Source organism: Erwinia sp. E_sp_B01_1, from assembly GCF_036865545.1.
Lineage (GTDB): Bacteria > Pseudomonadota > Gammaproteobacteria > Enterobacterales > Enterobacteriaceae > Erwinia.
The window spans coordinates 1,835,411-1,893,081 of the sequence record NZ_CP142208.1 but is presented as its reverse complement, the minus strand read 5'-3'; the positions used below and the strand labels follow the sequence as shown (position 1 = coordinate 1,893,081).

The following is a 57,671-nucleotide window of genomic DNA, read 5'->3' as shown; positions in this document are numbered from 1 at the left end:
TCGCTGATTATGAAGCAGGGATGGCGGCAGCTGTCGATTGGACTGCTTATCAGCCTGCCGGTAATTGGTGCAGTGACGCCGATGATCCTGCGCATTTTCGGCGGTCAGGGTCTGGGGATGCTGGTTCTGTTTGCCGTCATCGCGCTACTTATCGCGCTGATCGTTACCGTAGCCACCCTCGTCCCGGCAAGACGGGCAGTAAAGATTCAGCCGATGGAAGCGTTAAGACACCAGTAATGATTCAGCGAAAGGGAAGGCTGTATGAAAAAAAACTATAAGGTTCTGGTTGCCGACGATGATATCAACATCATCAGAACGTTGAAGCTGATGCTCAAGCTTCATAATTTTGATGTCATCGCCGCAACGCAGCCTGACGAAGCCCTTAGCCAGCTGCGGGAAGAGAAGCCGGATATCGCTCTGGTCGACCTTAACTACCAGCGTGATACCACTTCCGGCCGCGAAGGGCTTGAGCTGATTGCCGTGCTAAAACATCAGGAACCCGAGCTGCCGATTGTGGTAATGACCGGCTGGGGCTCGATCGATATCGCGGTAGAAGCGATGAAGAATGGCGCCGCCGATTTCATTCAAAAACCCTGGGACAACGAGCGGCTGCTACAGGTTCTTAATATCCAGCTACAGCTGGTTGAAGGATTGAAGAAACAGCAGGCGCTGCTACAGCAAAATACGTTGCTGCAGCAGCAGCTTCATCCCTGCCTGCAGGATGAGCTGGTAACGCAGTCGCCCGCGATGAAACAGGTTATGTTGATTTTACAACAGGTGATCCCCAGCGACGCAAGCATCCTGCTGACCGGTGAAAACGGGACGGGAAAAAGTATGCTGGCCAGCTACATTCACCAGCATTCAACCCGTAAAGACGCCAGTTTTGTTTCCGTGAATATGGGTTGTATTCCTGACAGCCTGTTTGAAAGCGAGATGTTTGGCCACGTTAAGGGCGCGTTTACCGATGCCAAAACCCAACGTATTGGCCGTTTTGAGCTGGCAGACGGGGGCACGCTTTTCCTTGATGAAGTGGGCAACGTGCCATTAAATCAACAGGCTAAATTGTTACGCATGCTTGAAGAGCAGCAGTTCGAAAAAGTGGGCGCCAGCAGAACCCAGACCGCTGACGTAAGGGTTATCTCCGCGACCAATGCCGATCTCTCCACGCTTCTTAACGCCGGAGACTTTCGCCGCGATCTTTATTACCGTCTTAATACTTTTGAAGTGCGCATCCCTTCCCTACGCGAGCGCAAAGAAGATATTCCGGAACTTGTCACCAGAATGTTGAGAAACCTCGCTGAGCGATATCGCAAACCGATGCTGGTTGTCAGCGAAGAGGCGATGCGCATATTGCAAGCCTACCCTTGGCCAGGCAATATTCGCGAACTCAATCATACACTTGAGCGTACTGTTTTGCTCAGCACCAGCAACATGCTGGATAAATATCTGCTTAGCCAGGCGCTCCCCTCTGATGCTGTAACCGCCTTTCCAGGTGAAAGCACCCTGACGCAGTCTGTCTCTGACGGGGAGTGGACTACGCTCGAAGATATCGTGCAGCACGCTTTGCAGAAACGCCTTGCTGAATACAACGGCAACGCAAATGATGCGGCGGAGTCAATGGGATTAAGCCGCAGTGCCTTTTATCGTCGCTTAAAAAGGACGGGCTGACTGCTATGTTTCGGCATTCACTGGAAGCATTACAGCGGCACTTGATTCTGATTTCATCGCTTCCGTCAGCGCTGGCGCTGATCGGACTGATGATCTGGCATGGCTATTCCAGCTATCTGGTTGCTTTAGTGGCCTTGTTTTCGCTGAGCGTTATTGGTTACAGCGTGCTGACAGCCAGGCAGGCGTTAAATTATCAGCTTTCCACGCTAACTAACCTGATCGATGCGATAACGCATGATGACTTTAGCCTGCGCGGCAAGCGTCAGCTAGGAGACAGCGCGCTTAACGAACTGATCGATATGATTAATGCACTGGCGGCATTAATGCAAAAACAGCGTATGAATGTCAGGCAGCAGCAGTATCTGGTACGTAAGGTGCTGAATAATATTGATGTAGCGATTATTGCACTTAACCATGAGCAGGAAGTCGCATTCCTGAATGATACCGCGGCTACCTTACTGGATACTTCGGCGGATGCGTTGAAAGGAGTGCCGCTTAATGAATTGTCTTTCAGCTCGCTGTTTCAGCAAACCGGCGATAGCGTGGTGGAGTATCAGTTTGCGAAAAGCCGGGGGCGGTTCAAGATTGTGCTGGACAGCTATTTTGAGGATGGCAAAAGGCAGCAACTGCTGTTTATCACTGATGTGAGCCAATTGCTGCGAGAAGAAGAGTACCGGACATGGCGTAATTTGCTGCGCGTGATGAGCCATGAAATCAACAACACGCTAACGCCCATCGCCTCTCTGAGCCAGGTGTTATCCTCTACAGTACCTGACGATGAAGCAGAACATCATCAGGATTTGCGCGATGGCCTGAACATCATCAATGAACGTGCGTTAAATTTGAAAAGCTTTGTCGACAGCTACCGAAAACTAACGTCACTGCCGGTGCCAAAGAAAGAACCCTACAATATTGATGCGCTGATTAAAAATATCCTGGCGTTATTTGATCAACGTACTTTACACATTCTTCATAGCGAAGAGGTGGTGATTGATATCGATGCGGTTCAGATTGAACAAATGCTGATTAATATTTTAAAGAACGCCGACGAATCAATGTCGGATTCAGAGGGGAAAATCTCTCTAAGCTGGAAAATGAAAGATAATGAATTTTGTCTGACTATTCTTGATGAGGGTTGTGGTATCAGTAATGCTGAAAATATTTTTGTGCCGCTTTACAGCACTAAAAAGAACGGCAGCGGCATAGGACTGATGCTGTCCCGTCAGATAGTAGAATCTCATGGCGGTTATTTTAACCTGACACAAAGAACCGACCAGCGCGGTTGTAAAGTTACGATTAAGTTACCATCAAATTAGTTTGGATAGATTGCCTCCAGCCAAAATGAGCCAGACCAGGGGAGCATTCGTAGAATGCGTAACGCGCTGGCAGCTCAGTAAAGCTGTGGCGAAGCTCGTGGAATCCTGTATTGACGAACTGATGAAAAAATCCTGGCCAGGAAGATAAAAATCCGCGCAACGAAATATTTAAACAAGATGGGCAGGTTATCCCTGCCCTTTTTCTTGCTATCCATACCCGATATTAAGTCCCGGCATCACGCATCTCAATGCTATTTTTCACTTTTTCAGCCGCATGTTTACCTGCAATAAAGGCGTGATCGGAATTGTAATACTCCCATTCGCTGTAACGGCCTGCCAGCACAATATCCTGCTGAATCAGCCACTGGCGTACCGTGTCAACATTCTTCGCCCGCGCGTGATCGTAAATGACATAGGCGTAGGGGATATCCAACTGGTTGGCGGCCAGCACTTCATCATCAGCGTTAAAAATACCCAGCGCGATGCATTCGGCAATGCAGCGATCGATCAACGCCTGGCCGTCCACAGGCAGCGGTTTAAGTGGCGAGTAGGTGATCTCGCAGGTCAGGCCGCAGCCGCCGGGTGGGTTACAGTGCGGGCTGGTATTCCCCTGCACAAAAATACGGTGGAAGACCGTGTCGCCGGCAAAATAGATCCAGTGTTTGTCGGTGAGATCGGCCCGGTTGATCCCCAGATTCACGCAGCGAACCGAAACATGTTTCAGCCCTCTGGCAGCGGAGATAACCTCTGCCGGTACCTCATCGCCCATGATGCGGATAAGCTCGGGCAGCGGCATCGTACTGATCATCTGCTCATAGCGGTACTGCCTGCCATCCTTGAGTACGGCAATATGCTGCTGCGGAAACACGCGGGTGATCTCTGCATTGGTTTCCAGCGTGCCTTTGATGTGCGGCAGAAAACCGGACATCAACGCCTGAAAACCGCCTTTCAAAGGATAGCCAAAGCGCGCATTCGGCCCCATAGGTTTTCCGACCGGCTCAACAGCCCCTTCGATAATCTGAGCCAAATCCGGTAGCGGCACGCGCCCGCCCAGCCAGGAGATCTCCATCTGCGACAGCGGCACGGTCCACAGCTTTTTGTTATAAGGAATGGCGAAATGCGCGGCGATGCCCTCCCCCCAGGTTTGATAGATAAACTGCTCGAAGCTCTCTGCCTGCTGCTCAGGTTCGCTTTCGTAGCGGGCTTTTATTGCGCCCATAATGCACTCTTTAATGACCCCTGTTGGCAGACCATAGAGTGCCCCCTGGAACGGATAGCGCGTGTAGACGCCATCGGTATATATCCAGGCTTCACGCATCTGCCAGTGAATGTTATCGCCAAGCAGCATTTCATAGAGTTCAAGCACATAAGGATCGTTGGAGAACATGATGTGTCCGGCATAATCGAAGGTGAACCCCCGATCCTCAACCGAACGACACCAGCCGCCAACGCTCTCATTGCGTTCCAGCAGTACCGCATCTTTGCCGGTGTGATAGGCCGCACTCAGACCAGTCGGACCGCCCCCCAGGATCAGGCAGCGTGCAAACAGGGCATTGTCTGGATCCGGCGTCATCAGCCTCAGCGCAGAAGGTTTTGCTGTAACCGGATGTGATGCCGGCTCAGGGGTGACAGCAACCTGTTGCAGGGCCGCTTTGGTCAGCTGTTTTTCCATCAGCGTATGCATTAACAGCGTGGTCGCATCCCAGGATGTGGCATCCACTATGGCTTTCATCTCGCGCTGCATGGCCGCCCTTGCCGGATCGGAAAGTGCCAGCATCTTCTCACAGGCCAGGATAAAACTTTGTGGATCGCGGCCAATGGCCACCACGTGAGCATAGGGTTTTTCCACGTCGGTAATGGCCGTGCTGACCACTGGTATCCGGGCAGCCATGTATTCCAGCACTTTGGTCGGGCTGATAAAACGCGTGGAGGCATTCAGCGCAAAGGGCATCAGGCAGACATCCCAACCGGCGAGGAACTGCGGTAGCGCCTGATAGGGTTGCATACCGTAATAGAAAATATTGTCCCGCTGCGGCAAAGTCGCCGGGTCGATTTTTACCACCGGCCCGACCATCACCAGCTGCCATTCCGGGTGGGCATCGGCAATTTGCGCGAGCAGATCCAGGTCCATACGCTCATCAATAACTCCAAAATAGCCAAGCCGGGGATGCGGTATGTCCTGCTGTAACGGGTGGAAGTTAGCGCGATCCAGCGCCTGTTCAAAGTGGATGGCGTCCACGCTGCTGGTAAAACAGTGCACATCGGAGTGTCGTCCGACTTTCGCCGCATATAAGCTTGGGCCTCCGGTAAACACCAGATCGGCACGGGTGAGCAGAGCCGATTCACGCTGCAAAAGCTGGCGGGGGGCGTGCTCAAACGCCGCCAGCTCATCCATACAGTCATAAATGACCAGCGAGGGAGTAAATACAGCCAGCAGTGGCAGCGCCATCGGCGTGTAAAACCAGACGATCGGCGCGTCGTCTTCCGCAACGATTTCTGCCAGCAGAGGCTGGAGCCAGGCGATCTGACTGTCGTGGAAGCCGGCAGCCTGTGAAGGCGTATGCGGCTTAATCACGGTGACATTAGGCGCGGGCTCGCTCATGACCAGGCTTGCAGCAGAGGCGGTAAAAACCGGCTCCTCAATAAAAAATATCTGATAATGCTGCGCCAGACGGGTCAGGAGATGCTGTGGACGCTGAAAGACGAAATCCCAACGCAGATGACTGAAAACATAGATTTTTTTCATAGTATGTTTACTTCCCCTGGCGTTACTGAAAACGCCTGATTGGAACTGAAAGTGAGCCAGTGTTTGCTGCGCCCGTAAAAGCGCGGCGGCATAGACAGGATCCAGTTTGCGTGCAAGTGGGTCCGTTCCCTGGTGGTCAAGCTCCCAAAGTCCACTGCGGTGCCAGCGTTGTAATGCTTCCCAGTCCGGGCGGTCGATAATGGGATAGAGGCAGATCCCGAGCATCTCAACGCCCTTCTGCTGAGCCTGAGCAATCTGGGCGGCAATCTGCGTTATCCACGCCCCGCGCCCACTGCCCACGTGGCTGGTTTCCGCCAGCAGCACGGGCCGCTGATAGCGCTGATATAGCGTTGCCAGCATCTGATGAAGCGGCTGGCGACGCGGATCGCCAAGATGCCAGTAAAGTCTCGCGTTACTGCCGCTTTCCCACTGGTTATCGTGGTAATAATTGGCGCCAATCAGATCCAGATAACGCGGATTTCCCCCCAGTTCCGGTGCCAGTTTACCCGCGAGCATGTCCCACGCCTGATACTGGGCATTGCTGAAACCGGCTACCGTATCCAGCCACTCCGGGCTGTTTTCGGGGGCTACCAGATGAATAATGGGGTCGCAATGCAAAATCCGCGCGCGGGGATCCGCCGCCCAGATCGCATCGCAGGCAGCAATCGTCGCCCGTACGAGCTGTCGTTTACTCTCATCGCCGCTGTGTTCACCCGGCAAAGTTGAAGAACCAAATAACCCTACGGAGATCCCCCAACTCGAAAATGAAATCTCATTTACCGGTGAATAGACCGGACTTTCCTGATAAAAGGGGGCCAGAAAGCGGGCCAGTTCGCCGCAAAGCCTGGCAAAGCGGGGGATAAAATCGGGCGAGAAAACATCCGTATCTTCGGGCCAGCCGTAATGACAAACCGTCCAGCAAACCTGGATCCCGGCTTGCTGTGCGGCCTGCATTTTTTCCGCCACGGAGGAGAAATCATACCGGCCATTTTTTTCAACCAGTCGCCAGCCCACGCTTTCACGTACGGTCAGAATATTGAATTTTTTTAGAGCGTTATAATCCTCTTTCAGCTTTTGATTGTGACCCGTGATATCGTTCATGGAGAGCAAGTCACCAGGCCGGTTACGATGATCTGCACCTTCGTAACCGGCCTGCCAGAAACTGTTAAAAACAGGCATTCACCCTCCTTTGACCACCTCATGCGCTGGGGTGGCATATTGGACGACAATAGTGAGCAAGAGAGCCTGCTCTGAAATAATGGCTATGGGAAGGTCATAATAGCTGGTATTAATTTAAGCCTGATGCTGTCATTTAAATAACCGTCTTATGAAACTACGGATAATTAAAATGAAATCATTAAAGCAGGGGGATCATCTGCTATTTAATGATTTAGCTTAAGTATAGGCTGAGCTTTTGTTTTTGCCAGCGGGGAGCCTGGCTATTTTACTGTTATAGAAGAATTTTCATCCTGAATCTCGTCTTGTTTTTATTAACCCCATGAATTTTAAGACTAACGTATCATCCGGAATTAGCGTTTTAAAAAGCAGGGACAACCCACGGCCAGCCTGCTCTGAGATAAACAGAGAGATATAATCACCCATGAAATTTCTTTTAAAGTATTTTTGACCCCACGGAAAGAATTTCAGATTCCTCACCGGGTAACTATCTTATTACTTTGATTCCATTAATTATCAGACTTTAAGAGATAAAAAAGAGGGCCAGTTATTTAAAAAGTGTCTGCCCTTACTCTATTTTTTCTTTCACGGAAGAGGAAATACTTTAAAGTTCTCCCCCCTTAATCGGTCTGATGATAATGATTTTTATTCATCTACTGCTGAATCTGCTGCACATCAGATCACTATTAGCGCTATGGCGTTCATTGATTGTCGTACTGATGAGCACGCCCGTGTGTATTCTCAGAGATGCGTCTATGATCAGGCCTTAAGCTGAACATTTCAGCCTGAATAATTGATCCACTTGATCTCCAGCGGAGGAGTAATAATGAGCCAGTCCTCAGTGACATCAGACGAAATTTTATCCAGTGGCCACGCCTGGAACGGTCAGCCGATAACCCACTTTCCGGACGGAAAGCCAGTATTTACCGTGATGAAAATGGTGATAGAACCGCATTCTGCCCTGCCCTGGCACACCCATCCCGTGCCTAATACGGCTTACATCCTCTCCGGAAGTCTGACCATTGAAGATAAAGCCTCTGGCAAAACACAGACGTTCCGCACCGGTGAAGCATTTAATGAGTCGGTGGATCTGGCGCATCGGGGATATACCACGGATGAACAGGCAGAACTGATTATTTTTTATGCCGGTGTCGATAATGCTGAACTCTCGGTTCCTCTGCCTGGAGAAGAGCCGGAATACTGAGCCCGAATTTATCCGGAATTACTATTGGTGTCTGGATGACATAACCGTCATCCAGACACCGGAATACCCTCAGCTTTGAGCAATCAGGCTAAGGCGAGGTTCTCGCACGGTTTAGCAAATGACGGGTGCGCTGACGCTCTTCTTTGAGCCGTTGAGAATGGGCGGCCAGCAAATCGCCCCGGGTCAAAATCCCCACCAGCCTTTGCGGGTCATCACTGGCAAACACCACTAATCGCCCGATATCGGCATCTACCAGACAATCTGCCGCTTCACGAGCGGAGTGATCCTCCTGTACGGAAATCAGTGGTCTGGTGAGGGTGTCCCCCAGCGTCACTGCCCCCTTCCCTGCCGCCTGCATCAATCCCTTGCGGGTAATGACGCCCACAATATGGTTCTCCTGCCGGAGGGGGAAGCCCTGATGCTGGGAGTCAGGCGATCCGCCCTCGATCCATTTAATGACTTCATCAACCCGCTGCGAGGCATCCAGCACCTGCACATTACGACTACAAATCGACCCTGCCCTGATGTGATCCAGATAATCACTGGCGTAGTCCGAAGGCACACGCACCCCACGACGAGCGATTTTCTCCGTCATGATTGACTGGCGCATCATCAGACCCGACACCAGATAAGCAGCGGCGCAGCCGGCCAGCAAAGGAAGCAGTCCGTGGGGTTGCTGCGTGGTTTCAAAAGCAAAGACCACCGAAGTGAGAAAGGCCCTTGAGGCACCCGCAAATAAAGCCGCCATTCCAACCAGGGCGGCAAGTCGTGGATCCAGACCCAGCTCAGGAAAAGCGCCCGCCAGCTCAATGCCGGTGATACCACCAATGGCCCCCCCTATCATAAACAGCGGGGCAAGGGTGCCACCCGAAGTTCCGCTGCCCAGAGCAACAGACCAGGAGAGAAATTTCATTACGCAGAGCACCACCAGGGTGTTCAGCGCCAGAGTTCCGTTAAGAATTGCCGAGATATTGTCGTAACCCACGCCCAGGGTGGCTGGCTCAAAATAGCCAATAATGCCGATCGCCAGTCCCCCGATGGCGGGCCAGAATGCCCAGTGAATGGGCAGTTTTTCAAACGCGTCTTCAATGCCATAGGTGATTCTGGTGACCCCTACCGAGACCGCGCCCAGTAAGGCTCCCAGCAGCGTGCAGGCGATCACCGCCGCCATACCCGGTACAGCCAGGGCTGACATGGCAAACACCGCTTCGCTGCCCTCCAGAGCAAAGCGCACGCTGGTTGCGGTGACCACAGCCAGCGCCACGGGTATCAAAGTGCGGGCACGTCGTTCAAACAACAGCAGTTCGATAGCCAGTAGCAGGGCTGAGATGGGTGCGGCAAATATAGCGGCCATGCCTGCTGCAGCCCCTGCCGCGAGCAGGGCCTTGCGCTCATTGGCAGTGACGTGGATCACCTGTCCCAGCAACGAACCCAGCGCCCCACCGGTCGCGATAATGGGGCCTTCTGCCCCGAACGGACCGCCAGTGCCTATCACAATGGCTGACGACACCGGTTTTAACCAGGTCATGCGCGGCAGAATACGGCTTTCGTTACGAAGGACCTGTTCCATCGCTTCAGGAATACCATGACCCCGGATCGCTTTAGATCCCCATTTTGCCATCGCCCCCACAATCAGGCCGCCGGTAACCGGCACCAGTATCACCCATAATCCCAATTGATTGGCTGCAGGACTGACAAAATCAGAGGACACCTGACCATAAAAGGCAGCATTGGTGACCAGCCCAATCAGCTTAACCAGCAAGTGCGCAACTAACGCAGAGGCTATCCCCAATAAAATGGCAAGGAAACTGATCCAGAGGATCCGGCGATCCAGGGGCTGCGATCTTTTTGCAATGTTGGCCTGGGTGACCGGGCCTTCAAGAGAGGGTGAAACGGGAATAGCCGAATGGCCGGGTGCTGAGCTTTTAGTCATAGGTAGAGGTGCCTGATGGTTTTTATCGCGTGGGTATGAAGGAGTTTATGGGGCTGACTTACGCGCGGTGATTTGCGTCTGCGCACGCGCCTGACGGCGGGAGGCGTTTTGCAGTGCTTCTGAAAATATTTCCAGCAGATCGCCTTCATCAACATCCACAATTTCATCCCTGGCGGCCAGAGCGGCGCGAAGATCTTCCGGGTCCAGGTTCAGCGGCATCACCGGGCTGCGCCCTGAAGAACCCGCATTTATTTTGACGGAGTGAGGAGGTTGAACGCTATGTGGATAGCGTCTTTTGCAGGCATTGTTGAAGACCAGCGCCACCAGGATCAGCAGCAGGGAGTTTACCAGCACAGGATAAAGCACAAAGCCGTAGCCCAACCCGGTAATGGCCGGGCCACCCAGCACCGCCGTGACAGCCACTGCCCCACTGGGAGGATGGACGCAGCGAAGGGGAAACATCAGGGCAATCGACACTGCCACTGCTATCCCTGCGGCAATCTCACTGTCCGGGATCAGCAGCGCACAGCTAACGCCCACCAGAGAAGCGACCAGGTTTCCGCCGACCACGGACCACGGCTGAGCCAGCGGGCTGCCGGGGATCGCAAAGATCAGCACCGCTGAAGCGCCCATTGGCGCAATCAACCAGGGGATCTGCCCGCCAAAAACGCTGTGGCAAAGCGACTCGGTGATAATCAGGCCCAGAGCAGCGCCTGCGCAGGCAGCGACTCTTTCACGGCGACTGGAAAAAAGAGGATGCGGCCAGAAATGGGCACAACCGCGGACGAACTTACTTAGCAAAGAATGCATCTGAAAACACTGTTCTGAATCAAAATTTGCATCATAATATGATATAAATATCAGGCATGACAACATTCCTGTTTCAATTTATCGCGGATCTGGCCATGAAAAAGAACAAATACGAGGCACTCTCTGAGTTTCGCTATCAGCTGCGAAGGTTCATGCATTTCAGCGAGGAGATAGCAAAATCGGAGGGACTCAGCCCTCTGCAATATCTTCTTCTGTTGCATATCAAAGGGTTTCCGGGACGCGACTGGGCAACGGTGGGTGAGATTGCAGAACGCCTTCAGATTAAACAACATGGCGCTGTGGCGTTACTCACCCGGTGTGAAGCGCTGAACCTGGTTGAGCGGAGAAAAAGTGCAACTGACCGCCGCAGAGTGGAAGTGCATCTGCTGGATGAAGGGAGTCGAAGGCTGGAAAAACTTGCCTCACTGCATGAGGCCGAACTGCGCTCCCTGACTGATGTATTCCAGGTACAGCAAATCACCGCCTATAACGATGAGGCAGACCCCGGTTGCGATAAAGAATGAAATTTTACAGCAGGATGGCGCTCAGCACCCCCTCACTTTCTCAGGGGCTGACGCCATCATTAGCGGGAAATAAGCTATACATAATCATGGCCCTCACTTCACCATCAGAGGATTAAAGATGAACGACCAACTGCTTCATGCCGCAGAACAACTTGGTGAAACGCTCAGCCATGCCCGGTACAAACTCGCTACGGCAGAATCCTGCACTGCCGGGCTGGTGAGCATGTCGCTTGGCGCAGCCAAAGACAGTACCACTTTTTTACCAGCGGTTTTATCACCTATACGGACAGTGCCAAGCACCGGGTTCTTGGGGTGAGCGAAAAGACTTTGCAGATTCATACTGCGGTCAGCGAAGCCGCCGTCAGGGAGATGGCGCGGGGAGCCCTGGAACGTTCAGGAGAAAATGTCAGCCTGGCGGTAAGTGGCTATGCGGGTCCGGATGGCGGAGAAGATGGTACACCAGCAGGGACCATCTGGTTTGCCTGGTGTCTGCCGGGGGATCTTCTGGTCACCAGCGAACGCTTAATAAAGGGAAGCCCGGAAGCTGTGGTCAATGAGGCGGCCCTTTTTGCGCTGACTAACCTTGATCGTCTGTTAAAAATGCGAAGCTAAAGTCCACCTTCCCGGCGGGGAGCATCCAGCGCGCTGTTCAGACTCCCCCGCTCTGCGCTGGCACTCCCCGCCCGAAAAACCTACTATGGCAGCTCTGCTTTTCCCCTCTCCTTCAGGTAACTATATGGATAATTATTACTTCGAACATCTTAAGGGCCGTAAACGCCCGATGAAGCTCAGCCTGTCGGTGAGCCTGATGGTCAGTGCGGTGATTCTGACGGTGCTGCTGGTGGTTCATCTGGTCTATTTCTACCAAATCAGCGATGCCACCCGTGAAAGCGTAAAGGATAAAGCGGTCGCCGTGGCGCGCACGCTGGCGGATTCACCGGATATCCAGCGTGGTCTGCTGTTGCCGCCAGCGAGCAATATTATTCAGCCGGTTGCCAGCGCCGTCGTGCAAAGCAATGACCTGCTGTATGTGGTGGTGACCAATATGCAGGGGATCCGTTTTTCGCACCCCAAAAAAGAGTTTATCGGCGAGCATTTCATTGGTGAAGACCTGCAGCCTGCCCTGAAAAACCAGGAGAACGTTTCGGTTAATAAAGGCAAGCTGGCGACCGCGTTACGCGCGTTTACGCCGGTTTATGATGCGCAAAAACGGCAAATTGGCGTGGTGGTGGTCGGGATCGAAGTCAGTGATATTGACGATGAAATTGCCCGTAGCCGCTGGAATGTGCTCTGGACTGCGCTGTTCGGCCTGCTTGCCGGGGCCATCGGCACCTGGTGCCTGGTTAAAGCCTCCCGTCGGATCCTGTCCGGGCTGGAACCTTATGAAGTCTCGATGCTGTTCGAGCAGCGCCAGGCCATGCTCTATGCCATCAAGGAGGGCGTGGTGGCAGTGGATAATGAAGCGCGGGTCACCCTGATCAATCACGCTGCCCGTAAGCTGTTCCGTGAGACGGGTATGCCGCAGGCGCTGGAAAAGGAAATTATCCAGGCCATTGAAACCTCCGGCCCTTTACTTGCCAGCCTTCGTGCAGTCCTGCTCAGCGGAACGCCCCAGCGGGATGAAGAGATCCACTTCAACGGCCGCATTCTGCTTTGTAATACCAGGCCGGTGATCAGTAAAGGCAGGGTCATCGGTGCCATTTGCAGCTTCAGGGATAAAACAGAAGTGACTCAACTGACGCAGCGACTCAGCGGAATGGCCGATTATGCGGACTCTTTGCGCCAGCAGTCACACGAATTTATGAACAAGCTGCATGTGATTCTTGGCCTGCTGCATATGAAAAGTTACAGCCAGCTCGAAGCCTATATTCTGAAAACGGCCAGTAATTATCAGAGTGAAATCGGCTCACTGCTGAAAAAAATCAGGTCGCCGGTCATTGCCGGTTTCCTGTTAAGTAAGATTAGTCACGCTTCGGATCAGGGCCATCGCCTGACCCTCAGCGAAGAGAGCTTCCTGCCCGACGGCGGGAGTGAACAGCAGGTCTCAGTGCTGATTACCGTGCTTGGCAACCTGATTGAAAATGCGCTGGATGCGCTGGGCCAGCAGCCCGACGGAGAAGTCAACGTGTTGCTACACTATCAGAATGGCTGGCTGAGTTGCGAAGTCAGCGATGACGGGCCGGGTATTCCCCCAGGGCAGATTGAGGCCATCTTTGAGAAAGGGGTGTCGTCCAAGGGTGAACAGCGTGGCGTCGGTTTATTCCTCAGTAAACAGCAAACTCTGAGCCTTGGCGGCGAAATTATTGTAGAGTCCGAGCCTGGGGTTTATACCCAATTCTTAGTACAACTGCCGTGGGATGGAGGAAACATAAGCGCATGCTAAATGTGTTAGTCGTTGATGATGATGCGATGGTGGCCGAACTGAACCGCTGCTACATCGGTCAAATCCCCGGATTTGCCTGCTGTGGCGTTGCGCCGACGCTGAAACAGGCCCGGGAGCTGATACTCAACAATGAAGTGCCCATTGACCTGATCCTGCTCGATATTTATATGCAGCAGGAGAACGGTCTGGATTTGTTGCCGGAAGTGCGTGCGGCAAAGCGCAGCATTGATGTGATTGTTATCTCTTCCGCTGCCGATGCGCAGACAATTCAGCAGTCATTACACTATGGCGTGGTGGATTACCTGATTAAACCCTTCCAGTTCGCCCGGTTTGAAGAGGCGCTGACCGGCTGGCAACGCAAAAAGTCGCTTAAGGATAATCACCCGTTCTATGAGCAGGCCGATGTGGATGCGCTTTTGCACGGAAATCCCCAGGATAATGCGGATGCGCACCGCCTGCCAAAAGGCCTGACCCCGCAGACCCTGCGCACGCTCTGTTTGTGGATTGATGCGCATCACGACAGCGAATTCTCCACTGACGATCTGGCGGCCGCCGTGGCAATCTCCCGCGTCTCCTGCCGCAAGTACCTGATCTGGCTGGCTCAGCGTAAAATCCTCTCTACTAATCTGCATTACGGTTTAACCGGCAGGCCGGTCTATCATTATCGCCTGCAGGCTGAACAGAGCGCCCTGCTCAGAAAATTTTGTGAGTAGCAGGGATTGTTCAGCGGGTACGAAATTGCGGATCCAGCAGCGTAAAACGGAACTGACGCTGTGATGAGCAGATGACCTGCTGGTCCCGGGTAACAAACAGGGCTTCAATTTCGGGGCGGGTAGAGAGATAAGCCAGGCCTTTTTCCACCCCCATGCCATATAACAGCGTGGTGTTGATGTCGCCGTCTATGGAGTCTTCAGAGATGACCGTGACGCTGAGCAATTCGTTTTCCAGCGGATAGCCGGTGTCAGGGTCAAGAATATGGTGATAACACCGCCCCTCCAGTTCAAAATAGCGCTCATAAATGCCCGAGGTTACTACCGATTTGTCGCTGACGTTGATAACCCCAATTAAAGCCTCTGCCGCCGCGAAGGGCTTTTTCAGGCCGATTCCCCACCCTGTTCCGTCTGGCGGGCTGCCCAGAGTCTGAACGTTGCCACCCAGATTGATCAACGCCCCCTGCACGCCTTCCTGACGCAGGAAATCGCGGACCAAATCAGCAATATAGCCTTTAGCGATGGCACCCAGATCTATCTCCATCCCGCTTTTTTGCAGGAACACGGAACGGCTCCGGGGATCGAGGATAACGAGCTGAGGATTGAGTAAAGGCCGCAGGGCCTGGAGTTCAGCGGCCGGGGGGATGCTGTTGCCCTGAAAGCCAATTTTCCAGCGCTTCACCAGCGGGCCAATGGTGAAGTTAAACAGGCTACCCGGCTGCAAACTCACCGCCAGGGCCTGCGCAATCAGGTCAAACACGGGCTGACTGACCACCACCGGGCCATCGCCAGCGGCATGATTCACCGACATCACCTCAGAGTGCGCGCGGTTAACCGTCAGCAAAATCTCCTGCTGTTTAATCAGCCTGAACACCCTGCCCGCAAGCGCTTCATTGTGTTCAAACAGTTTGAGCAGGATGGGCGAACCCATTAACACAGCGGAGTAGGTATAAACGCGTTCTTCATCCGACATGAGGGTCACCCTGCTGTAGCTGGTTAGTGGAAGGGTTTGATAAAAGGGAGCCGGGACACGCGCCCCCCTTTTTCACCGGTCAGTGCCTGGCAAGCGCCGCCGCATTACGCCCTGCCACAATGCCGAAGATAATGATATCCGCCACGGCATTTCCGCCGATACGGTTAGCCCCGTGGATGCCGCCTACCACTTCCCCGGCCGCCCAGGCACCTTTAATCACCTGTTTCTGGCTGTCCAGCACCGCTGTATCGGTGTTGATCGTAACGCCGCCCATGGTGTGGTGCACGCCCGGTGCAACGCGGATGGCATAAAACGGCCCCTGATTCAGCGGGTGACGCAGCGCTGTTTTACGCCCGAAGTCTTCATCCTCCTGCTTATCAACAAAGAGGTTATAACGCTCAAGCGTCGCCAGCAGGGCATGCATATCCATATTCAGCTTCACCGCCAGTTCCTGCGGGGAAGGAGAACTGACCACAAAGCCTTTGGCGATATATTCATCCGCCGCTTTGTTATTGAGGCGAACCTGTTCATCAAATATCACCCAGGCACTCTTCTCTGGTAGCGCAATGATCTCTGCAGACACTTTGTCACGGGTCTCCATCTCGTTGAAGAAGCGATGACCAGCCTGGCTGACCAGTATGGCACCGCCGCCACGAATGGCTTCCGAAATCAGATAGGAGGTTGTCTGTTCCACAGTCGGGTGAATCTGGATTTCGCCCATGTCTACAGTATTGGCACCAATCTGCTGCAGTATAGCGATACCACTGCCTGTCGCCCCTTTGTGGTTGGTAGTGACGAAGCCATCCAGTTCGGGACGATACTTCACGACCATCTCGCGGTTGGCGCTGAACCCCCCGGTGGCGACAATCACGCTTTTCGCATTCAGGATCCGGCTGTCGTTGTACTCATCGACCACTTTCACCCCGGTCACCGCGCCATTCTCAAAGAGAATTTCCGATACGGACGTTTCCAGCAACACCTCGATTTCACGCTTGTTGATGTTTTTTACCAGGCCACTGATCAGGAAGCCGCCTACCGCAGAGCGATCTGCCGGGCGGTGGGTACGGTCGATGCTCATGCCGCCGGTGATGGTGATGTCGTTGAGTTCAATCCCTTTTGCCGCCAGCCACTCTATCGCTTCCGGAGCAAGCTCAACAAACTCTCTCAGCAATACCGGGTTGTTTTTATATTTTCCACCTTTCAGGGTCTCTTCGTAGAAGAGATCTTTACTGTCTTCGATGCCTTTAAGCCGCTGGAAACGGGTCTCCGCCGCGTTCATCCCCACAGAGGCCTTGATCGTGTTGCCTCCGATGGTGGGCATTTTTTCGATGATCACCACGCGGGCACCTTCATCATGCGCCTGAATAGCCGCAGCCAGCCCCGCGCCCCCGCTGCCCACCACGACCACGTCGTAGTTTTGCGGCGCCTGCGGATTGCCGCCTTCTTCAATAACCTGCTCTTTGCTGGACGTTGCCAGCGCACGCGAAACCGCTTTTTTCAGCGCCTCACTCTGGGTGGTGGCCCCGGTTATCGCATCCACATGGGGGCTGTTTGCCACCAGAATGCGGGTGCGCAGGCTCTCAAAGGTGGTGGTGAAGTCGACGTCGAGTGTCTCATCCGGCACCAGCAGGATGTCAGTGATACGGTCGGTGTCGAGCGTGACATTGATTTTCAGCTTCAGCGCTTCAGCTTCCACTTTTTCCTGATACACCCCGGCTTTATATTTCCGGCCGGTAGCGCTCATATCGCGGATCATGGCGTCGACCAGCGAGAAGCGCCACAGCGGTTCCGGAATATTCAGCTCTTCACGGCGGTTGCTGTCGATATACAACTCAAGGCGCTCGTTATTGATAATGCGATCGGCCCAGTCCGGGTAGGCGATACAGGCTTTGCCTACTGCCACCAGGTCAAAACCCTGTTCCAGCGCGCGCTCGGCATCTTCCTTATTCAGCACGCCGCCCACGCCAATCACCGGCACTTTAGCCAGGGTGGCAGAGCGCAGGGCACAGAATTTTTTAATCAGCGGCGTGGGATCCTGGGTATCGACTATAGAAGGACGCAGCAGTTGACCCACCGAGAAATGCACATAGTCCAGCCCACGGGCTGCGAGCTTTTCCAGCAGGTACATAGTGTCGTCAAAGCGGATCCCGGGGACTTCAATCTCTTCCGGCGAGAAGCGGTAACCGATAATAAAGGCCGGATCGCCAAAGCGCTCTGCCATTTTATGGGTGATTTCCAGCACTTCCAGGGCGAACTGCGCGCGCTTGTCGCGGCTGCCGCCCCATTTATCGTCGCGCTGGTTGGAGTTGGGAGAGTAGAACTGCTGGATCAGATAGGTATTTGCGCCGTGAATTTCCACACCATCAAAACCGGCTTTAATGGCGCGATTAACCGCATCGCCGAATTTGGTGATCATCACCTCAACTTCTTCGCCGGTTAAAGCCTGCGGGGTGGTCGCACCTTCACGGGGCGCGGCGATTGCACTGGGTGCCACCGGGGTTTTGCCCCCAATTAGCTCAGGTTCCACCATCCTGCCGCCGTGATAAATTTGCAGGATCGCCTTGGAGCCTTTGGATTTGATGGCGTTAGCAATTTTGGTCAGACCGGGAATTTTATTGTCGCTGTCGATGCCGATGGCACCGGGAAAGGCCGGGCCTTTGGTGTCGATAAAGCAGCATTCGACGATGACGGTGCCAATACTGCCCGCGCGGTCACGGTAATACTCCACCAGCTCGCTGGTCACTGTGCCGTCGTAAAACCCGGTACAGGTAGTCATGGGAGCCATCAACAGGCGATTCTTCAAAACAGCGCCGTTTGGCAGGGTGAGAGGATTAAGAATCGGGGTGAGCGTATTCATGATGATCAACTCCAAAATTTAAAAGTCTGAATTCTGTCGCGGACCCTGGCCAGTGGTTTAATAAAGTGGTCCGATGTCATACCTTTAATATAACTATTTCTTTGCTTTTATAATCGATAAATTTAGTTATTAAACTTTTAAATAAACCGGGATTATTTATTCCCTGACACGCTTTGCAACAGCATCCTTAATTGTTAATCAATAGTTACCAAAAATCAACCTTTGCTTAACCTGTGATTTTTATTGAGGATATTCATAAACCTATGAACGAATGCTGGACTTTCTGGAAATTGAATCTACAGTCAAAAGAACTGTCAACTGTCGCGATGAAAACATTGGCAGTTACAGGGTAAATAAATATAAGAAAATAAATGATACGCCTGTTTCTTTTGATGTAGATCAAAATTTAAAATTTCGGCCAGTCGCATTATATTTTTTATGAATTAATAATGTGGTTAAATAATATTCTCAAAGAGAAATAACCTTATTTAAGACGTCAGGGTTGAACAGCTAAAAATTAATCAAGAAAGTAAAAAAAGCTATCAGAACAACCGGGGCATCAAGCCAGATTCTCATCAACTTGCAGACAAATACTATGAAACAGACAACGATGATAAGTGAACCCGGAAAAGCTGTACCCGCAGCCCCTTCCGGTCAAAAGAAACGCCTGATCATGCTGTTCCTCCCGGTTGTGGTGACGGTGCTGTTGCTGCTGACGCCGGTTCCGGAAGGTCTTGAGCCTTACGCCTGGCACTTTTTTGCCGTCTTTGTCGGCGTGATTGTCGGACTGATCTTTGAGCCTTTACCAGGCGCGGTGATCGGCCTGACGGGGGTAGTGGTGATTGCCCTGTGCAGCCAGTGGTTGCTGTTCAGCCCGGCAGAACTGGCTAACCCTAAATTCAAAATGGCCTCTGAGTCCTTTAAATGGGCGGTGAGCGGCTTCGGTAACTCCACCGTCTGGCTGATTTTCGGTGCCTTTATGTTCGCCGCCGGCTATGACAAAACCCAGTTCGGTCGCCGCCTGGCGCTGATTCTGGTGAAATATCTGGGGCGGCGCAGCCTGACGCTGGGCTACGCCATTACCTTTGCCGACCTGCTGCTGGCGCCCTTTACCCCCTCTAACACGGCACGCAGCGGAGGCACCATCTATCCGATTATCGCCAACCTGCCGCCGCTGTATGGCTCCAAACCCAATGACCCCAGCGCGCGTAAGATTGGCTCTTACCTGATGTGGGTAGCGATTACCGCAGCCTGTATCACCAGCTCCATGTTCCTCTCCGCCCTGGCCCCTAACCTGCTCGCTCTGGCGCTGGTTAAAAGCATCATCGGGTTTGAGATCTCCTGGGGCACCTGGTTCCTGGCTTTTCTGCCGCTGGGCCTGCTGTTAATACTGACCATGCCTTTACTCGCCTACTGGTTTTACCCGCCGGAAGTCAAAATCAATGACGAAGTGCCGCGCTGGGCTAAGAGCGAGCTGGAAAAACTCGGTAAGCTCTCACGTAATGAGATCCTGCTGCTGGTGTTCGTTGTCAGTGCCCTGCTGATGTGGATTTTCGCCACCGCCTGGATTGAACCCGCTATGGCTGCCCTGCTGGTTGTGGTGCTGATGCTGTGGACAGGGGTACTGACCTGGAACGACATCACCAGCAACAAACCGGCCTGGAATACCTTCGCCTGGTTTGCCACCCTGGTGGCGCTGGCGGATGGTCTGGCCCGCGTTGGCTTTATCGCCTGGCTGGGAAAAGAGGGGGGACAACTGCTTACCGGGATCGATCCTCAGGTCGCTGCCGTTATGCTGCTGGTTGCCTTCTTCCTGCTGCACTATCTGTTTGCCAGCACCACCGCGCACACCACAGCACTGCTTCCGGCGATGCTGACTATCGCCGCAGCTATACCGGGCATCAATATGCCGGTTTACTGCCTGCTGATGGTCACCTCACTGGGCCTGATGGGCATTATCACCCCTTACGGTACTGGCCCAAGCCCGATTTATTACGGCAGTGGCTACCTGCCCACCAAAGATTACTGGCGACTGGGTACCATCTTTGGCGCCATCTTCCTCGCCGGACTGACAATGATTGGCTACCCGTGGATGGTGATGATGTTCTGACGGGTCTCCGCATTTATCACGCAGAAGCATGCAGTTAGCTCAGCGGTGTTGTACCATTCCCCCACCTGCTCACCTGCCTCCACGGCAGGTGAGCAGGATAACAAGATAAAATGTCGCCAGTGATGTTGACCATGCCCGCTTATGGACAGTGGCAACAGGTCATTAAGTGAGAAAAAAATGTCGAACAAACCTTTCTATTATCAGAACCCCTTTCCTCTTACCCACGAGGATACCGAATACTATTTGTTAACTTCTGACTACGTTTCCGTGACCGAATTTCAAGGTCAGGAAATGCTGAAAGTGGATCCCCAGGCGCTGACGTTGCTGGCTCAACAGGCCTTCCACGACGCCTCGTTTATGCTGCGCCCGGCGCATCAGCAACAGGTTGCTGCGGTACTGGCCGATCCGGAAGCCAGCGAAAACGACCGCTATGTCGCCTTACAGTTTTTAAGAAACTCCGAAATTGCCGCCAAAGGCGTGCTGCCAACCTGCCAGGATACCGGCACCGCCATCATCAGCGGTAAGAAAGGTCAGCGAGTCTGGACCGGCGGCGGGGATGAAGCCGCCCTGTCACAGGGTGTTTACAACACTTATATCCAGGATAACCTGCGCTATTCCCAGACCGTTGCGCTGGATATGTATAAAGAGGTGAATACCGGCACCAACCTGCCAGCACAGATTGACCTCTACAGCGTGGATGGCGACGAGTACAAATTCCTCTGCATCGCCAAAGGTGGCGGTTCGGCCAACAAGACTTACCTTTATCAGGAAACCAAAGCGCTGCTCAGCCCCGCTAAGCTGAAGGACTACCTGATCGGTAAAATGCTGACTTTGGGAACGGCAGCCTGTCCGCCTTACCATATCGCCTTCGTGATCGGGGGAACCTCCGCCGAAAGCACCCTGAAGACCGTCAAGCTGGCCTCCACGCACTATTACGATGGTCTGCCCACTGAAGGCAACGAACATGGTCAGGCGTTCCGCGATATTCAGCTCGAAGAGGAACTGCTGGTCGCGGCTCAGCAGCTCGGTCTGGGAGCACAGTTTGGCGGGAAATATTTTGCCCATGATATTCGCGTGATCCGCCTGCCACGTCATGGCGCATCCTGCCCTGTCGGCATGGGCGTGTCCTGCTCTGCCGACCGCAATATCAAAGCGAAAATCAACCGTGAAGGCATCTGGATTGAGAAGCTGGAAGACAATCCGGGCAAATATATTCCTGCCGGACTGCGTCAGCAGGGCGAAGGTGAAGTGTTGCACATCGATCTGAACCGGCCGATGAAAGAGATTCTGGATCAGCTTTCACAGCATCCGGTTTCTACCCGTCTGTCGCTAAGCGGAACGATTATCGTGGCACGCGACATCGCTCATGCGAAGCTGAAAGAGCGTCTGGATAAGGGTGAAGGCCTGCCGCAGTACATCAAGGATCACCCGGTTTATTATGCCGGCCCGGCCAAAACACCTGAAGGGCATGCTTCCGGCTCGCTGGGCCCCACCACCGCAGGACGCATGGATTCCTATGTGGATCAGCTGCAGGAGGCGGGTGGCAGCCTGATTATGCTGGCGAAGGGTAACCGCAGCCAGCAGGTGACCGATGCCTGTCACAAACATGGCGGCTTCTATCTGGGCAGCATTGGTGGCCCGGCTGCCGTGCTGGCACAGCAGAGCATCAAGAGCCTGGAGTGTGTGGAGTACCCGGAACTGGGTATGGAAGCGATCTGGAAAATCGAAGTCGAGAACTTCCCGGCCTTTATTCTGGTCGATGATAAAGGCAACGATTTCTTCCAGAAAATCCATCAGGATCAGTGCGCGAAGTGCGTGAAGTAAGGGTGTAAAACCGGCTGAACAATGCCACGCACGGATGCCGCTGATAACTCAGGCGGCATCCGATAAAAAATCCCGGCCTGGTGCCGGGATTTTTTTAGCTTAAATCAGCGCCGTTGCTGGCTATCACTTTCTTGTACCAGTAAAACGACTGCTTTCTGGTACGTGCCAGCGTCCCTTTCCCACTGTCATTCCGGTCAACGTAGACAAAGCCATACCGCTTGCTCATTTCGCCGGTGGAAGCCGAGACAAGATCGATACAGCCCCACGAGGTGTACCCCATCACCGGGATACCATCGGCAATGGCTTCACCCATCGCCCTGATATGCTCGCGCAGATAACTGATGCGATAATCATCCACGATCTCGCCCTGCCCGTTGATTTCATCCCTGGCTCCCAGCCCGTTTTCCACCAGGAACAGCGGCTTCTGATAGCGGTCATACATCATATTCATGGTGATGCGCAGGCCCAGCGGATCGATGCCCCAACCCCATTCACTGAGCTGGATATGCGGGTTTTTCAGCGACTTCACCACGTTGGCGGCGCTGCTGTTGTTCTCGTTCATCTCCGCCGAGGCACAGCGTGAGGCGTAATAGCTGAAGGAGACGAAATCGACCGTATTTTTCAGGATTTCAGCGTCACCCTCTTCCATGGCGATGGTGATGCCTTTTTCAGCGAACAGCCGCCGGGTATAGGAAGGATAAGCGCCGCGTGCCTGCACATCGATAAAGAACAGGTTCTCGCGGTCTTTTTCCAGCGCAGCCCAGACATCCTCCGGCTTGCAGGTTCTCGGATAGAAATTCCCGCCCGCCAGCATGCACCCGACCTGGTTGTCAGGATTGACCTCATGAGCACTTTTCGTCGCCAGGGCGCTGGCCAGCAACTCGTGGTGGGCCGCCTGGTATTTCACCTGAGCCTGATCTTCGCCCTCTTCAAACACCAGCCCGGCACCAGAAAAAGGACTGTGCAGCAGGATGTTGATCTCATTAAAGGTCAGCCAGTATTTCACCAGTCCGTCAAAAGCTTCAAAACAGGTCCGGGCATAACGCGTGAAAAACTCCACCATTTTGCGATTACGCCAGGAGCCATACTCCCTGACCAGATGCATCGGCACATCGAAGTGGCACAGCGTGACCAGCGGTTCAATGTTGTGCTTTTTGCACTCTCTGAACACCTCCTGATAAAAGGCAATGCCTTCCGCATTCGGCGTCAGCTCATCACCCTGCGGATAAATCCGGCTCCAGGCTATCGAGGTTCTGAATACGGTAAAACCCATCTCCGCCATTAAGGCGATGTCTTCTTTGTAGCGATGGTAGAAGTCGATCGCCTGATGGCTGGGATAAAATTCATCCTCCCGCAGCTCAAAGCGCTTCTCCAACCCTACTTTTACCGCCAGACGCTGCGCGCCATGAGGGATCACGTCTACCGTCGTGAGCCCCTTCCCTCCTTCAAAACTGGCACCTTCGGCCTGGTTAGCGGCTAAGGCACCGCCCCATAAAAAACCGTCGGGAAATGGAGTTGCCATTACAAACCTCTTTATCAATGTGTTTTTACAGCAGGCGAAACGGACAGAGGAGCGGGAGCAACACCGCTCTGACTTTCCGTTGTGCGTGGAGCCTCTACAGGGATATCTTCAAAACCCAGCAGCAATGTGGTGACAAACGAGAGCACCACTGCCAGCACCATTACGCCCACCACCCAGACAATGCTCATCGGATTAGTGGGATCAAAGAACTGGACGCTGGTAAACAGCCCCGGCGAGGCCATAGAGTGGCTGGCCAGCCCACCAATCCCGGCCACCGCGCCGCAGATAAAGCCGCTGATCAGGCAGGCAACCAGGGGGCGTTTTAAACGCAGCGCCACCCCATAAAGTGCCGGTTCCGAAATCCCGGCGACGATGGCAGAAGCTGCGGCGGCCAGCGCGGTCTGCCGCAGCTCCGGGTTTTTGGTGCGCCAGGCCACCGCCAGCGAAGATCCGCCCAGGGAAAGGTTTGCACCAATTTCCGACGGCATCACCATTCCTTCCTTGCCGGTTTCGGCGATGGTCTGAATGATGGTCGGCGTGAAGACGCGATGCATCCCGGTCATCACCAGCAGCGGCCAGGCCGCGCCCATTATCGCCACGGACAACCAGCCCAGATAGCCGTGTACGGTATAGACCAGTGCAGAAATTCCGGTGCCAATCCAGATCCCCAGCGGGCCAATCAGCAGGATAGCGATGGGAGCAGCGATCAGCATAATCAGCATCGGTTTCAGGAAGTTTTTCGTCACCACTGGCGTGATGCGATCCACCCACTTCTCAATGTGTGACAGTAGCCAGGTCATAATCAGCGCCGGGATCACCGTGTAAGTGTATTTCACCGCCGTGACGGAAAGGCCGATAAACTCCACCGGCTGGCCTTTGGCGGCCTTCGCCATCAGCTCAATAAAGGCCGGGTGAACCAGTACCCCGGCAATAGCTATCGCCAATGACAGATTGGTTTTAAATTTCACGGCGGCAGAGGCCGCAACCATTACCGGCAGGAAGAAGAACGCCCCGTCGCCAATGACGTTGAGGATCACCAGCGTGGAGTCGGTTTTGGTAAAGACGCCGCTCATCTCCAGGATCATCGCCAGCAGCTTCACCATTGAGCCGCCAATAATGGCCGGGATCAGCGGGGACATAGTGCCAATCAACGCATCGAGAATGCCTGCCCCGACGCGTTTAAAAGTGAGCTTATTGGGAGCCTTCACTTCCTGTCGGGCAGCGCTGTTTTCCGGCAGCAGCTTTTGAACTTCGGCGAAAGCGTGCGAGACGTTGTTGCCGATAATCACCTGGCATTGGGTCTGGTTCTGTATCACGCCCATCACGCCCGGCAACACCTTGAGTTGCGCGCTGTCGATCTGATGTTCATCAGCCACAACAAACCGCAGACGCGTCATACAGTGGGTAACGGCCACCACATTACCGGCACCACCCAGCGAGTTGAGTATCGACCGTGCCAGCGAAGAAAAATCTTTAGCCATGAGAATGAATTCTCCATGAAACAAGGGGTTATATTAGTTTCATCTGACAGGCTGACGGCCATCCACTGGCGAAAGTCTGCTAAACTGAAAAAGAGGTAACCGGTTTCACACGAGAATGTTCACTAAAGGGTGAGACTTCAAGATTTAGTTAATTACGGGTTTCAAATTTGTGATTAAGATCGCCAATAGCGCTGAATTTCCGCGTCAGCGTAAGCGGTGTAGAATGGCGCATTAAAATAATTATTCCAGGAGGTGCCGGTGTCGACAATGCAGGAAGTGGCTAACAAAGCAGGCGTCTCTAAGGCCACGGTTTCGCGCGTGCTTTCCGGCAAGGGCTATGTGGGTCAGGAAACGAAAGATCGGGTGTTCAAAGCCATTGAAGAGGCGGGCTACCGGCCCAATCTGCTGGCCCGTAATCTGGCCACCAGCAGCTCAATGTGTATTGGCCTGGTGGTCACTAACACACTTTATAATGGCCCTTATTTCAGCGAGCTGATCTCGCAGGCAGCAAAAAAACTCAATGCCTGTGGCCGCCAGCTGTTGCTGGTGGACGGTAAAAACAGCGCAGAGGAAGAGCGGCAGGCTATCGAATATCTGCATGATTTACGCTGCGATGCGATCATCATCTGGCCGCGATTTCTCTCAATTGATGAGCTGGATGGCCTGATTGATAGCGTTAAAAAACCGCTGATGGTGGTCAACCGAAAGCTGCGTAAACACCCCAGTCACTGTATTTATTGCGATCACAAAGGGTCCAGTTTTGATGCCACAAAATACCTTATCGGGCAGGGGCACAGGGCTATCGCCTTTGTCACCGGATCGCTGGACTCTCCCACCGCTATCGAAAGGCTTGCCGGCTATAAAGAGGCACTGATCCAGAGCCACCTGCCCGTTGATGAAGCGCTGATCGTGCAGGGAAAATGGTCGCCGGCCAGTGGTGCAGCGGCGGTAGAAACTTTGCTGATTAACCAGGTGCCATTCAGCGCCCTGCTCGCCAGTAATGATGAAATGGCCACCGGCGTTTTAAAGAAACTGCATGAAACCGGCATAGCCGTACCGGCGCAGGTGTCGGTGATGGGTTTTGATGATATTCCCACCGCCTCGTGGCTGATCCCTGCTCTCTCCAGCGTGAAAGATCCGGTCAGCGAGATGGTCAGTGAAGTGATAACCCGGATTATCTCCATGCTGGATGGCGGCTATCCTGGCCGTGACAATCCCTTTTTTCCGGGATGGTTATCAGGGAATCCACAGGATCGGGGCCATTTATTAAAGCATCAGCAGGCTAATGATGCTGTCAAACATTACCCGGTCTGGCGTGTTGTCGCCAGGTCCGGTAACGGCAGAATGAGGCCGAAAAACCCAGATCGCATCACATTTCCCGGCATGTTCACCGTCGTTATGATGAAACTCGTCTAAAGTTTGTTTCAGGGTCAACAACTTACAGACAACGCATCGTCCGGACATGGAGAACTACTAATGCAGAGAGTCGATAAACGTCACTGGAAAGCGGTTTTGGTACTGCCTTTTGTGGTCGCGGCACTGACACAAACGGGTTATGCGGCGGAAGCCGACACGCAGCAACATTTGATGAGCAATACTCCACAGCCCCCTGATATTCGTCTTGGGCCGCTGTTTAATGCCGTGCAGGCAGCAAAATTTTATCCCGATCAAAAAACCTTTGCTGATGCGGTGCCCAAAAGTAATCCCAGTACCATTCTTGCTGACTGGCAGATGCAGAAAAATCAGCGCAATTTCGACCTGAAGCATTTTGTCGAGACCAACTTTACCCTGCCAGCTGAAGGTGAAAAATATGTGCCTCCGGCCGGACAAAGTTTGCGTGAACACATCAACGGTCTCTGGCCGGTGCTGACCCGCTCCGCTAAGCAGGCAGGCCAGTGGGATTCGTTGCTGCCGTTGCCCAAGCCTTATGTGGTGCCGGGTGGCCGCTTCCGCGAAGTGTATTACTGGGACAGCTATTTCACCATGCTGGGTCTGGCTGAAAGTGGTCACTGGGATCGGGTTCAGGACATGGTCGATAACTTTGCCTGGGAACTGGACACCTGGGGCCATATCCCTAACGGTAACCGCAGCTATTATCTGAGCCGCTCACAGCCGCCGTTCTTCAGCATGATGGTGGATCTGCTGGCACAGCATCAGGGGGAGAGCACATACAGTAAGTATCTGCCTCAACTGCAAAAAGAGTATGACTACTGGATGGCGGATGCCGACAGCGTCCAGGCCGGTGAAGCCAGCAAGCGCGTAGTGAAGCTCAAGGATGGCACCGTACTGAACCGCTACTGGGATGCGCGTGACGTGCCGCGTACGGAATCCTATATGGATGACATTACCACCGCGCAGAAAAGTACCGACCGAAACAAAGCCGAAGTGTATCGCGACCTGCGTGCAGGTGCTGCTTCCGGCTGGGATTTCAGCTCCCGCTGGTTTGATAATCCGAAAGATCTCTACACCATCCACACCACGCGTATTGTGCCGGTGGATCTGAATGCGCTGATGTTCCATCTGGAAAAAACGCTGGCGCGCGCCAGTAAAGTTGCCAACAACGAGCAGGCCGTTAAGCAGTTTGACGAGCTGGCTCAAAAGCGTCAGGCGGCGATCAACCGCTATCTGTGGGATAACAAACAGGGATGGTATGCCGATTATGACTGGCAGAAAGAGAAGGTCCGGCCACAGTTGACGGCTGCCGCGCTGTTCCCACTTTATCTTCAGGCGGCAACGGATGAAAAAGCGACACGCACCGCAGCGGGCGTCCGCGCTCATCTGCTGAAGGAAGGCGGACTGGCGACCACTAACGTCAATAATGGCCAGCAATGGGATGCGCCTAACGGCTGGGCACCGCTTCAGTGGGCGGCTGTCGAGGGGCTGAACAACTATGGCAAGCAGGCGCTGGCGAAGGATATCGGTATGCGCTTCCTGCAGAACGTACAGACGACTTATGACAAAGAACATAAGCTGGTCGAAAAATACGTGGTTGAAGGCAAGGGGCTGGGCGGAGGTGGCGGCGGTGAATATCCGTTGCAGGACGGCTTTGGCTGGACCAACGGCGTGACCCTGAAGTTGATGGATCTCTACTGCCCGAAAAATACTACCTGTAACAACGTGGGCGATCTGACCAAAGCCCGGTAACGGGTATTACACGGCGCTTCCTGACGCGGGAGCGCCCTTTCAATTTTGTCCTGCCCCTCTCAGCCCCTGATTTCCCTGAAATCCGCTGGATCTGTTTGCCCGCCTCCTCTATCGGATCACGACAACCCCTATCGTTATCAGGGAATATATAAGCAAAATCAATGCTTGAATCCCTTTAACGAAAAGATAATAATTCTCATTGAGATTATCATAAATCTTTACATTACCGTAACTGCGCGTCTTTCACCTCTGCCAGCGCAAACGGTTCTTACTTCGCATTTTGTAAGGGAATTAACAATGAGAATGGCTTTTACTCTAAAGCGTTCTGCTTTGCTGTGTTCGATTGCACTGGCTACTCCTGCTTTCACCTTTGCTGCTGAGACCCTGGTGGTCACCGCACAACCCGTAGAAACGGCGACCACGCCAACACAGGGTTACACCGCGAAAACCTCCTCTGGCGCGACCAAAACCGACCGCCCGCTAATCACCACAGCGCAGTCAGTGTCGGTAGTCACCCGCCAGCAGATGGAAGACCAGGGCGCAATGGATGTTAACCAGGCGCTGAACTACACCGCCGGGGCTTTTACCAATTTTGCTGGCGCAGCCACCCGCTACGACACCGTTTCACTGCGTGGCTTCCACGGCGGCGATGTGGATAACATTTTCCTTGATGGCCTGCGGGTAATGAGCGATCCGGGCAGTTACAACGTTATGCAGGTTGATCCCTGGTTCCTGGAACGCATTGACGTGATCAAAGGCCCCTCCTCTGCGCTCTATGGTCAGACCGTGCCAGGCGGACTGGTGATGGAAACCTCTAAAAGGCCGCAGTTTATTCAGGAAGGACATTTCCGTGCCTCCACCGGGACCAACTCCACCAACAGCGCCGCCTTTGATTACACCAATGCGATTAACGATCAATGGGCGTTTCGCCTGACGGGCATCACCCGTAACAGCGATACCCAGTACGATCATACCCGCGAAGAGAAGTATGCTATCTCCCCTTCTCTGCTCTGGCAGCCGGATGAGGATACCTCGCTGTTGCTGCGTGCCTATCTGCAGAAAGATCCTTCCGGTGGCTATCACGGCGCAGTGCCCGGTGACGGCAGCATCACTGAACACAATGGTCGTAAGCTGAGCAATGGGTTTTACGATGGCGACAGCTCGCTGGATCAGTTCAAACGTAACGAGCAGATTTACAGCTATGAGTTTGCCCATCGTTTTAATGACACCTGGGCCTTCCGTTCCAATGCCAGCTATTCCCACTCTAACGTCGATCTGGATCAGGTTTATCAGATTGGCTGGGACGCAAATAATCCGGATCTGCTGAACCGGTATTACTCAGGCTCCCGTTCTTCCCTGAGTGCCTGGGCCATTGATAACCAGCTGGAAGCGGATTTCGCCACTGGCGAAGTTGACCATAAAATGGTGCTGGGTGCTGAATACCACCAGTATAAGAACGATCTCAGCGATGCCGGCGGTGCGGCAAATCAGCTGAATGCGGTAACGGGTCAGGCAGTTGGCGATCGACTGGATTACACTTTTGCCGATTCCCAGCGACGTTATTATCAGACCGGCGTTTATCTGCAGGATGAGATGACCTGGCAAAAATGGCATCTGGACTTATCTGGCCGCTATGACCGGATTGTGTCAGAGACCCGATCGGCAGACGACAAAAAACGTCGTCAGGACGATCATATCGGTGGCCGTGCGGCGCTGCTGTACGCCTTTGATAACGGCATCTCCCCGTATGTCAGCTACAGCCAGGCGATCACTCCTCAGTCACTCTCTGCCCAGGATGGCAGCATTCTTAAACCGACTACCGCCGAGCAATATGAGGCTGGGGTAAAATATCAGCCCAATGGCACCTCCGATCTCTACTCCGTGGCGGTTTACGATCTGACGCAGAAGGATGTGGGCAACCGCGTGGTGAAGGAGTCTTACTTTGAACCTGCAGGTAAAGTACATTCGCAGGGGATTGAGCTGGAGGCACATAACCAGCTGACACCACGCCTGAGCACCATCGCCAACTACACCCTGAACCACGTTCGCTTTAAAGACTCAGTGGATGGCAACGACGGGCACACGCCATACGTCACCCCGAACTCCATGGCTTCTGCCTGGGCGAAATACCAGTTTGACTGGGGGATCAGCGTGGGTGCAGGCGTTCGCTACATCGGTAAACAATGGGCCGATAACGAGAACACCACTCGCCTGCCTTCCACCACGCTGTTTGATGCTTCCGTGCGCGCCGATCTGGGCGCCTGGAACAGCAGCCTCAAAGGAGCATTCGTGCAGGTTAACGCCAATAATCTGACCGATCGCGATTACGTTGCGGCCTGCTACGGCACAGGCTATTGCTACTGGGGCGCAGAGCGCACCGTGGTGGCGACAGTGGGCTACGACTTCTAATCTGCAGATAAAAAAAGGGAGACGATAATCGTCTCCCTTTTTTTAACCAGCACTCGTCAACTTTTGACTTTACGGTAAATCCACAGCACGACAATCGCGCCGATCACCGCTACTACAAAGCTGCCGAAGTTAAATCCGTCTACCTTGCCGAAGCCAAACAGGGTACTGATCCAGCCCCCAACCACGGCACCGATAATGCCGAGGACCACGGTGATGATAAATCCACCGCCATCTTTACCCGGCATAATCCATTTAGCGATGATCCCTGCGATCAGACCAAAAATGATCCAAGACAAAATTCCCATTACCTGCTCCTTGTTACCTACTGATTAGACGGCATAAGTATAGGCAAAAATTCTAACACTGTGATTTAAATCCAAACTTTTTGTTAAATTTTTTTGCCCCGGGGCTAAAGCGCCAGGTTATAGTGCCGATACTTTGACGTAGCACCAATGATGCCGCGTTTTCTGACATTCAACTGGAGTGGGATGTGAAAGAAGAAGATAAAGAGCAATACCTCAAACGCGGCCCGCTGGCCGTGCTTGCGGTGTTAAAGACTCTGTTAAAAAACCAGACACCGATCATGGTTTCCCATGCCAGGGGCCAGTTTATTACTAAGCTGTTAGACGCCGATCGGGAACGTATGGTTCTTGATCTTGGCAGTAATGATTATGAAAACCAGACCGCTCTGGAAGCTCGTGAGCTGCATCTGACTGCTGAAATGCAGGGAGCCAGAGTGGAGTTTGCGTTGAACGCGCTGGAAGACGACCGCTTTGACGGCCTGCCAGCTTTCAGCTCGGCCCTGCCCGATCAGCTGTGGATGATTCAGCGCCGTGAGTTTTTCCGGGTTTCGGCTCCGCTAAATCCGATCTTTTACTGCTATGTGAACTGGCCGGATGGCAGCGGTGAAGGCCGACTGCGTCTCCAGGACCTGTCACTGGGCGGCATTGGCGTTTTGGCTGATTCAGCGCTACCCGAAACGCTAAAGGGTGGCGAGCAGTTTAAGAAACTACGCGTGGAAATGGGTGAGTACGGCCGTTTTGAGGTCGATGCCAAACTGATCAACGTGGGCAAACGCAGCGTGGTGGGCAACAAAAATGAGACGGTAGTGACGCCTCGCCTCAGTTTCCGCTTCAGTTCATTGAGTTCCGGCGAAGAGCGCTCACTGCAGCAGGTGATTTTCTCACTGGAACGTCTGGCCCGTGATAAAGCCAACCGTTTCCAGTAAAGATCTCACCTGAGGATTTTGTCAGGGCACTGACGCTGGCCTCTGCGCAACGATGGCAGTCTCAGACAGCATCAGGAAAGGGCCGCTTTGTCGGCCCTTTTTTTATCAGACTGTTCAGATGGTGCGGTAAGCGGTGGTGACTTTCCACAGGTAACGCGGGGCCTGAGCGGCTGGATGCTTGTTCTGCACATGCCTGTAGAACTCATCCGGTGACAAGGCATTAATCATCGCAATCGCCTGGCTGCGATCGCGTGAGAAGGTTCTCAGCAATGCACCAGCGCCATTGGCATAGGAAACGATAGTGGCATATCGCAGCGTTTCCGGATCGCGGATCCCTGCCAGGGACTGATCCTGCAGGATTTTCAGGTAAGCCGTACCAATATCGATATTTTTCACCGGATCGCGCAGCTCTTTCGTGGACGGCTGCCCACGACGTCCCTGCACCCGGTAGACTTCACGTCCTGCTGTTGAAGCTTTAATCTGCATCAATCCAATGGCATTCGACTTACTGACTACCGTTGGATTGCCGCCCGACTCGACTGAAATAATGGCATCTACCAGCTTTTGATCGATTCCGTAGTTGTTCGCTGCACTCTCCGTGAACATCGACCAGGCCTGCGCCACTTTCTCTGGCGGTGCCTTGGTTAACGGCGTTTGCTGCTGAGTGATGGTCTGTTTATGTGGCTTGCTGGCACAGCCTGCAAGCAGTAATACGCCCAGTATCGCAACCGTTTTCACACTTCTCACGCTATATTCATCCTCTGAGCCTTAGCCTCGCGCTGTATAATAACGTGCGTGCGGCTGGAGAAAATTACCTTAACTCTGAATTTGAACCGCCAGCGGATGACTTCATCGCGGCTTTTCTTCATCATCAGGGACAGTGAACCCTCAGTGGCGTAAAGCATTCCTTTACCGCTGACCGAAAATCACATAAATCGCCGGTGATGGCGACTTTTTTTTCGCGCTGACTGCAAAATGAGACTGAAATGGGCTCGTCCTCACGCTGCATTAAGGAATAAAGTGAACATAATGTCGGTTATACCCCGTACTTTTCATCTGATTGCTCCTTCCGGCTATTGTCAGAATCAGCAGGCTGCCGAACTAGGCGTGGCGCGGCTTCGCCGTCAGGGGCATCAGGTTTTGCATACCGAAGTGATCGCCCGCCGGGATCGGCGTTTTGCCGGAAATGAGGCCGATCGTTTACAGGATATGAATGCTCTTGCGCATCTCGAAAGGCTGCCGGACATCGTGCTTGCCGTCCGGGGGGGCTATGGTGCCACCAGGCTGCTACCCCAACTGGACCGGGCTGGAATCGCTGCCCGACTGCGGGATCAACCTGTTGCACTTTGCGGTCACAGTGACTTCACGGTGCTGCAACTGGCTCTGCTTGGCGCTGGCACTACCACTTTCAGTGGCCCCATGCTGGCAGGAAATTTCGGCGCTGAGGTTTTATCTGAATTCACTGTTGACCACTTTTGGCGCGCCCTGACTTCACCTAAATTAACCCTTAGCTGGGAAACAGAACCCCAGGAAGTGGACGTTTCCGGCACGGTCTGGGGAGGCAATCTGGCGATGATAGCTTCGCTGATGGGCACCCCCTGGCTGCCTGAGATTGAAGACGGAATTCTGGTGATTGAAGATGTGAACGAGCACCCTTTCCGGGTTGAGAGGATGCTGCTGCAACTGGCCCAGAGCGGTATTTTGGCTCGCCAGAAGGCTATCGTGACCGGCAGCTTTACCGGCGCTACACTTACTGATTATGACAATGGTTATGACTTCGACAGCGTCTGGACGCTGATTCGTCAGGTGACCGGCTTGCCGCTGGTTACCGGGCTTGAATTTGGCCATCACTGGAATACCGTGACGCTGCCGTTAGGGGCTCAGGGGCATTTACAGGTCAAAGGTTCAGCCAGTACGCTGACGCTATCAGGGCACCCTACGCTTCGTTAACCTGCGGGAACACCCATGAAGCAGTTGTACGAAGACCTCTGGGTATCGACACCAGAGTTTCCGGCCAGTGAACACGAGCCGGAACTGATGATGCACGGCTTTTTGCTTCAGCATAAGCGGGGCAATATTTTGATTTCCCGCGTGGAAAATCTCAACGACCACCAGGCGATCGAGGATTTGGGCGGTATGATCCGTCACTATTTCACCCACTGGCATGAAGCCGGGCCCGGTGCCCGCCTTCTGCAGGCGCGGTTCAACTCTGCTTTGTACTGCCACAACCGGGCGCTCGGCCCAATCAGCCCCTGGGTTGAAGCCGACGACACGTTTAACTCGGCGGAGGTGCATTGCGGCAGTTTTCACGTCGTACCCACTCCCGGGCATACGCCGGGCAGCACCAGTTATCTGTACGCGTCACCCTTTGGTAAAACTTACCTGTTTGTCGGCGATACGGTGACGCTTTCGCACGATCGCTGGGTAACGGTACTGGTACCGGAAAGTAACGAAGCGGATCTTAAGAAGTCGATTGAATTTTACCGCGCGCTGCGGCCAGATGTGGTACTGATGGGCACCACTGCCAGCCATCTTGCCTGGCAGGAGGTGGATATGCGTCAATGGCTGACACTGCTGGATGAAGCGGAGAATTCACCGCTGGATCTACGCCAGCGGTTCAGTGAGTAACGATCAAAGCGTTTTTGTCAGGTAAAAGCGTTGATGAACACGGGGATAATTGTCGGGCATAAACTTCCTGAGTGGGGGTTGCTGTAACGATCGCTTCCATTGTTTATCTCCATGCCTGAAATGTCGGGGAAACTCAGGATTCCAGATTGCCGGAGGCATCGGTTCGTTGCAGTTCCACCGTGCTGTTAACGCGTTCGCTGCTGCGACTGCAGGAGACCAGTTTCGGCTCGCCATCGTAGGAGAAGAAGACTTCCTCATCCGATTTATTCACCACCATCTGATCGCCATTTCTGAACAAAATGATCGAGACTTTATCGCCGTTTTTGGTTTCAGATCGCTGATGACCCGCTGCTATCTGAAAATGATCGCCCGGCCACATCAGGGTCGTCAGCCCATATTGCGCTTTGGTCACGGTCATGGTCTGTCGACCCGGACAGGTTATCTGAAATTTAGTGTTCAGGTCAGACGTAGTGGTGTTTGCGTGAGCAGGAAAAATGGCGCTGGCAAGCAGACTTGCAGCGGCGATAATGCGGAACATGGGCAGATTCTCCGGACAGTACTCTCTGATTTCATTGACTATATAGTCAAAAGACTATCACATGAAGCTGCCCATGTTTGCCTTAAGTGTTACGAAATATCCCGGTCTTTCAGTTATTCAGGTCACTCATCTCTTTGATCTGGTCCTGATTTACCGCCTGTTGCCTGCCGTTTTCATCGGTATAAACCACCATGCCGGTGGCTTTATCAACCTGCGGCTTGCCCTGCACCACTTTCGTGCTGCCATCTTTCATTTGCAGGACATGGTTATCTGCACAGCCTGCCAGTAGCAGCCCCCCGGTTAACAGTACCAGTGCATACGCTGTTTTTTTCATCTTAAGCTCCTTGATTGGGTTCAACAATGGCAGTGTAGCCCAGGCTTCAGGTCTGTTTTGACGATTATTGCGTGATAACCTGACAGGCTTCACACACTGGCCGTTAAACCTCTGTTTTCAGTTTACGCCCGAAAGCGAAATTTCCATTGAAGATTGCCGACAATACCTGTATTTTTATACAGCATTTATAACCAGGATAAAACCATGTTTGTTGAACTGATTTACGATAAGCGTAACGTCGCAGGATTACCCAATGCCCAGGAGCTGATCCTGAACGAACTGGAGAAGCGAATTCAGCGCGTGTTTCCTCAAGCGGAAGTGAAAGTAAAACCGATGCAGGCCAACGGCGTGAAAACCGATGCCAGTAAAAGTGATAAATCGGTCATGCTGAGAATTATTGAAGAGATGTTCGATGAAGCGGATCAGTGGCTGGTATCTGAAGAATTTTGAACTAAAGCAGGGTTAATCAATGAAATATTTGAACCTGATCGGCCAGGGCTCCGGTTCTGGCGTTGCATTCCGCTCACAACGTGCCAGACTTAATGCAATAAGTTTCCCTGGTGTTGGCCCGTTATGATTCGCTCTGCGGGCATTTTTTTGCTCTTATTTCTGCACGATGCGGGTAATTCAACCCTGAATTCGCACTCCTGACCTTCCGCTGGTCTCTTTCAGACAGGGCTTTCTCGCCTGGCCTGCTGGTCATGCCACTCAACAGACTATTTCGCCCGTTGAGCAATTTCCGCATACAACAATTCATAGACTTTAGCCGCATGGGCAGAGCTATCCCGCAGCATCTGGATCGCATCTTCCAGCGTCTCGGGTTCCATTTGCCCTACAATTCGCCAGCCTAAAGCGATATTTTTTGCTTCTTCAAGCCGGTTGGGATTTTGATCAACACTTGCCGCTTCTGACACAGAATTCTCCTGATTTGAGATTTGGCCCTATTTTACGGACCATCGCTCCGCCATCTCAACCCTGTTTTTGCAGCGGAATGTGAATTTGCCCGTTTTTTAGGGTTTTCTGCGCAAAAAGACGCTTTTTCAGGCCAATCCGGAAAATTGCCGGGCAAAATACAGATTAGTCCTGGTAATGAAACTGCACTATTCCATTGTTTAAACCTGACTGCCAGAGGTTTAAGGTAAAAAAAAGCATAAATTATGTAAATAAAAAAAAACCGCCCTGAGAAGGCGGTTTAGGTTAGCTAGCTACTTTTTAGCTGAAGTAGGGAAATTTACGATCCGTCCCGTTAACGTTGAGCGTGATATACCCTGTTGCCGCAGTGCTGACAGGCGCTACAGCTTCAGAAGTTGCCAGCGTGACGACCCCTTTTTCATTCGCCCCTATTCCCGCCAGGCCATTGTGTAAACTTAAGCGAGCATTAGGCGTGACGGTGCCAAGCGTGGTTTCATCTGTCACCTCAGTCAGATCCGGTGTAAATAAGGAACACTCTCCCGATTCGAACCGGGTTGGTCCTGTGGATCGCAGGTTAAACATAGTATCCCCGCTGCCCGCCTTGAGTTTGACCCACACATCAGCACCATTCTGATAATTTCGCTGATATTTAACGTCCAGGATAGCGGTAAGGCCACGGTGGAACATATCTGCCCAGACGGCAGTGGCACAACGCTGAAGATTCAGATAAGTCACCCCGGATGACACAGACTGGACCGGACTGGCGGCCGTCCCTGAAGGATTAGCCGTCGAGAGTTTACTGACAATCTCTAACGTCCATTGCTGATTCACTTTCGGGAACACGAACTTACCAATGCGGAACCATTTGTCAGTATCCGAGGTATTAGTCATCTTGTAGCCTGAATACCATCCAGCCTTCATCGAACCGGTCATGGTGGTACCGAAATTTTCATCACGACGCCAGCCCGTCTCATACCCTGACAGCCAGCGTCCTGCGGCATTCTCCAGATCGACCTTCGACCCAGCCTGCAAATTAAGCTGCCGCATCTGCACGCGGCTGTTATTGAGCAGCAGGGGATTACCGCAGTCCTCCACGCTCAGCGCATCAATCAGCCACTGACCATTGCTCAGATCGCCAGGATAGCGGGTGTGCTCAATCCAGACGTTACGAATCAGCCCCTGCGTCATTCTGGGCATCATCAGGGTGGCATCCCCGTAGCCGAACTGGAAATTCGCATTCGACAGTTCAATGGCGGTGGCGTGATCCCAGACGCCATTAGGCGAATTCGACCAGCCAACATCAAAGACTCTGGCGTAGGTGTACTGGGAGTAAATCTGATCAAAACGGGTGTCCAGCGTATCCAGTAGTTTCACCGCCGTTCCGCCGTTATAGAGCACCCGGAAGCAGCTAATATGCACAAACTCACCTTCAACGGTGGTGTTTTCAAAGAACGGCTGAACGTTGCTTAGCATATCTGCGGTGATGGCGCCGGTATTGGTCGTGGTGTCCGCTTTGGCCTGACCATTCCAGGTAATGCCACGAATAATTGTCCGGCGGGCATTCACTTTGAAGACGGTATTCACCGACTTATCCGAAATAATCACCGTGCGAGGCCTGACGCCATAAGGCGCATCATCGCCATAGAGAGCAAAACAGGGGATCTCACTCGCGGTGAGATCGATCGGTGAAAGCAAAAACTTACCGGCAGGGAAACGCACTCCGATATCTATTGCGTTCGCATCATAGCTCTGAGACCAGCTAAACATCCTTTTAAAAGCATCACTGTCATCCGTCACGCCATCTCCTTTTGCCCCGAAGTGATAGAGATTGACCTGTTCCGTGTCGTTGATGATGCGTTTCCAGTAGAAGCCGGTGCCTTTAGCCAGCGAGCCGCCATCGTCCTTCAGCGTGGTCGTTCCCAGGAAGCCGACAAAATCGCCGCCACCATGAAAACTGGAATCCTTGTCGTAGTAACGTTTAAGCGCAGCGATATCACCGGATTTGGTGGGAGCAGTGGTTCTTAAATCCGCAAAGCAGTTTACTTCGATCATAAAGACCTCCAGATACAGGGATGTAGTGCAGTGAAATGCCCGGGAGGGCGAGGGATTACTGAGGGGTGAAAACAGGAACGGATAAATGCGGTATTGGTAACCGGGCACCGGTCAGGATTGCTCTTCGCAATCAAGCTTGCGGCGTTCATCAACCAGTGGACGCTGTCGGACAAATTGCGCCATTACCGCCATCGCCACCATAAAAGCCCCAATGAGCCCCAGGTAATTTGGCGGAATAACGCTTTTGACATCCGCTGGCAGCAACTGCCAGGCCCGCATGGCGGAATCGGGGAACGACTGCACCCAGGCACCCAGTACCGATCCCAGGGATGCCAGCCACACCGACCAGGTTTTAAACAGCAGTTTTGCGTGATGCACAAACTCCATTGAGCTGTACTTTCTGACCAGCATCAGCAGCAACAGAGCAATAATGACTGCACTAAGATAGAGGCTGAATCTCATAGCAGCCCCCGATAACTGTCCAGGGTGCCCGAGCGCATTACACAGGCATGGCGCTTAGCCCTGCCCGGCGTTTGTCTGGCCCACAGGCTGTTTAACATGCCATCGGCAGCAGACGAAAAATCACCGCGTGCTATTGCCCGCAGGGTCTCTTTAAATCCGGCCAGCCCGTCGACGCCCATCTGATAGGCCATACTGATAAGGATATCGGCTCTGGCCTCATTACACTGTCGTAACGCCTCTGCAATCAGGGGACGCTTTCTGAGGTCAAAGATTTTGCCCTCCACCAGCATCTGCATCCACAGTTCGCCGACCTGGCGTGGCACTTTAAAGATATAACTACTCAGCGTTGCCCCTTTGGGGCCAATTTTGATACCGCATCCCACGGTGGGATAGCCCTGGGTGTCAATAAATGGCTCATCGCGATACCCTTCTTCATACTTCAGGATGGCAACTATCTGGCTCATGATGAATACTCCTGTTTGACGCAAAAAAAAGGAAAACGGATCATGACAGGCAGGCAAAAAATGCGTACCGGTTTTTCAGTCGTCAGGAAAAACCGGTCAATGCTGTAAAATTGAATTTTACAGGCACCTGTATCGGTGCAGCCAGATTGTATAAAGAGCTTAATGACACCGGGTGGTTCAGAGTGACATTATTTAATGCGTTATACGCATATTAGTAAGCCAGAAAAAATGCGCAAGTAAATTTGCGTAATACGCAAAAAAAAGAGAGTGACCTTATGAAACCGGGAGAGAGAATTCGACAGCTTCGGAAAGCGAAGAAGATGACCCTGAATCAGCTGGCAGCGCAGGTAAACAGTGACGTGGGAAATCTGTCGCGCCTTGAACGCGGGAGGCAGGGCTACAGTGATGCATTACTACAAAAAATCGCGGATGCACTCACAGTGCCGATTTCTGCGCTATTCTCATCAGTAGAGCTGAAGAGTACTGTTGATTCATACAGTGTCTCTTCATTAACTGATATAGGGAGAGATGATGTGTATCGTGTTGATGTCCTTGATGTTTCAGCCAGCGCAGGCGAAGGTTCACCGGCCAGGGAAGTGGTTCAGGTTATCCGATCTATTGAATATGTTCGTAAAGAGGCCAGCGTTATTTTTGGCAACAAACCTGAGGCCATCGTTAAATTGATAAATGTGCGCGGCGACAGCATGGAGGGCACCATCGAACCCGGCGATCTGATTTTTGTCGATGTCAGCGTCTCCTTTTTTGATGGGGATGGGATCTACGTTTTTGATTTCAACGGCGATATGTTTGTGAAGCGGCTTCAGAAAGTGAAGTCTGAACTCTATGTCATCTCAGATAATCCCCGCTATAAAGAGTGGACAATCTCTGCCGATGAAATGGCCATGCTGCATGTGGCCGGGCGCGTCATGCTCAGCCAGTCTCAACAATTCCGGCGTCATGGTTAATCTCCTAAGGTAACCCGTTCGAAACGGGTTACCTATTATCAGCACTTAAATTATGCGTTTGACGCATATTAAATTATCTTCCAGGATTAACTTAAGCCCCTGTCAGAGAGGAAAATCCGATGAATTCACGCCAGCGTCGGGCCTTACGTTATCGCGAAGCCTGCAAAAAACAGTACCGCCAACTTTCACAAGCTACGGGCTGCCCACATCGCGTACAAAAAGCTTTGGCTCTGCCTCCACAGAGCCGGGAGTGAACCGGGCTATTTTTGCGGCTTAAGTACGGCTAAAAACAGCGCTATATTTCCTCTGGCGCGAAACACTGCCGCACAGAAGATCAGGTTGATCGAAACAGTCGCCCACGAGGTTTGATCATAATGATCAAAGAAATAACGGAAAGGAATGGAGGCATAGGCCAGCACCAGCACATAAGCCAGCCAGGAAGCCCAGCACTGGTGATGAGTTCCATGTTTACGAAAAATCATTAACCGCAGCGCAATGGCGGTTGCCAGAATGACATTGGTAATTACCAGCGGATCATTTACGACCATGGAAGCCTCCTTTCAGGCGTGCCAGCCAGTCAACTGGATCTTGCTGACTAAAAAACGTCAGGGTTTTGATTGCCAGAGCAGAGAGCAGGATTGCCCCCAGCCCATCCAGGGGCCTGTCGGTGTAGCCTGAAAGCTGTTCCAGTTTTGCACCCGCCAGCCCTGAGCCAAAAATACCCACTATCCACGACACGATAAAATAAGCGGCGCGTACGATCAGCCTGAGATCAACAGCACTGGCTACATAAAACACCGCCCCCGCAAAGGCACCAAATAGCACCCCATAATTAATACCGGCCATATGGCCGGACAGCAATGAATCTGCTGAAGATGCCGCGCCTGCGCCAACGGCTACTAAATGTTCAATCATAATGCCCCCTTCGCTCCAGCGTCTTCTTAAAGATTCAGGCAATAAAAAACCCCGGCCGGAGCCAGGGTTCAACGTATAAGCTGTCTGATTGGGTACTGCTGACACTATAACTTTAGAGGGGTTAATGCGTACGCGTGAGGAAATTATCGATTTATTTTTGGTGCTGATTCAGCAATACCCCTTAACTCAGGTGCAAGCTCGCCTCGCGGTAGCCTGTTAAACTGGCAGACAGCGGATACCCACACAAACAAAAAGGTTGTTGGTCATTCAAGCCCGTAAAGGTAATCTGTTGCGCGGTCCCGCTCAGGGAACATTCAGCACAGATAGCGCTTCAGCCTGTCGGGGCTTTAAAGCGGGTATTTTATCCCTGCAGCTCGAAAGATTTTAACTATCCGGGAGAAAAGCATGAAAACTGTTTCATTAATTATTGCTGCAGCTACTTTAACGGCCTGCTCACATCAGCCAGCTCAGCGACCTCAGACTGCAGGTATGGCAAATCCTGCTTCTGTCTACTGTCTGCAACAGCAGGGAAGCCTGCAGTTTGTGCAGGAACAGAAAGGCACTGTCGGCTACTGTACCCTGCCCTCAGGTGAAAAAATTGAAGAGTGGACGCTCTACCGGCAGAACCATAAGTAAATACCCGCCGTTGGGTGGCGGGTTCAGCTCAGGTTCCGGCTGATTGAAGGGATCACTCTCTGTCAGTCGGTTTTTCAGACTGCTTAGCCTGTTCTGCCGAAGAGGGAAAATCATCCTCCTCGTAAGGATTTACAGCGTTTGGCGCTGCTTCCGGTAGCCCTTTATGGACGTCGCCTTCTTTCTTACGCTCTTCATTCGTATCATGCTTATGCATAAATTATCCTCAGAGTTCCGGTTGTAAAAAAGGCAATAAACTGTGCTGTTTTCTGTGGTGCAGGAACCTTACAGAGCGTCTGACCTCTGTTAAATGACAGGATCCTCGATCTCATCAATCAGCTCACTGCCCTGATTTTTCACGTTTCCCACAATTTTAGAAACCGGATGCCAGGTAAATTCTTCCGCAGGCAGGGCGTGCTCGCTGGCAATGTCCTGCGCCTGTTTCGGACTGGTTTCAGGGTTGAGCCATGCCATAACGGCGGAGGGGCTGAGCACCAGCGGGCGGCGATCGTGGATATCCACCAGCCCTTTATCGCTGGCCGCCGTGACGATGACAAAACCCTCATCCTCATTTTGCTTATCAAAGGGCGCTTTACCAATGGCCGCCAGAAAGATCGGCTTCCCGGATTGATGATAAATAAAGTAAGGCTGCTTTTTGCTGCCGTCGCGCTTCCACTCATACCAGCCATCCGCCATGACAATAGCCCTGCCGTGATTCCACAAGGGTTTAAACATCCGGCCGGTGGCAGCAGTTTCTACACGGGCATTGATCAGAGGCTGCTTGTCCCACCAGTCCGGGTCATATCCCCAATGGACAGGATCAAGATGCAGCGCATCATTGCGCTGATTCAAAAGTAAAACGCGGGTGCCTGGAGCGATGTTATACCGCCCTACCGGCTCAGGATCGTAAGCGATTTCCCGCTCAACCTCATCGGCAAACTCTTTAAGGTACTCTTCGCGAGTTCGGTACTGAGTAAACCTTCCACACATAGTTTCTCCCCATCATTCAGGGTCTTTATCACCAGACTCAGGGGCTGAACCGGGATCGTCTTTCTTCGTCTCCTTTTCCTTTTCATTCTCGCTATGCAGAGAGTCAGGAATCGGCTTTTCGTCAGGTTTGTCACCATTTAAGGGGCGGTCAGTCATATACTTCTCCTTTATGTTTTAACGTATAAACAGAAAGTATAGTTGCCATTGACTTTAAGTGTGTTGATAGCTTAGTGGTTGTGAAATCAACGCCGGTCTTAACTTCACACTGTTTTGCGACTTAAGGAGGCGGGAATGAGACTGGAAGATTACCAGAGCAATTTGCCGAAAAAATTTGCTGAGGTTTTAGGAAAGAATTTTGAAGAGGTTTTGAAAAGAAATAATTACAACAAAAAGCCCGCATAAATTTAACACTTATGCGGGCTTTATTTATCGCACAAAAATTACATGTGCTTAATCATGGCGTCGCCAAACTCTGAAGATTTCAACAGAGTAGCGCCGTCCATCAGACGCTCAAAGTCATAGGTCACGGTTTTGGCAGCGATTGCGCCTTCCATGCCTTTAACAATCAGGTCTGCAGCTTCGAACCATTCCATATGGCGTAGCATCATTTCTGCGGACAGGATCACGGAACCTGGGTTCACTTTATCCTGACCAGCATATTTAGGTGCTGTGCCGTGGGTAGCTTCAAACAGAGCGCATTCATCACCGATGTTTGCACCTGGCGCGATACCGATACCGCCAACCTGCGCCGCCAGGGCGTCGGAGATGTAGTCACCGTTCAGGTTCATACAGGCGATAACGTCGTATTCCGCTGGACGCAGCAGGATCTGCTGCAGGAACGCATCGGCGATCACGTCTTTTACAACGATCTCTTTGCCGGTGTTAGGGTTCTTAATCTTCATCCACGGGCCGCCGTCGATCAGCTCACCGCCGAACTCTTCTTTCACTAACTGGTATCCCCAGTCTTTGAAAGCGCCTTCGGTGAACTTCATGATGTTGCCTTTGTGAACCAGCGTCAGCGAGTCACGATCGTTGGTGATAGCGTATTCGATAGCCGCGCGAACCAGGCGTTTGGTGCCCGCTTCTGAACATGGCTTAACACCGATACCGCACTGCTCAGGGAAGCGAATTTTCTTCACGCCCATCTCATCACGCAGGAACTTGATCACTTTATCCGCTTCTGCAGAACCGGCTTTCCATTCGATACCTGCATAGATATCTTCGGAGTTCTCACGGAAGATAACCATGTCGGTCTCTTCAGGACGCTTCACCGGGCTTGGCGTGCCAGTGTAGTAACGCACAGGACGCAGGCAGATGTAGAGATCAAGCTGCTGACGCAATGCCACGTTCAGGGAACGAATACCGCCGCCAACTGGAGTAGTCAGTGGGCCTTTAATCGCTACACGGTACTCTTTAATCAGGTCGAGGGTCTCTTCTGGCAGCCACACGTCCTGGCCATACAGCTCTACCGATTTTTCACCGGTGTAAATTTCCATCCAGGAAATTTTACGCTCACCGTTATAAGCTTTCTGAACAGCGGCATCGACAACTTTGATCATCACTGGAGAAACGTCCACACCGATACCGTCACCTTCGATAAAAGGGATAATCGGGTTGTTGGGTACGTTCAGTTTTCCCTCTACCAGGGTGATTTTCTGACCTTCCGCCGGAACAACTACTTTGCTTTCCATTAACCTCTCCTTCGAGCGCTTTTTTTGTTAATGATTTGTAAGATGCGCGTCAATACTACTTGAATATTCACGTCGCGCCAATCATCTCAGGATTGCGGTATAATGCGCTTATTGTTTTCAAGTGCAAAGACTATGCGAAAATCTTCCGTTAAGAATCACCGCGTTAAACGATTCAGCCCGCCCTCTGCCGCCCGTCAGGTCGATAAAGGCCCGCGGCGTGTCATTATTTTTAACAAACCATTTGATGTGCTGCCGCAATTCAGTGATGAAGCTGGCCGCAGCACGCTGAAAGATTTCATTCCGGTGGAAGGTGTCTACGCCGCCGGGCGCCTGGACCGCGACAGTGAAGGCCTGATGGTGCTGACCAACGATGGCGCGCTCCAGGCAAAGCTGACGCAACCAGGCAAACGTACCGGTAAAATTTACTATGTTCAGGTGGAAGGCGCGCCAGAAGAGAGCGATATTCAACCGCTGCGGACGGGTATTAATCTGAAAGATGGCCCTACCCTGCCTGCCGGGGTCGAAAGAGTCGATGAACCCGCCTGGCTGTGGCCAAGAAACCCACCCATTCGTGAACGGAAAGCCATTCCCACCTGCTGGTTGAAAATCACCCTGTACGAAGGACGCAACCGCCAGGTCAGGAGAATGACCGCACAGATTGGCTTTCCCACCCTGCGTTTAATCCGTTTTGCTATGGGTCCGCAGATGTTGCAGGATTTATCGCCGGGTAAATGGCGTGATGTCACCGGAGAATTTCCTCTTTAAGCCACAATTTCAACAAGGAGTCAGCCATGTTTAAGCCGCACGTGACCGTCGCAACCGTTGTACAGGCCGAAGGGCAGTTTTTGGTGGTGGAGGAGATGGTACGGGGTCGCGCTACCTGGAATCAGCCTGCCGGGCATCTTGAGGCGAACGAAACTCTGCTGCAGGCCGCCGCACGCGAACTCTATGAAGAGACCGGTCTGGAAGGGGTTCCTCAGGCTTTTTTGCGCCTGCATCAGTGGATTGCGCCCGATAATACCCCCTTTCTGCGCTTCCTGTTCGCGCTGGATCTACCGAAAGTGCTGCCTACTTATCCGCAGGATCGGGATATCGATCGCTGCTGGTGGCTCCCTCCGGAAGAGATTATTGGTGCGAAAAAGCTGCGTTCTCCTCTGGTTGCGGAAAGCATTCTGATTTATCAGCAGGGTCAGCGCTATCCGCTGGAGGTGTTAAGCGCCTTCCAGTGGCCGTTTAGCGAGGATGCGCCCGCCGCAGACGCGTGGTAGAATATGCCGCAATTTTAAAGGGCAGCCTTTAACTGCCACTAAAGTCGGGTATTTCTCATGTCTCAAAGTCTGAAAAAAGTGATCGTCGGTATGTCCGGCGGTGTGGATTCCTCCGTTTCGGCGTGGTTACTGCAGCAGCAGGGCTATCAGGTTGAAGGCCTGTTTATGAAAAACTGGGAGGAGGATGACGGTGAGGAATACTGCACCGCCGCTGAGGATCTGGCCGATGCTCAGGCGGTGTGCGACAAATTAGGCATTCATCTGCATACGGTGAACTTTGCCGCCGAATACTGGGACAACGTCTTTGAACACTTCCTGGAAGAGTACAAAGCGGGCCGCACCCCAAATCCGGATATCCTGTGCAACAAAGAGATCAAATTCAAAGCCTTCCTGGAGTTCGCCGCTGAAGATTTGGGCGCGGACTTTATCGCGACTGGCCATTACGTGCGCCGTCAGGATGTTGAAGGCAAAAGCCGCCTTCTGCGCGGTTTGGATGATAATAAAGACCAGAGCTATTTCCTGTATACGTTGGGTCATGAGCAGATCGCTCAGAGCCTGTTCCCGGTGGGCGAACTGGCCAAGCCTGAAGTGCGCCGTCTGGCTGAAGAGCTGGAGCTGGTGACGGCGAAGAAAAAAGATTCCACCGGCATCTGCTTTATTGGCGAACGTAAATTCCGCGATTTCCTGGGCCGTTATTTACCCGCTCAACCAGGGGTGATCCTCAGTGCCGAAGGAGAAGTAGTCGGTGAACATCAGGGTCTGATGTACCATACGCTGGGTCAGCGTAAAGGTCTGGGGATTGGCGGCACCCGAGAAGGCAGTGAAGAACCCTGGTACGTGGTAGATAAAGACGTTGCCAACAACGTGCTGGTAGTGGCTCAGGGCCACGATCATCCTCGCCTGATGTCGGTAGGTCTTATCGCGCAGCAGTTACACTGGGTGGATCGTGAGCCGTTGAAAACCACCCTCACCTGCACAGTGAAAACGCGCTACCGCCAGGCAGATATCTCCTGTACGGTCACGCCGCTGGATGATGAGCGTATTGAAGTCCGTTTCGACGAGCCGGTTGCCGCCGTGACGCCTGGGCAGTCAGCAGTATTTTATCTTGGTGAAATTTGTCTGGGCGGCGGGATCATCGAATCACGTCTTCCGCTGCTTTAAGCTGTTACCCAGCGCGCCATTTTCGCGCGCTCAGGTTTGATAACAGCACACTGGCGTAGCCCCTGTCGCAGTGATACAGGGGAATTACAGGAGTTACCGTGGCGAAGAATTATTACGATATTACGCTGGCCCTGGCGGGCATCTGCCAGGCTGCGCATCTGGTTCAACAGCTTGCGCACCAGGGCCACTGCCCGGCAGAACCGCTGAAAACTTCGCTGCAAAGCGTGGTGGATCTCAATCCGGCCTCCACGCTGGCGATTTATGGTAATAACGAAGCCAATCTGCGTTTTGGGCTGGAGTCGTTGCTGGCAGTGTTGAACAGCAGCAGCCGTCAAGGTGCCGGTGCTGAACTGACCCGTTACACGCTCAGCCTGATGGTGCTGGAGCGCAAGCTCAGCGCCAATAAAACCGCACTGAACGATCTCTCTCAGCGCATTGGTCAGCTCGATCGTCAGCTGGCGCATTATGATTTGGATTCTGAGACGCTGCTGAGCGCCATGGCCGCTATTTATGTCGATGTGATCAGCCCGCTTGGTCCGCGTATTCAGGTAACCGGCTCTCCTGCTGTGCTACAGAATACGCAGATTCAGAGCAAGGTTCGCGCCACGCTGCTGGCCGGCATCCGCTCTGCGGTGCTCTGGCACCAGGTAGGAGGCGGCCGCCTGCAGCTGATGTTTTCCCGCAATCGCCTCGCCAGTGAGGCGAAGCAAATGCTTTCCCGAATGACCGAGTCTTCACTTTAATTTGTTAACCGATCCAGGAGTTGCACTGATGGAATTATCCTCTCTGACTGCCGTCTCACCCGTTGATGGCCGTTATGGCGACAAAGTCAGCCCGTTGCGTGGCATTTTCAGCGAATACGGTTTATTGAAATTCCGCGTGGAAGTGGAAGTTCGCTGGTTACAGAAACTGGCTGCCTGCGCAGAGATCAAGGAAGTTCCTGCATTTGATGCCGACGCAAACGCTTTCCTTGATGCGATTGTCGCTAACTTCAGCGAAGAAGATGCTGCGCGTATCAAGACCATCGAACGCACCACCAACCACGATGTGAAAGCGGTGGAATACTTTCTGAAAGAGAAAGTTGAGCCGGTTGCTGCCCTGCACGCCGTCTCTGAATTTATTCACTTTGCCTGTACTTCCGAAGACATCAACAATCTGTCGCACGCCCTGATGCTGGACACTGCCCGCCGCGACGTTATCGTACCTTACTGGAACCAGATCATTACTGCGGTGAAAGACCTCGCCGTACAGTATCGCGATATCCCCCTGCTTTCCCGTACGCATGGTCAGCCAGCTACCCCGTCAACGCTGGGTAAAGAGATGGCTAACGTGGCTTACCGCTTTGAACGTCAACTGCGCCAGCTTGAGCGCATCGAAATGCTGGGTAAAATCAACGGTGCAGTAGGCAACTATAACGCCCACATCGCCGCCTATCCGGAAGTGGACTGGCATCAGGTCAGTGAGAGCTTCGTGACTTCACTGGGTATTACCTGGAACCCGTACACCACGCAGATTGAGCCGCACGACTACATCGCCGAACTGTTTGACTGCATGGCACGCTTCAATACCATCCTGATCGACTTCGATCGTGATGTCTGGGGTTATATTGCACTGAACCATTTCAAGCAGAAAACCATCGCCGGGGAGATTGGCTCTTCTACCATGCCACACAAAGTTAACCCCATTGACTTTGAGAACTCAGAAGGCAACCTGGGTCTGGCGAATGCCGTGATGCAGCACCTGGCAAGCAAGCTGCCTGTTTCCCGCTGGCAGCGCGACCTGACCGACTCCACGGTTCTGCGTAACCTGGGCGTGGGCGTGGGTTATGCGCTGATCGCGTATCAGGCGACGCTGAAAGGCATCTCTAAACTGGAAGTGAACCGCGATCGTCTGCTGGATGAGCTGGATCATAACTGGGAAGTGCTGGCTGAGCCGATCCAGACCGTGATGCGTCGTTACGGTATTGAAAAGCCTTACGAAAAGCTGAAAGAGCTGACCCGTGGCAAGCGTGTTGACGCCGCAGGCATGAAAGCCTTTATCGACAGCCTTGAGCTGCCGGAAGAGGAGAAAACCCGTCTGAAACTGATGACCCCGGCAAACTATATTGGCCGTGCGGTGCAGATGGTCGACGACCTGAAATAACCGATCCCTCCGGGCTGGCGCTTGTCGGCCCGTGTTAACCTGCTGTTTACCTGCTTTCCCCTATACTCTGCTGAACGACTTAACGTGGCGCTTTGGCCATACTAATGACAGACAGAAAGGACAGATTATGCGTGTACTGGTTGTGGAAGATAATCAACTGCTTCGCCATCACCTCGCCGTGCAGCTGCGTGACATGGGCCATCAGGTCGATGCCGCAGAAGATGCCCAGGAAGCCGACTATTTTCTCAACGAACACACGCCCGATATCACTCTGATAGATTTAGGTCTGCCAGATGAAGATGGCATGACGCTGATCCGCCGCTGGCGTAGCCAGGATGTGAAGCAGCCTATCCTGGTGTTGACCGCCCGTGAAGGCTGGCAGGCAAAAGTGGAAGCGCTGGAAGCCGGTGCCGATGATTACGTCACCAAACCTTTTCATATCGAAGAAGTTGTCGCCCGGATGCAGGCGCTGATGCGGCGTAACAGCGGTCTGGCCTCACAGATTATCAGCCTGGCGCCTTTTCAGGTTGACCTTTCACGCCGCGAGCTGACCATCAACGATCGGCAGATCAAACTCACGGCATTTGAATACACCATTATTGAAACGCTGATCCGCAATGCGGGCAAAGTTGTCAGTAAAGATTCGCTGATGCTGCAACTTTATCCTGATGCCGAACTGCGCGAGAGCCACACCATTGATGTTCTGATGGGCCGCCTGCGCAAAAAAATTCAGGCAGAATATACCCTGGACGTGATCACCACCGTGCGCGGCCAGGGTTACCGGTTCGATATTTCCTGAAATGCCTGACTTTCGCCCCAAAACGCCCTTCTCGCTTCGCGCCAGATTTCTGCTCGCTACGGCGGCGGTTGTGCTGATCCTGTCGCTTTCCTATGGCATGGTGGCCGTTGTGGGCTACGTCGCCAGCTTTGATAAAAATACCTATCGGGTAATGCGCGGCGAAAGTAACTTATTTTTTACCCTGGCCCAGTGGCAGAACGATAAATTAACCATCGTCAAGCCGGAGCGGCTCTCCCTGAATTTCCCCACGCTGGTTTATATCTACAACGAGAAGGGCAAACTGCTGTGGGAATTGCGCGATGTGCCGGAGATCCGCGATAAAATTAAACGTGAGTGGCTGAAACGGTCAGATTTCTATGAAATCGATACCGACAACAGCACCAGCCGCGAGGCTCTGGGGAACAACCAGGAAGCGCAGAATAAACTCACCGCCTACGACGACGATAATAACGACACCTTTACCCACTCCGTGGCGGTTAACCGGTATGAAGCCACTACCAGCCTGCCCGCTCTGACCATAGTGGTGGTGGATACCATTCCGCAGGAGTTGCAGCATTCCGATGTTGTCTGGTCCTGGTTCAGCTATGTGCTGTTGGTAAACCTGCTGCTGGTTATCCCCCTGTTATGGATGGCGGCGCACTGGAGCCTGCGCCCGATAGGCACGCTCGCGGGCCAGATCAGAGAGCTTGAGAGCGGCGCGCGGGAAACGCTGGATCCCCGGCCCCCGCAGGAGTTAAAGAGCCTGGTGCGCAACCTTAACCTGCTGCTGGATAACGAACGTCAGCGCTACACGCGTTACCGCACTACGCTCAGCGACCTGACCCACAGCCTGAAAACCCCGCTGGCGGTGCTGCAAACCACCTTACGCTCTCTGCGGGGAGGCCAAAATCTGTCGGTTGAGCAGGCAGAACCGATCATGCTGGAGCAGATCAGCCGCATCTCTCAGCAGATTGGCTATTATCTCCATCGTGCCAGCATGCGGGCCGATCACAGCGTGCTGAAGCGGGAGTTGCACTCCGTGCCTGCGCTACTGGACAGCCTCTGCTCCGCGCTGAATAAGGTCTATCAGCGCAAAGGGGTGGTACTGACGCTGGATATATCCCCTGAGCTGACTTTTGTCGGCGAGCACAACGATCTGATGGAAGTGATGGGCAACGTGCTGGATAACGCCTGTAAATACTGTCTGGAGTTTGTCGAAATCAGCGCCCGACAGACTGATGATGAACTCCATCTGATTGTGGAAGATGACGGCCCAGGCATTCCTGAGAGCAAAAGAGATCTGATTTTCCTGCGCGGTCAGCGCGCCGACACCATGCGGCCAGGCCAGGGGCTGGGGCTGGCAGTGGCCCGGGATATTCTGGAGCAGTACGACGGCGATATTATTGCCACCACCAGCGAACTGGGTGGCGCGCGGATGGAAGTGATTTTCAAGCGTCAGGAAGTGCTGCAAACTCACGAAAAGTGATAACCGCCGCTTCCCTGAACAGCCACCCGCAAATGCGTTACCCTGCCCCTGCCCGGCGCTGTTATAATCGATAAAATTCAGCGTTTCAGGAAACCTCATCATGGATTATCAACTCGATCTTAACTGTCCCGATTTTATTCAGCGCTACTGGCAGAAACGTCCGGTAGTGCTTAAGCGTGGCTTCAAAAACTTTGTTGATCCCATCTCCCCTGACGAATTAGCCGGTCTGGCGATGGAAAACGAAGTCGACAGCCGTCTGGTCAGCCATCAGGATGGCAAATGGCAGGTTGGCCACGGGCCGTTTGAGAGCTATGACCACCTTGGTGAGAACAACTGGTCCCTGCTGGTACAGGCTGTGGATCACTGGCACGAGCCCTCTGCGGCTCTGATGCGGCCTTTTAATTTCCTGCCTGACTGGCGCACTGACGACCTGATGATCTCCTTCTCGGTCCCGGGAGGCGGTGTAGGCCCACATCTGGATCAGTATGACGTCTTTATCATTCAGGGTACTGGCCGCCGCCGCTGGCGCGTGGGTGAAAAAGTGGCCATGAAGCAGCATTGCCCGCATCCGGACCTGCTTCAGGTTGAGCCTTTTGCAGCGATCATTGATGAAGAGTTAGAAGCTGGCGATATTCTCTATATTCCACCAGGTTTCCCGCATGAAGGCTATTCACTGGAAAATGCCATTAACTATTCTGTCGGCTTCCGTGCGCCAAGTGGCCGCGAACTGATCAGCGGTTTTGCCGACCATGTTATTGCCCGTGAATTAGGCAGCTATCGCTTCAGCGATCCGGATGTCCCGGCACGCGTCAATAAAGCGGAGATCCTGCCTGAAGAACTGGATGGCATTCGCGCCATGATGATTGACGTAATCAACCAGCCAGAGCAGTTCAGCCAGTGGTTTGGTGAATTTATTTCCCAGTCCCGCCACGAACTGGATGTGGCTCCGCCGGAACCGCCTTACCAGCCCGATGAAATCTATGATGCCCTGCAAAGCGGCGACAGGCTGACCCGTCTGGGCGGCCTGCGCGTGCTGACCATCGGCCCTGCGGTGTTTATTAACGGCGAGCAGATAGAATCACCGCATCAGGCTGCGCTGACGGTGCTGGCAAATCAGCACTCGCTGGGCGCAGAAGAGCTGGCAGAGGCGCTGGACGATCCTTCATTCCTGGCTCAGCTGGCCGGTCTGGTGAACTGCGGTTACTGGTATTTCAGCGACGAAGAGTAAAAAAAGGCCGGTCACAGATCGGCCCCAGACTGCTGACAAATCCTCAAGCGATGGGAGCCTGTGCCTTGAACAAAGCATCACGAGCCATGGACGGCCCGTGCTGAGCTGACACGGACGGCGCTTTTTGCGTCTTTGTGAGAGGCACAGGCTCCCTGAGCCTGCACTTTGTCAATAATTTCACGGCGGTCTTCGATCGGCCTTTTGCTTTTTATTTTCTGGCTTTTTCGGCGGTCAGTGCGGCAATGCGCGTGATGACCTTTACCGTTTTTTCCATGATATCCAGAGAGGCGAACTCATGTTTGCCATGATAGTTATAGCCGCCGGTAAACAGGTTCGGGCAGGGTAATCCCATGTAGGAGAGTGCCGCCCCATCCGTGCCACCGCGAATCGGCTTCACCTCAGGGTCCATTCCGCACTCCCGTATTGCCTGCAGGGCCAGCTCAACAATGTGGGGCTGCGCTGCAACCTTTTCGCGCATGTTGAAGTAGCTGTCATCAATCTGCACGTCAATTGCGCAGCCCCCCGGCAAACTTTTGCTTTGAGAAGCCGCAATTTCTCTCATCTTCTGCTTACGGGTGGTAAAACTGGCCAAATCAAAGTCCCGGATGATGTAATGCAGTTCCGCCCTGTCAACGCTGCCTTTGATACCGTGCAGATGATAAAACCCTTCATAGCCGGAAGTCTGTTCCGGTACCTCTTTCTCCGGCATGGCTGCATGAAAGCGCATCGCCAGATCCAGCGCATTGACCATCACGCCTTTTGCCGTACCGGGATGTACATTATTGCCGGTGATTTTTACCGTGGCTGAAGCGGCATTGAAGTTTTCATATTCGAATTCCCCCATCCCGCTGCCATCAACGGTATAGGCCCACTCCGCGCCGAAAGCCTCCACGTCAAAACAGCTGGTGCCTTTACCAATTTCTTCATCCGGGGTAAAAGCGATGCGGATTTTGCCGTGGGGAATATTTTTCTCAATCATGGTTGCCATTGCGGTCATGATCTCGGCAACACCTGCTTTATCATCGGCCCCTAACAGCGTTTTTCCATCGGTGGTGATCAGGGTATGCCCGGTCAGACTGTGCAGCACCGGGAACATCACCGGCGATAAAATTTCATCACCAATACCAAGCGCAATGTCACCGCCCCGGTAGTTTTCCACGATTTGAGGATTCACGTTTTTCGCGGTGAAATCCGGCGAAGTATCCATATGGGAAATAAACCCAATGGCCGGAACCGGCCAGTCGACGTTGGCTGGCAGCGTGGCCATCAGGATGCCATGATCGCTGAGGGTGACCTCGCTCAGCCCCAGCGTGATCAGCTCCTGCTGTAGCACCCGTGCCAGACGCCACTGCCCTTCGGTACTCGGCACCTGACGTACATGGTTTTTCGATTGCGTGTCGTAAGAGACGTAGTTTAAAAAGCGATCGAGTAAATTATTCATCTGGCTTTCCTTTGAATGCGAATGCGTAGTATGTGAAACCTCACCCTCTGGAATATTGCGTCAGGTCACTACTGCGTCGGGTTTCGGGCCGGAGTTTATATCAGGCTAATTTTAGGGGTTTTTCGCATAGTGGATCAGACTCTGAAAGTGAACCGGCCGGTCAGTTTCGTTGCAGTAGCTGTGTGGGCAGTCGGCCTGGAAACGAAGCCCTTCACCCGCCTGAAGAGTATGCCAGGTATTATCAACCGCCAGCCTGAGCGTGCCCGTTATCACCACTACGTGCTCAATAACGCCGCGATCGTGGGCTGAGGAGTGGCTGGTGGCACCGGCAGCCAGCTCAATGGCCAGCATATCGAACCCTAACTGCGGATCGAAAGGGAACAGCGGTGTTACCTGCATAGTGTCGTTTTGCTGTTGCCAGTCAGCCGCCGCACTGCTGCGCTGCACGGCAGGTGAACTCTGCACCGTGGCGGCGGAAATAAACCGGGAAAAAGGGACCTTAAAACCAGTGGCTATCTTCCATAAAGTGGCCACTGTCGGACTGGATTCTCCCCGTTCAATTTGTCCCAGCATCGCTTTACTGACGCCGGTCTGCTCTGCAGCCTGAGTCAGACTCCATTCACGCAAAGTTCGCAGCGCTTTCAGCGTTTGTCCAAGCTCTGTACCCATATGCCCTCCGGTCAGCTTTAGATCAGTCTATCACTTGTGCGTTATAACGCACAGTGGTAGCTTGTGCGTTATAACGCTCAACCGGGGATCTGCGATGCGCCCACCCTTTTCATTTCGACATCTGACTTTTCCTGCCGTAGTGGCCGGTTTTGTGGCCGTGCTGGTGGGCTACACCAGTTCGGCGGCCATCATCTTCCAGGCTGCTGGCGCGGCGGGAGCCTCCGACCTGCAAATCGGTGGCTGGTTGAGCATGCTGGGTCTGGCAATGGGCCTGACATCACTGGGCCTTTCGCTCTACTATCGCGCGCCCATTCTCACCGCCTGGTCTACTCCGGGGGCTGCTTTGCTGGTGACCAGCCTGCCGGGCACGCCGATTGCGGAAGCTGTTGGCGTATTCATCTTCGCTTCGGCACTGATTTTTCTCTGCGGGGTAACCGGGTTATTTGCCCGACTGATGAATTACATCCCACAGGCTATTTCTGCCGCCATGCTGGCCGGGATCCTGTTGCGCTTCGGGCTGGATGCGTTTGGCGCGCTGAAGCTGAATTTCACTCTGACCGCCAGCATGTGTCTGATTTATCTGCTGGCTAAGCGTTTCCTGCCTCGTTACGCCATTGTGCTGACGCTGATTGCCGGACTTCTGGTGGCCGGTTTCAGCGGGGAGATCCATTTCTCCCACCAGCCGTTGAGCTTCACCCTGCCCCAGTTTATTTCTCCGCACTTCACCCTGTCGACGCTGTTGGGTATTGGCATCCCGTTCTTTGTGGTGACCATGGCCTCGCAGAATGCGCCCGGCATTGCGACACTGAAAGCTGCTGGCTATCAGGTGCCGGTTTCCCCGCTGATAAGCTGGACCGGTCTGGCTTCCCTGCTGCTGTCGCCCTTTGGCGGGTTCTCGGTCTGTATCGCTGCAATCACCGCCGCTATCTGCATGGGGCCGGATGTGCATCCCGATCCTAAACGACGCTACTGGGGTGCTGCCTGCGCTGGCTTTTTCTACCTGATAGCCGGGCTGTTTGGCGGAGCAATCGGGCAGTTGTTCAGTGCTTTGCCTCCCGCTCTAATCCACACCATTGCCGGGCTTGCCCTGCTCGGCACCATCGCTGGCAGCCTGCAACGCGCGCTGGCGGATGAATCACAGCGCGAAGCGGCGGTGATCACCTTTCTGATCACCGCATCCGGGCTGAGTTTACTGGGTGTGGGTGCGGCATTCTGGGGGCTGGCGGGCGGGGTTATCGCCCATCTGATCTTTTCCCTGCCTGGAAAAAAGTGGGATGAGGTGGACGCCTGTGAGTTCAGATTCACTTCGTCCACGCATTGATGTTCTACGCTCTCCCTGCCCTTTCACCGAAGCCATCAGGCAGGGAGTCATCTGATTACCTGGCGATTTTCGCCAGCAGGTTGTGCACAAACTTCGGCACCACTTCGCTGGCCAGCCCGTAATCCTTCTCTTCGAACTCGCTGCCTACCTGGCTTGGCTCCAGGTTCAGCTCTACGGTATGCGCGCCGTTTAACTTAGCCTCGTGGACAAAGCCTGCCGCAGGATAAACGTGGCCGGATGTGCCGATAGCAACAAAATAGTCTGCTTCGTTCAGCGCGGCATAAATCTCATCCATCTGTAACGGCATCTCGCCAAACCACACGACATGCGGACGCAGCACCGACGGGAACTGGCAGCAATGACAACGATCGTCGGGCCTGACGTCGTCGTTCCAGTGCAGGATCTGGCCGCTGCTGGCACAACGCACCTTAAGTAATTCACCATGCATATGAATAACGTTGCGATTACCTGCCCGCTCATGCAGGTTATCGATATTCTGCGTCACCAGCAGGAAGTGGTCGCCCAGTGCAGATTCCAGCTCGGCAAGGGCATCATGGGCAGCATTGGGTTTGATCTCCGGCTGCTGTAACTGACGACGGCGGGCATTGTAGAACGCCTGCACTTTTTCAGGATCGCGTGCAAAGCCTTCAGGTGTCGCCACATCCTCAACTTTGTGCTCTTCCCACAGGCCATCTGCCGCACGAAAAGTACGAATACCCGATTCGGCAGAGATACCGGCACCGGTCAGCACCACCACTCTGGGCAGTGGATGACGGGCAATTTCGATGTTGCGGTCGCGTTCAAAAATACGCTGGCGAAAACGCTGATGCACCTGGCGTCGGGTCTTCTTATAACGTGCCAGCCTGAGTCGGCGACGGGGTGTTCGCATCATAATTCCTCTCTTCCTTTACGTGCAGGAACGCGGCACCCCGCATTCCCCCAGCGTCTCCGTGACGCGCCTTTTCAAATCGTGGCGGTTTGGCTACCGGCAACAGATGAGGAGTCACCCTGGCTGCCAGACCGTCATACAGCGCGTCAAAATTGGATAATCCACCGCCCAGCACCACCAGATGCGGATCCACCAGCGTCAACAGATTGCCCAGACAAACGGCCAGCAATTCGCAGTAACGTTCGGTGTGGGCGATGGCTTGCTGATCCCCCTGATAATAGCGGGTGATAATCTCAGGTGCACTGAGAGCCTGCTGATTATGCAGGGCCCACAGGCGGGAAAATCCCTGCCCTGAGAGCCAGGAATCAATGCACCCTTTTTTGCCACAGCCACACTGCGGCTGTTCAGTGTTGCGGCCAATAACCTCCAGAGCATCGACCGGCAGACGCATATGGCCGAATTCACCGACCACGTAATTGCGTCCGGTAAGCGGCTTACCCTCCACAATCAATCCGCCGCCAACGCCGGTGCCCAGGATCAACCCCATCACCACCGGGTAGGCCCTGAACTCTTCATCCCAGGCTTCTGAAAGTGCAAAACAGTTGGCATCGTTATCGATGCGCACTTCCCGCCCCAGCCGCTGAGTGAGGTCAGCCTGCAACGTCCTGCCTTTGGCGGCGGGAATA

General features: G+C 53.3%; 51 protein-coding genes and 2 pseudogenes (2 of these 53 running past the window's edge). 28 read left to right on the top strand and 25 right to left on the bottom strand.

The window, feature by feature from the left end:
- The 3 genes in view from VRC33_RS09160 to VRC33_RS09150 are tightly spaced (at most 24 nt apart) and all read left to right on the top strand, a layout consistent with a single transcriptional unit that may run on beyond the window.
- Window positions 1-237, top strand: the final stretch of a protein-coding gene (locus tag VRC33_RS09160; RefSeq protein ID WP_338563036.1) for an ADOP family duplicated permease. Its footprint begins 2,196 nt before the window's first position; the window shows 237 of its 2,433 coding nt (coding positions 2,197-2,433); its start codon lies beyond the left edge, outside the window; its stop codon occupies window positions 235-237.
- Window positions 238-261: 24 nt separating this feature from the next.
- A complete protein-coding gene (locus VRC33_RS09155) occupies window positions 262-1,668 on the top strand; it encodes a sigma-54 dependent transcriptional regulator (RefSeq protein ID WP_338576978.1) in 1,407 nt (468 codons plus the stop codon).
- A gap of 5 nt (window positions 1,669-1,673) precedes the next feature.
- A complete protein-coding gene (locus tag VRC33_RS09150; RefSeq protein ID WP_338563033.1) occupies window positions 1,674-2,984 on the top strand; it encodes an ATP-binding protein in 1,311 nt (436 codons plus the stop codon).
- A 223-nt stretch (window positions 2,985-3,207) separates the two neighbouring features.
- Here VRC33_RS09150 and VRC33_RS09145 read toward each other — a convergent pair whose 3' ends face one another.
- Window positions 3,208-6,909, bottom strand: a complete 3,702-nt coding sequence (locus VRC33_RS09145) for an NAD(P)-binding protein (protein ID WP_338563031.1) — start codon at window positions 6,907-6,909, stop codon at window positions 3,208-3,210.
- Window positions 6,910-7,732: 823 nt separating this feature from the next.
- Between VRC33_RS09145 and VRC33_RS09140 the strand changes: the two genes are divergently transcribed.
- Complete coding sequence (locus VRC33_RS09140) at window positions 7,733-8,110, top strand: cupin domain-containing protein (protein ID WP_338563029.1); 378 nt, start codon at window positions 7,733-7,735, stop codon at window positions 8,108-8,110.
- Between the two features lie 88 nt (window positions 8,111-8,198).
- On the opposite strand, the gene VRC33_RS09135 is transcribed toward VRC33_RS09140, so the two are convergent.
- Both VRC33_RS09135 and VRC33_RS09130 read right to left on the bottom strand, forming a co-directional pair.
- Window positions 8,199-10,043, bottom strand: coding sequence for a chloride channel protein (locus tag VRC33_RS09135; RefSeq protein ID WP_338576975.1), 1,845 nt, complete (start codon window positions 10,041-10,043; stop codon window positions 8,199-8,201).
- Window positions 10,044-10,088: 45 nt separating this feature from the next.
- Window positions 10,089-10,853: an HPP family protein gene (locus tag VRC33_RS09130; protein WP_338563026.1), complete on the bottom strand. Its 765-nt coding sequence runs from the start codon at window positions 10,851-10,853 to the stop codon at window positions 10,089-10,091.
- A 95-nt stretch (window positions 10,854-10,948) separates the two neighbouring features.
- Here VRC33_RS09130 and VRC33_RS09125 point away from each other — a divergent pair, with 95 nt between their 5' ends.
- The 4 genes and pseudogenes from VRC33_RS09125 to dcuR all read left to right on the top strand — a co-directional run bounded on the left by VRC33_RS09125 (window position 10,949) and on the right by dcuR (window position 14,473).
- Entirely contained in the window at window positions 10,949-11,377 is a 429-nt protein-coding gene (locus VRC33_RS09125) for a MarR family winged helix-turn-helix transcriptional regulator (protein ID WP_338563023.1), read from the top strand.
- A gap of 118 nt (window positions 11,378-11,495) precedes the next feature.
- A pseudogene (locus VRC33_RS09120) lies at window positions 11,496-11,989 on the top strand (CinA family protein).
- A gap of 124 nt (window positions 11,990-12,113) precedes the next feature.
- The gene (locus tag VRC33_RS09115; RefSeq protein WP_338567709.1) at window positions 12,114-13,760 is read left to right on the top strand and encodes a sensor histidine kinase; all 1,647 of its coding nucleotides are present in this window, start codon (window positions 12,114-12,116) and stop codon (window positions 13,758-13,760) included.
- Complete coding sequence (gene dcuR / locus VRC33_RS09110; protein ID WP_338563017.1) at window positions 13,754-14,473, top strand: two-component system response regulator DcuR; 720 nt, start codon at window positions 13,754-13,756, stop codon at window positions 14,471-14,473. Before VRC33_RS09115 ends, dcuR begins: the two co-directional genes overlap by 7 nt.
- 10 nt (window positions 14,474-14,483) lie before the next feature.
- On the opposite strand, the gene VRC33_RS09105 is transcribed toward dcuR, so the two are convergent.
- Window positions 14,484-15,443 (bottom strand): FAD:protein FMN transferase, encoded by a 960-nt coding sequence (locus VRC33_RS09105; protein ID WP_338563014.1) that lies wholly within the window; start codon window positions 15,441-15,443, stop codon window positions 14,484-14,486.
- A 79-nt stretch (window positions 15,444-15,522) separates the two neighbouring features.
- Window positions 15,523-18,300, bottom strand: coding sequence for a flavocytochrome c (locus tag VRC33_RS09100; protein ID WP_338563012.1), 2,778 nt, complete (start codon window positions 18,298-18,300; stop codon window positions 15,523-15,525).
- A gap of 595 nt (window positions 18,301-18,895) precedes the next feature.
- On the opposite strand from VRC33_RS09100, the gene VRC33_RS09095 reads away from it, so the two are divergent.
- Together VRC33_RS09095 and fumA are read left to right on the top strand one after the other, a co-directional pair.
- Entirely contained in the window at window positions 18,896-20,410 is a 1,515-nt protein-coding gene (locus tag VRC33_RS09095; protein WP_338563010.1) for a DASS family sodium-coupled anion symporter, read from the top strand.
- A gap of 177 nt (window positions 20,411-20,587) precedes the next feature.
- Window positions 20,588-22,234 (top strand): class I fumarate hydratase FumA, encoded by a 1,647-nt coding sequence (gene fumA, locus VRC33_RS09090; RefSeq protein WP_338563008.1) that lies wholly within the window; start codon window positions 20,588-20,590, stop codon window positions 22,232-22,234.
- Window positions 22,235-22,328: 94 nt separating this feature from the next.
- Here fumA and VRC33_RS09085 read toward each other — a convergent pair whose 3' ends face one another.
- A complete protein-coding gene (locus VRC33_RS09085; RefSeq protein WP_338563006.1) occupies window positions 22,329-23,756 on the bottom strand; it encodes a 6-phospho-beta-glucosidase in 1,428 nt (475 codons plus the stop codon).
- Window positions 23,757-23,770: 14 nt separating this feature from the next.
- Window positions 23,771-25,237 (bottom strand): PTS cellobiose/arbutin/salicin transporter subunit IIBC, encoded by a 1,467-nt coding sequence (gene ascF / locus VRC33_RS09080; protein WP_338563003.1) that lies wholly within the window; start codon window positions 25,235-25,237, stop codon window positions 23,771-23,773.
- 258 nt (window positions 25,238-25,495) lie between these two features.
- Between ascF and VRC33_RS09075 the strand changes: the two are divergent.
- From VRC33_RS09075 to VRC33_RS09065, 3 genes and pseudogenes are all read left to right on the top strand, one after another.
- A pseudogene (locus VRC33_RS09075) lies at window positions 25,496-26,523 on the top strand (LacI family DNA-binding transcriptional regulator).
- 190 nt (window positions 26,524-26,713) lie between these two features.
- Window positions 26,714-28,381 (top strand): alpha,alpha-trehalase TreA, encoded by a 1,668-nt coding sequence (gene treA, locus VRC33_RS09070; protein ID WP_338563000.1) that lies wholly within the window; start codon window positions 26,714-26,716, stop codon window positions 28,379-28,381.
- Between the two features lie 297 nt (window positions 28,382-28,678).
- Entirely contained in the window at window positions 28,679-30,790 is a 2,112-nt protein-coding gene (locus tag VRC33_RS09065; protein ID WP_338562997.1) for a TonB-dependent siderophore receptor, read from the top strand.
- 56 nt (window positions 30,791-30,846) lie between these two features.
- Here the strand turns inward: VRC33_RS09065 and VRC33_RS09060 are convergent, their stop codons facing one another.
- Window positions 30,847-31,095: a GlsB/YeaQ/YmgE family stress response membrane protein gene (locus VRC33_RS09060; protein WP_024967806.1), complete on the bottom strand. Its 249-nt coding sequence runs from the start codon at window positions 31,093-31,095 to the stop codon at window positions 30,847-30,849.
- Window positions 31,096-31,280: 185 nt separating this feature from the next.
- On the opposite strand from VRC33_RS09060, the gene VRC33_RS09055 reads away from it, so the two are divergent.
- Window positions 31,281-32,018 (top strand): flagellar regulator YcgR PilZN domain-containing protein, encoded by a 738-nt coding sequence (locus tag VRC33_RS09055; protein WP_338562993.1) that lies wholly within the window; start codon window positions 31,281-31,283, stop codon window positions 32,016-32,018.
- A gap of 114 nt (window positions 32,019-32,132) precedes the next feature.
- On the opposite strand, the gene emtA is transcribed toward VRC33_RS09055, so the two are convergent.
- The gene (emtA, locus tag VRC33_RS09050) at window positions 32,133-32,765 is read right to left on the bottom strand and encodes a membrane-bound lytic murein transglycosylase EmtA (protein ID WP_338562991.1); all 633 of its coding nucleotides are present in this window, start codon (window positions 32,763-32,765) and stop codon (window positions 32,133-32,135) included.
- 282 nt (window positions 32,766-33,047) lie between these two features.
- On the opposite strand from emtA, the gene ldcA reads away from it, so the two are divergent.
- Together ldcA and VRC33_RS09040 are read left to right on the top strand one after the other, a co-directional pair.
- The gene (gene ldcA, locus VRC33_RS09045; RefSeq protein WP_338567610.1) at window positions 33,048-33,968 is read left to right on the top strand and encodes a muramoyltetrapeptide carboxypeptidase; all 921 of its coding nucleotides are present in this window, start codon (window positions 33,048-33,050) and stop codon (window positions 33,966-33,968) included.
- A gap of 15 nt (window positions 33,969-33,983) precedes the next feature.
- Complete coding sequence (locus VRC33_RS09040) at window positions 33,984-34,646, top strand: MBL fold metallo-hydrolase (protein ID WP_338562988.1); 663 nt, start codon at window positions 33,984-33,986, stop codon at window positions 34,644-34,646.
- A 133-nt stretch (window positions 34,647-34,779) separates the two neighbouring features.
- Here VRC33_RS09040 and VRC33_RS09035 read toward each other — a convergent pair whose 3' ends face one another.
- Window positions 34,780-35,184, bottom strand: coding sequence for a hypothetical protein (locus tag VRC33_RS09035; protein ID WP_338562986.1), 405 nt, complete (start codon window positions 35,182-35,184; stop codon window positions 34,780-34,782).
- A 109-nt stretch (window positions 35,185-35,293) separates the two neighbouring features.
- Window positions 35,294-35,518: a YgdI/YgdR family lipoprotein gene (locus tag VRC33_RS09030; RefSeq protein ID WP_338562984.1), complete on the bottom strand. Its 225-nt coding sequence runs from the start codon at window positions 35,516-35,518 to the stop codon at window positions 35,294-35,296.
- A 204-nt stretch (window positions 35,519-35,722) separates the two neighbouring features.
- Here VRC33_RS09030 and VRC33_RS09025 point away from each other — a divergent pair, with 204 nt between their 5' ends.
- Window positions 35,723-35,968 (top strand): DinI-like family protein, encoded by a 246-nt coding sequence (locus VRC33_RS09025; RefSeq protein WP_338562981.1) that lies wholly within the window; start codon window positions 35,723-35,725, stop codon window positions 35,966-35,968.
- Window positions 35,969-36,234: 266 nt separating this feature from the next.
- Here VRC33_RS09025 and VRC33_RS09020 read toward each other — a convergent pair whose 3' ends face one another.
- From VRC33_RS09020 to VRC33_RS09005, 4 genes are all read right to left on the bottom strand, one after another.
- On the bottom strand, window positions 36,235-36,432 hold the full coding sequence (locus VRC33_RS09020) for a hypothetical protein (RefSeq protein WP_338562978.1): 198 nt from the start codon (window positions 36,430-36,432) through the stop codon (window positions 36,235-36,237).
- Between the two features lie 298 nt (window positions 36,433-36,730).
- Window positions 36,731-38,482, bottom strand: a complete 1,752-nt coding sequence (locus VRC33_RS09015) for an amylovoran biosynthesis protein AmsF (protein ID WP_338562976.1) — start codon at window positions 38,480-38,482, stop codon at window positions 36,731-36,733.
- 111 nt (window positions 38,483-38,593) lie between these two features.
- The gene (locus tag VRC33_RS09010; protein WP_338562973.1) at window positions 38,594-38,944 is read right to left on the bottom strand and encodes a hypothetical protein; all 351 of its coding nucleotides are present in this window, start codon (window positions 38,942-38,944) and stop codon (window positions 38,594-38,596) included.
- Complete coding sequence (locus VRC33_RS09005; protein ID WP_338562970.1) at window positions 38,941-39,408, bottom strand: glycoside hydrolase family protein; 468 nt, start codon at window positions 39,406-39,408, stop codon at window positions 38,941-38,943. Before VRC33_RS09005 ends, VRC33_RS09010 begins: the two co-directional genes overlap by 4 nt.
- Before the next feature lie 275 nt (window positions 39,409-39,683).
- On the opposite strand from VRC33_RS09005, the gene VRC33_RS09000 reads away from it, so the two are divergent.
- Entirely contained in the window at window positions 39,684-40,373 is a 690-nt protein-coding gene (locus VRC33_RS09000) for a S24 family peptidase (protein ID WP_338562968.1), read from the top strand.
- A gap of 260 nt (window positions 40,374-40,633) precedes the next feature.
- On the opposite strand, the gene VRC33_RS08995 is transcribed toward VRC33_RS09000, so the two are convergent.
- Both VRC33_RS08995 and VRC33_RS08990 read right to left on the bottom strand, forming a co-directional pair.
- On the bottom strand, window positions 40,634-40,921 hold the full coding sequence (locus VRC33_RS08995; protein WP_338562966.1) for a phage holin family protein: 288 nt from the start codon (window positions 40,919-40,921) through the stop codon (window positions 40,634-40,636).
- Complete coding sequence (locus tag VRC33_RS08990) at window positions 40,908-41,288, bottom strand: putative holin (protein ID WP_338562964.1); 381 nt, start codon at window positions 41,286-41,288, stop codon at window positions 40,908-40,910. The genes VRC33_RS08995 and VRC33_RS08990 overlap by 14 nt, the downstream gene beginning before the upstream one ends.
- A gap of 405 nt (window positions 41,289-41,693) precedes the next feature.
- On the opposite strand from VRC33_RS08990, the gene VRC33_RS08985 reads away from it, so the two are divergent.
- Window positions 41,694-41,924, top strand: coding sequence for a DUF333 domain-containing protein (locus VRC33_RS08985; RefSeq protein ID WP_338562962.1), 231 nt, complete (start codon window positions 41,694-41,696; stop codon window positions 41,922-41,924).
- A 52-nt stretch (window positions 41,925-41,976) separates the two neighbouring features.
- On the opposite strand, the gene VRC33_RS08980 is transcribed toward VRC33_RS08985, so the two are convergent.
- From VRC33_RS08980 to icd, 4 genes are all read right to left on the bottom strand, one after another.
- Window positions 41,977-42,138: a hypothetical protein gene (locus tag VRC33_RS08980; protein ID WP_338562960.1), complete on the bottom strand. Its 162-nt coding sequence runs from the start codon at window positions 42,136-42,138 to the stop codon at window positions 41,977-41,979.
- Window positions 42,139-42,227: 89 nt separating this feature from the next.
- The gene (locus VRC33_RS08975; RefSeq protein ID WP_338562957.1) at window positions 42,228-42,911 is read right to left on the bottom strand and encodes an SOS response-associated peptidase family protein; all 684 of its coding nucleotides are present in this window, start codon (window positions 42,909-42,911) and stop codon (window positions 42,228-42,230) included.
- A 12-nt stretch (window positions 42,912-42,923) separates the two neighbouring features.
- Window positions 42,924-43,067 carry a hypothetical protein gene (locus VRC33_RS08970; protein ID WP_338562955.1) on the bottom strand — a complete coding sequence of 48 codons (144 nt, stop codon included), beginning with the start codon at window positions 43,065-43,067 and terminating at the stop codon, window positions 42,924-42,926.
- Between the two features lie 284 nt (window positions 43,068-43,351).
- Window positions 43,352-44,602, bottom strand: a complete 1,251-nt coding sequence (icd, locus tag VRC33_RS08965; protein WP_338562953.1) for an NADP-dependent isocitrate dehydrogenase — start codon at window positions 44,600-44,602, stop codon at window positions 43,352-43,354.
- Window positions 44,603-44,704: 102 nt separating this feature from the next.
- Between icd and rluE the strand changes: the two genes are divergently transcribed.
- From rluE to VRC33_RS08925, 8 genes are all read left to right on the top strand, one after another.
- Window positions 44,705-45,367 carry a 23S rRNA pseudouridine(2457) synthase RluE gene (gene rluE / locus VRC33_RS08960; protein WP_338562951.1) on the top strand — a complete coding sequence of 221 codons (663 nt, stop codon included), beginning with the start codon at window positions 44,705-44,707 and terminating at the stop codon, window positions 45,365-45,367.
- Between the two features lie 26 nt (window positions 45,368-45,393).
- Window positions 45,394-45,870 carry an NUDIX hydrolase gene (locus tag VRC33_RS08955; RefSeq protein WP_338562948.1) on the top strand — a complete coding sequence of 159 codons (477 nt, stop codon included), beginning with the start codon at window positions 45,394-45,396 and terminating at the stop codon, window positions 45,868-45,870.
- A gap of 57 nt (window positions 45,871-45,927) precedes the next feature.
- Window positions 45,928-47,031, top strand: coding sequence for a tRNA 2-thiouridine(34) synthase MnmA (gene mnmA, locus VRC33_RS08950; protein WP_338562946.1), 1,104 nt, complete (start codon window positions 45,928-45,930; stop codon window positions 47,029-47,031).
- A gap of 98 nt (window positions 47,032-47,129) precedes the next feature.
- Complete coding sequence (hflD, locus tag VRC33_RS08945; RefSeq protein ID WP_338562944.1) at window positions 47,130-47,774, top strand: high frequency lysogenization protein HflD; 645 nt, start codon at window positions 47,130-47,132, stop codon at window positions 47,772-47,774.
- A 28-nt stretch (window positions 47,775-47,802) separates the two neighbouring features.
- Window positions 47,803-49,173, top strand: coding sequence for an adenylosuccinate lyase (purB, locus tag VRC33_RS08940; RefSeq protein ID WP_338562942.1), 1,371 nt, complete (start codon window positions 47,803-47,805; stop codon window positions 49,171-49,173).
- A gap of 127 nt (window positions 49,174-49,300) precedes the next feature.
- Entirely contained in the window at window positions 49,301-49,972 is a 672-nt protein-coding gene (gene phoP, locus VRC33_RS08935; protein WP_338562940.1) for a two-component system response regulator PhoP, read from the top strand.
- Between the two features lies 1 nt (window position 49,973).
- A complete protein-coding gene (phoQ, locus tag VRC33_RS08930) occupies window positions 49,974-51,437 on the top strand; it encodes a two-component system sensor histidine kinase PhoQ (protein WP_338562938.1) in 1,464 nt (487 codons plus the stop codon).
- 100 nt (window positions 51,438-51,537) lie between these two features.
- On the top strand, window positions 51,538-52,665 hold the full coding sequence (locus VRC33_RS08925) for a cupin domain-containing protein (RefSeq protein ID WP_338562936.1): 1,128 nt from the start codon (window positions 51,538-51,540) through the stop codon (window positions 52,663-52,665).
- A 208-nt stretch (window positions 52,666-52,873) separates the two neighbouring features.
- On the opposite strand, the gene pepT is transcribed toward VRC33_RS08925, so the two are convergent.
- Both pepT and VRC33_RS08915 read right to left on the bottom strand, forming a co-directional pair.
- Complete coding sequence (pepT, locus tag VRC33_RS08920) at window positions 52,874-54,106, bottom strand: peptidase T (RefSeq protein ID WP_338562935.1); 1,233 nt, start codon at window positions 54,104-54,106, stop codon at window positions 52,874-52,876.
- Window positions 54,107-54,217: 111 nt separating this feature from the next.
- Window positions 54,218-54,775 carry an XRE family transcriptional regulator gene (locus tag VRC33_RS08915; RefSeq protein ID WP_338562933.1) on the bottom strand — a complete coding sequence of 186 codons (558 nt, stop codon included), beginning with the start codon at window positions 54,773-54,775 and terminating at the stop codon, window positions 54,218-54,220.
- 94 nt (window positions 54,776-54,869) lie between these two features.
- Between VRC33_RS08915 and VRC33_RS08910 the strand changes: the two genes are divergently transcribed.
- Window positions 54,870-56,096 carry a benzoate/H(+) symporter BenE family transporter gene (locus tag VRC33_RS08910; protein WP_338562930.1) on the top strand — a complete coding sequence of 409 codons (1,227 nt, stop codon included), beginning with the start codon at window positions 54,870-54,872 and terminating at the stop codon, window positions 56,094-56,096.
- Between the two features lie 55 nt (window positions 56,097-56,151).
- On the opposite strand, the gene cobB is transcribed toward VRC33_RS08910, so the two are convergent.
- Both cobB and nagK read right to left on the bottom strand, forming a co-directional pair.
- Complete coding sequence (cobB, locus tag VRC33_RS08905) at window positions 56,152-56,985, bottom strand: Sir2 family NAD+-dependent deacetylase (protein WP_338564197.1); 834 nt, start codon at window positions 56,983-56,985, stop codon at window positions 56,152-56,154.
- Window positions 56,945-57,671: the 3' portion of an N-acetylglucosamine kinase gene (nagK, locus tag VRC33_RS08900; RefSeq protein ID WP_338562928.1), read on the bottom strand. 236 nt of this gene lie beyond the right edge of the window; only the last 727 of its 963 coding nucleotides appear in the window; the start codon falls outside the window, past its right edge; it ends in the stop codon at window positions 56,945-56,947. The genes cobB and nagK overlap by 41 nt, the downstream gene beginning before the upstream one ends.

Excerpts from the sequence above, each read along its gene's own strand:
- VRC33_RS09135 (WP_338576975.1), bottom strand. The coding sequence starts at position 10,043 with ATGACTAAAAGCTCAGCACCCGGCCATTCGGCTATTCCCGTTTCACCC.
- icd (WP_338562953.1), bottom strand. The coding sequence starts at position 44,602 with ATGGAAAGCAAAGTAGTTGTTCCGGCGGAAGGTCAGAAAATCACCCTG.
- VRC33_RS09085 (WP_338563006.1), bottom strand. The coding sequence starts at position 23,756 with ATGGCAACTCCATTTCCCGACGGTTTTTTATGGGGCGGTGCCTTAGCC.
- VRC33_RS09125 (WP_338563023.1), top strand. The coding sequence starts at position 10,949 with ATGAAAAAGAACAAATACGAGGCACTCTCTGAGTTTCGCTATCAGCTG.
- rluE (WP_338562951.1), top strand. The coding sequence starts at position 44,705 with ATGCGCTTATTGTTTTCAAGTGCAAAGACTATGCGAAAATCTTCCGTT.
- VRC33_RS09015 (WP_338562976.1), bottom strand. The coding sequence starts at position 38,482 with ATGATCGAAGTAAACTGCTTTGCGGATTTAAGAACCACTGCTCCCACC.
- VRC33_RS08985 (WP_338562962.1), top strand. The coding sequence starts at position 41,694 with ATGAAAACTGTTTCATTAATTATTGCTGCAGCTACTTTAACGGCCTGC.
- VRC33_RS09010 (WP_338562973.1), bottom strand. The coding sequence starts at position 38,944 with ATGAGATTCAGCCTCTATCTTAGTGCAGTCATTATTGCTCTGTTGCTG.
- VRC33_RS08925 (WP_338562936.1), top strand. The coding sequence starts at position 51,538 with ATGGATTATCAACTCGATCTTAACTGTCCCGATTTTATTCAGCGCTAC.
- VRC33_RS09060 (WP_024967806.1), bottom strand. The coding sequence starts at position 31,095 with ATGGGAATTTTGTCTTGGATCATTTTTGGTCTGATCGCAGGGATCATC.
- VRC33_RS08910 (WP_338562930.1), top strand. The coding sequence starts at position 54,870 with ATGCGCCCACCCTTTTCATTTCGACATCTGACTTTTCCTGCCGTAGTG.
- VRC33_RS09000 (WP_338562968.1), top strand. The coding sequence starts at position 39,684 with ATGAAACCGGGAGAGAGAATTCGACAGCTTCGGAAAGCGAAGAAGATG.
- VRC33_RS09155 (WP_338576978.1), top strand. The coding sequence starts at position 262 with ATGAAAAAAAACTATAAGGTTCTGGTTGCCGACGATGATATCAACATC.
- VRC33_RS08955 (WP_338562948.1), top strand. The coding sequence starts at position 45,394 with ATGTTTAAGCCGCACGTGACCGTCGCAACCGTTGTACAGGCCGAAGGG.
- VRC33_RS09030 (WP_338562984.1), bottom strand. The coding sequence starts at position 35,518 with ATGAAAAAAACAGCGTATGCACTGGTACTGTTAACCGGGGGGCTGCTA.
- VRC33_RS09105 (WP_338563014.1), bottom strand. The coding sequence starts at position 15,443 with ATGTCGGATGAAGAACGCGTTTATACCTACTCCGCTGTGTTAATGGGT.
- VRC33_RS09140 (WP_338563029.1), top strand. The coding sequence starts at position 7,733 with ATGAGCCAGTCCTCAGTGACATCAGACGAAATTTTATCCAGTGGCCAC.
- ascF (WP_338563003.1), bottom strand. The coding sequence starts at position 25,237 with ATGGCTAAAGATTTTTCTTCGCTGGCACGGTCGATACTCAACTCGCTG.
- mnmA (WP_338562946.1), top strand. The coding sequence starts at position 45,928 with ATGTCTCAAAGTCTGAAAAAAGTGATCGTCGGTATGTCCGGCGGTGTG.
- VRC33_RS09150 (WP_338563033.1), top strand. The coding sequence starts at position 1,674 with ATGTTTCGGCATTCACTGGAAGCATTACAGCGGCACTTGATTCTGATT.
- VRC33_RS08980 (WP_338562960.1), bottom strand. The coding sequence starts at position 42,138 with ATGCATAAGCATGATACGAATGAAGAGCGTAAGAAAGAAGGCGACGTC.
- phoP (WP_338562940.1), top strand. The coding sequence starts at position 49,301 with ATGCGTGTACTGGTTGTGGAAGATAATCAACTGCTTCGCCATCACCTC.
- VRC33_RS09095 (WP_338563010.1), top strand. The coding sequence starts at position 18,896 with ATGAAACAGACAACGATGATAAGTGAACCCGGAAAAGCTGTACCCGCA.
- VRC33_RS09035 (WP_338562986.1), bottom strand. The coding sequence starts at position 35,184 with ATGTTCCGCATTATCGCCGCTGCAAGTCTGCTTGCCAGCGCCATTTTT.
- cobB (WP_338564197.1), bottom strand. The coding sequence starts at position 56,985 with ATGCGAACACCCCGTCGCCGACTCAGGCTGGCACGTTATAAGAAGACC.
- VRC33_RS09145 (WP_338563031.1), bottom strand. The coding sequence starts at position 6,909 with ATGCCTGTTTTTAACAGTTTCTGGCAGGCCGGTTACGAAGGTGCAGAT.
- VRC33_RS08995 (WP_338562966.1), bottom strand. The coding sequence starts at position 40,921 with ATGGTCGTAAATGATCCGCTGGTAATTACCAATGTCATTCTGGCAACC.
- VRC33_RS09100 (WP_338563012.1), bottom strand. The coding sequence starts at position 18,300 with ATGAATACGCTCACCCCGATTCTTAATCCTCTCACCCTGCCAAACGGC.
- VRC33_RS09065 (WP_338562997.1), top strand. The coding sequence starts at position 28,679 with ATGAGAATGGCTTTTACTCTAAAGCGTTCTGCTTTGCTGTGTTCGATT.
- VRC33_RS09130 (WP_338563026.1), bottom strand. The coding sequence starts at position 10,853 with ATGCATTCTTTGCTAAGTAAGTTCGTCCGCGGTTGTGCCCATTTCTGG.
- VRC33_RS09025 (WP_338562981.1), top strand. The coding sequence starts at position 35,723 with ATGTTTGTTGAACTGATTTACGATAAGCGTAACGTCGCAGGATTACCC.
- VRC33_RS08915 (WP_338562933.1), bottom strand. The coding sequence starts at position 54,775 with ATGGGTACAGAGCTTGGACAAACGCTGAAAGCGCTGCGAACTTTGCGT.
- dcuR (WP_338563017.1), top strand. The coding sequence starts at position 13,754 with ATGCTAAATGTGTTAGTCGTTGATGATGATGCGATGGTGGCCGAACTG.
- fumA (WP_338563008.1), top strand. The coding sequence starts at position 20,588 with ATGTCGAACAAACCTTTCTATTATCAGAACCCCTTTCCTCTTACCCAC.
- VRC33_RS08970 (WP_338562955.1), bottom strand. The coding sequence starts at position 43,067 with ATGACTGACCGCCCCTTAAATGGTGACAAACCTGACGAAAAGCCGATT.
- treA (WP_338563000.1), top strand. The coding sequence starts at position 26,714 with ATGCAGAGAGTCGATAAACGTCACTGGAAAGCGGTTTTGGTACTGCCT.
- VRC33_RS09040 (WP_338562988.1), top strand. The coding sequence starts at position 33,984 with ATGAAGCAGTTGTACGAAGACCTCTGGGTATCGACACCAGAGTTTCCG.
- pepT (WP_338562935.1), bottom strand. The coding sequence starts at position 54,106 with ATGAATAATTTACTCGATCGCTTTTTAAACTACGTCTCTTACGACACG.
- VRC33_RS08975 (WP_338562957.1), bottom strand. The coding sequence starts at position 42,911 with ATGTGTGGAAGGTTTACTCAGTACCGAACTCGCGAAGAGTACCTTAAA.
- purB (WP_338562942.1), top strand. The coding sequence starts at position 47,803 with ATGGAATTATCCTCTCTGACTGCCGTCTCACCCGTTGATGGCCGTTAT.
- VRC33_RS09115 (WP_338567709.1), top strand. The coding sequence starts at position 12,114 with ATGGATAATTATTACTTCGAACATCTTAAGGGCCGTAAACGCCCGATG.
- ldcA (WP_338567610.1), top strand. The coding sequence starts at position 33,048 with ATGTCGGTTATACCCCGTACTTTTCATCTGATTGCTCCTTCCGGCTAT.
- VRC33_RS08990 (WP_338562964.1), bottom strand. The coding sequence starts at position 41,288 with ATGATTGAACATTTAGTAGCCGTTGGCGCAGGCGCGGCATCTTCAGCA.
- VRC33_RS09005 (WP_338562970.1), bottom strand. The coding sequence starts at position 39,408 with ATGAGCCAGATAGTTGCCATCCTGAAGTATGAAGAAGGGTATCGCGAT.
- phoQ (WP_338562938.1), top strand. The coding sequence starts at position 49,974 with ATGCCTGACTTTCGCCCCAAAACGCCCTTCTCGCTTCGCGCCAGATTT.